This window comes from Paenalcaligenes hermetiae (assembly GCF_039543645.1).
Classification (GTDB): domain Bacteria; phylum Pseudomonadota; class Gammaproteobacteria; order Burkholderiales; family Burkholderiaceae_B; genus Paenalcaligenes; species Paenalcaligenes hermetiae.
The window spans coordinates 56,111-113,781 of sequence record NZ_BAABKD010000001.1 but is presented as its reverse complement, the minus strand read 5'-3'; the positions used below and the strand labels follow the sequence as shown (position 1 = coordinate 113,781).

45 protein-coding genes and 1 tRNA gene (1 of these 46 cut by a window edge) are annotated in these 57,671 nt (G+C 47.2%); 28 read left to right on the top strand and 18 right to left on the bottom strand.

Going from position 1 to position 57,671, the window contains the following annotated elements; all coding sequences use genetic code 11:
• Together ABD980_RS00535 and erpA are read left to right on the top strand one after the other, a co-directional pair.
• Nucleotides 1–481, top strand: partial view of a DUF6776 family protein gene (locus ABD980_RS00535; RefSeq protein WP_345368841.1) — the 3' portion only. The gene continues 89 nt to the left of window position 1, outside the view; 481 of the gene's 570 nt are visible here — the last part of the coding sequence; its start codon lies beyond the left edge, outside the window; it ends in the stop codon at nucleotides 479–481.
• 70 nt (nucleotides 482–551) lie between these two features.
• Entirely contained in the window at nucleotides 552–920 is a 369-nt protein-coding gene (erpA, locus tag ABD980_RS00530; RefSeq protein ID WP_260650067.1) for an iron-sulfur cluster insertion protein ErpA, read from the top strand.
• On the opposite strand, the gene ABD980_RS00525 is transcribed toward erpA, so the two are convergent.
• Nucleotides 921–2,006, bottom strand: a complete 1,086-nt coding sequence (locus tag ABD980_RS00525; protein WP_345368839.1) for an anhydro-N-acetylmuramic acid kinase — start codon at nucleotides 2,004–2,006, stop codon at nucleotides 921–923.
• Nucleotide 2,007: 1 nt separating this feature from the next.
• Entirely contained in the window at nucleotides 2,008–3,375 is a 1,368-nt protein-coding gene (locus ABD980_RS00520; protein ID WP_345368837.1) for a peptidoglycan DD-metalloendopeptidase family protein, read from the bottom strand.
• Nucleotides 3,376–3,633: 258 nt separating this feature from the next.
• On the opposite strand from ABD980_RS00520, the gene tyrS reads away from it, so the two are divergent.
• The 7 genes from tyrS to ABD980_RS00485 all read left to right on the top strand — a co-directional run bounded on the left by tyrS (nucleotide 3,634) and on the right by ABD980_RS00485 (nucleotide 9,339).
• Nucleotides 3,634–4,863: a tyrosine--tRNA ligase gene (gene tyrS / locus ABD980_RS00515; RefSeq protein WP_260650070.1), complete on the top strand. Its 1,230-nt coding sequence runs from the start codon at nucleotides 3,634–3,636 to the stop codon at nucleotides 4,861–4,863.
• A gap of 30 nt (nucleotides 4,864–4,893) precedes the next feature.
• Nucleotides 4,894–5,532: a YbhB/YbcL family Raf kinase inhibitor-like protein gene (locus ABD980_RS00510; protein ID WP_260650071.1), complete on the top strand. Its 639-nt coding sequence runs from the start codon at nucleotides 4,894–4,896 to the stop codon at nucleotides 5,530–5,532.
• Between the two features lie 158 nt (nucleotides 5,533–5,690).
• Nucleotides 5,691–6,935 (top strand): serine hydroxymethyltransferase, encoded by a 1,245-nt coding sequence (glyA, locus tag ABD980_RS00505; protein WP_260650072.1) that lies wholly within the window; start codon nucleotides 5,691–5,693, stop codon nucleotides 6,933–6,935.
• A 32-nt stretch (nucleotides 6,936–6,967) separates the two neighbouring features.
• A complete protein-coding gene (nrdR, locus tag ABD980_RS00500) occupies nucleotides 6,968–7,435 on the top strand; it encodes a transcriptional regulator NrdR (protein ID WP_260650073.1) in 468 nt (155 codons plus the stop codon).
• Nucleotides 7,432–8,565 carry a bifunctional diaminohydroxyphosphoribosylaminopyrimidine deaminase/5-amino-6-(5-phosphoribosylamino)uracil reductase RibD gene (ribD, locus tag ABD980_RS00495; RefSeq protein ID WP_345368833.1) on the top strand — a complete coding sequence of 378 codons (1,134 nt, stop codon included), beginning with the start codon at nucleotides 7,432–7,434 and terminating at the stop codon, nucleotides 8,563–8,565. Before nrdR ends, ribD begins: the two co-directional genes overlap by 4 nt.
• A gap of 8 nt (nucleotides 8,566–8,573) precedes the next feature.
• Nucleotides 8,574–9,191, top strand: a complete 618-nt coding sequence (locus ABD980_RS00490) for a riboflavin synthase (protein ID WP_260650075.1) — start codon at nucleotides 8,574–8,576, stop codon at nucleotides 9,189–9,191.
• Nucleotides 9,192–9,248: 57 nt separating this feature from the next.
• Nucleotides 9,249–9,339: transfer RNA gene (locus tag ABD980_RS00485), tRNA-Ser, on the top strand.
• Nucleotides 9,340–9,480: 141 nt separating this feature from the next.
• Here the strand turns inward: ABD980_RS00485 and ABD980_RS00480 are convergent.
• Entirely contained in the window at nucleotides 9,481–11,367 is a 1,887-nt protein-coding gene (locus ABD980_RS00480; RefSeq protein ID WP_345368830.1) for a hypothetical protein, read from the bottom strand.
• A 129-nt stretch (nucleotides 11,368–11,496) separates the two neighbouring features.
• On the opposite strand from ABD980_RS00480, the gene ABD980_RS00475 reads away from it, so the two are divergent.
• The 4 genes from ABD980_RS00475 (at nucleotide 11,497) to ABD980_RS00460 (ending at nucleotide 19,377) form a co-directional block, all read left to right on the top strand.
• Complete coding sequence (locus tag ABD980_RS00475; protein WP_345368828.1) at nucleotides 11,497–11,793, top strand: helix-turn-helix transcriptional regulator; 297 nt, start codon at nucleotides 11,497–11,499, stop codon at nucleotides 11,791–11,793.
• Nucleotides 11,786–13,210, top strand: a complete 1,425-nt coding sequence (locus ABD980_RS00470) for a YfjI family protein (protein WP_345368826.1) — start codon at nucleotides 11,786–11,788, stop codon at nucleotides 13,208–13,210. Before ABD980_RS00475 ends, ABD980_RS00470 begins: the two co-directional genes overlap by 8 nt.
• Nucleotides 13,211–13,730: 520 nt before the next feature.
• Nucleotides 13,731–14,327, top strand: a complete 597-nt coding sequence (locus tag ABD980_RS00465) for a YagK/YfjJ domain-containing protein (protein WP_345368824.1) — start codon at nucleotides 13,731–13,733, stop codon at nucleotides 14,325–14,327.
• Nucleotides 14,328–14,391: 64 nt separating this feature from the next.
• Nucleotides 14,392–19,377: a DEAD/DEAH box helicase gene (locus tag ABD980_RS00460; RefSeq protein WP_345368822.1), complete on the top strand. Its 4,986-nt coding sequence runs from the start codon at nucleotides 14,392–14,394 to the stop codon at nucleotides 19,375–19,377.
• A 269-nt stretch (nucleotides 19,378–19,646) separates the two neighbouring features.
• On the opposite strand, the gene ABD980_RS00455 is transcribed toward ABD980_RS00460, so the two are convergent.
• Together ABD980_RS00455 and ABD980_RS00450 are read right to left on the bottom strand one after the other, a co-directional pair.
• A complete protein-coding gene (locus ABD980_RS00455; protein ID WP_345368820.1) occupies nucleotides 19,647–20,384 on the bottom strand; it encodes an SHOCT domain-containing protein in 738 nt (245 codons plus the stop codon).
• A 106-nt stretch (nucleotides 20,385–20,490) separates the two neighbouring features.
• Complete coding sequence (locus ABD980_RS00450; RefSeq protein ID WP_345368817.1) at nucleotides 20,491–22,353, bottom strand: P-loop NTPase family protein; 1,863 nt, start codon at nucleotides 22,351–22,353, stop codon at nucleotides 20,491–20,493.
• A 294-nt stretch (nucleotides 22,354–22,647) separates the two neighbouring features.
• Here ABD980_RS00450 and ABD980_RS00445 point away from each other — a divergent pair.
• Nucleotides 22,648–23,806, top strand: a protein-coding gene (locus ABD980_RS00445; protein ID WP_345368815.1) for an IS3 family transposase whose coding sequence is annotated in 2 segments (ribosomal slippage) — nucleotides 22,648–22,895 and nucleotides 22,894–23,806 — 1,161 coding nt in all. Because the reading frame shifts where the segments join, the coding sequence is not laid out codon by codon here.
• A gap of 195 nt (nucleotides 23,807–24,001) precedes the next feature.
• Here the strand turns inward: ABD980_RS00445 and radC are convergent.
• From radC to ABD980_RS00420, 5 genes are all read right to left on the bottom strand, one after another.
• On the bottom strand, nucleotides 24,002–24,502 hold the full coding sequence (gene radC / locus ABD980_RS00440; protein ID WP_345368813.1) for a RadC family protein: 501 nt from the start codon (nucleotides 24,500–24,502) through the stop codon (nucleotides 24,002–24,004).
• 71 nt (nucleotides 24,503–24,573) lie between these two features.
• Nucleotides 24,574–25,440 (bottom strand): recombination directionality factor, encoded by an 867-nt coding sequence (locus tag ABD980_RS00435; protein WP_345368811.1) that lies wholly within the window; start codon nucleotides 25,438–25,440, stop codon nucleotides 24,574–24,576.
• An 80-nt stretch (nucleotides 25,441–25,520) separates the two neighbouring features.
• Nucleotides 25,521–26,522 carry a YqaJ viral recombinase family nuclease gene (locus ABD980_RS00430; protein ID WP_345368809.1) on the bottom strand — a complete coding sequence of 334 codons (1,002 nt, stop codon included), beginning with the start codon at nucleotides 26,520–26,522 and terminating at the stop codon, nucleotides 25,521–25,523.
• A 79-nt stretch (nucleotides 26,523–26,601) separates the two neighbouring features.
• A complete protein-coding gene (locus tag ABD980_RS00425) occupies nucleotides 26,602–27,561 on the bottom strand; it encodes a DUF932 domain-containing protein (protein ID WP_345368807.1) in 960 nt (319 codons plus the stop codon).
• Between the two features lie 19 nt (nucleotides 27,562–27,580).
• Nucleotides 27,581–27,931 (bottom strand): hypothetical protein, encoded by a 351-nt coding sequence (locus tag ABD980_RS00420; protein WP_345368805.1) that lies wholly within the window; start codon nucleotides 27,929–27,931, stop codon nucleotides 27,581–27,583.
• A gap of 262 nt (nucleotides 27,932–28,193) precedes the next feature.
• Between ABD980_RS00420 and ABD980_RS00415 the strand changes: the two genes are divergently transcribed.
• Nucleotides 28,194–29,192: an AAA family ATPase gene (locus ABD980_RS00415; protein WP_345368803.1), complete on the top strand. Its 999-nt coding sequence runs from the start codon at nucleotides 28,194–28,196 to the stop codon at nucleotides 29,190–29,192.
• 22 nt (nucleotides 29,193–29,214) lie between these two features.
• Complete coding sequence (locus tag ABD980_RS00410; RefSeq protein WP_345369129.1) at nucleotides 29,215–31,725, top strand: S8 family peptidase; 2,511 nt, start codon at nucleotides 29,215–29,217, stop codon at nucleotides 31,723–31,725.
• An 11-nt stretch (nucleotides 31,726–31,736) separates the two neighbouring features.
• Here ABD980_RS00410 and ABD980_RS00405 read toward each other — a convergent pair whose 3' ends face one another.
• A complete protein-coding gene (locus ABD980_RS00405; RefSeq protein WP_345368801.1) occupies nucleotides 31,737–32,993 on the bottom strand; it encodes a tyrosine-type recombinase/integrase in 1,257 nt (418 codons plus the stop codon).
• A 381-nt stretch (nucleotides 32,994–33,374) separates the two neighbouring features.
• Here ABD980_RS00405 and ABD980_RS00400 point away from each other — a divergent pair, with 381 nt between their 5' ends.
• From ABD980_RS00400 to ABD980_RS00380, 5 genes are read left to right on the top strand one after another with little or no spacing between them, the layout of a single operon-like run.
• Nucleotides 33,375–34,820, top strand: a complete 1,446-nt coding sequence (locus tag ABD980_RS00400; RefSeq protein WP_300647450.1) for an efflux transporter outer membrane subunit — start codon at nucleotides 33,375–33,377, stop codon at nucleotides 34,818–34,820.
• Nucleotides 34,821–34,831: 11 nt separating this feature from the next.
• Nucleotides 34,832–35,899 (top strand): HlyD family secretion protein, encoded by a 1,068-nt coding sequence (locus ABD980_RS00395; RefSeq protein WP_345368798.1) that lies wholly within the window; start codon nucleotides 34,832–34,834, stop codon nucleotides 35,897–35,899.
• Nucleotides 35,896–38,643, top strand: a complete 2,748-nt coding sequence (gene rbbA / locus ABD980_RS00390; RefSeq protein ID WP_345368796.1) for a ribosome-associated ATPase/putative transporter RbbA — start codon at nucleotides 35,896–35,898, stop codon at nucleotides 38,641–38,643. Before ABD980_RS00395 ends, rbbA begins: the two co-directional genes overlap by 4 nt.
• A gap of 19 nt (nucleotides 38,644–38,662) precedes the next feature.
• Nucleotides 38,663–39,793 carry an ABC transporter permease gene (locus ABD980_RS00385; protein ID WP_287812503.1) on the top strand — a complete coding sequence of 377 codons (1,131 nt, stop codon included), beginning with the start codon at nucleotides 38,663–38,665 and terminating at the stop codon, nucleotides 39,791–39,793.
• A gap of 27 nt (nucleotides 39,794–39,820) precedes the next feature.
• Nucleotides 39,821–42,496, top strand: coding sequence for a DUF3141 domain-containing protein (locus tag ABD980_RS00380; RefSeq protein WP_300647453.1), 2,676 nt, complete (start codon nucleotides 39,821–39,823; stop codon nucleotides 42,494–42,496).
• 90 nt (nucleotides 42,497–42,586) lie between these two features.
• Here ABD980_RS00380 and ABD980_RS00375 read toward each other — a convergent pair whose 3' ends face one another.
• Nucleotides 42,587–43,633 (bottom strand): metal-dependent hydrolase, encoded by a 1,047-nt coding sequence (locus tag ABD980_RS00375; RefSeq protein WP_345368790.1) that lies wholly within the window; start codon nucleotides 43,631–43,633, stop codon nucleotides 42,587–42,589.
• A gap of 191 nt (nucleotides 43,634–43,824) precedes the next feature.
• Here ABD980_RS00375 and trhO point away from each other — a divergent pair, with 191 nt between their 5' ends.
• Nucleotides 43,825–44,868 carry an oxygen-dependent tRNA uridine(34) hydroxylase TrhO gene (gene trhO / locus ABD980_RS00370; RefSeq protein ID WP_345368788.1) on the top strand — a complete coding sequence of 348 codons (1,044 nt, stop codon included), beginning with the start codon at nucleotides 43,825–43,827 and terminating at the stop codon, nucleotides 44,866–44,868.
• A gap of 60 nt (nucleotides 44,869–44,928) precedes the next feature.
• Complete coding sequence (locus ABD980_RS00365) at nucleotides 44,929–45,606, top strand: glutathione S-transferase (protein WP_345368786.1); 678 nt, start codon at nucleotides 44,929–44,931, stop codon at nucleotides 45,604–45,606.
• 62 nt (nucleotides 45,607–45,668) lie between these two features.
• On the opposite strand, the gene fabI is transcribed toward ABD980_RS00365, so the two are convergent.
• Genes fabI through gloB form a run of 3 tightly spaced genes read right to left on the bottom strand, consistent with a single transcriptional unit; the run spans nucleotide 45,669 to nucleotide 48,681 of the window.
• The gene (gene fabI / locus ABD980_RS00360; RefSeq protein ID WP_260650091.1) at nucleotides 45,669–46,454 is read right to left on the bottom strand and encodes an enoyl-ACP reductase FabI; all 786 of its coding nucleotides are present in this window, start codon (nucleotides 46,452–46,454) and stop codon (nucleotides 45,669–45,671) included.
• Nucleotides 46,455–46,481: 27 nt separating this feature from the next.
• Nucleotides 46,482–47,867, bottom strand: coding sequence for a transglycosylase SLT domain-containing protein (locus ABD980_RS00355; protein WP_345368784.1), 1,386 nt, complete (start codon nucleotides 47,865–47,867; stop codon nucleotides 46,482–46,484).
• Nucleotides 47,868–47,871: 4 nt separating this feature from the next.
• Nucleotides 47,872–48,681, bottom strand: a complete 810-nt coding sequence (gloB, locus tag ABD980_RS00350) for a hydroxyacylglutathione hydrolase (protein WP_300646520.1) — start codon at nucleotides 48,679–48,681, stop codon at nucleotides 47,872–47,874.
• Between the two features lie 16 nt (nucleotides 48,682–48,697).
• Between gloB and ABD980_RS00345 the strand changes: the two genes are divergently transcribed.
• The 5 genes from ABD980_RS00345 to dnaQ are packed head-to-tail and all read left to right on the top strand — an operon-like array spanning nucleotide 48,698 to nucleotide 54,785.
• The gene (locus ABD980_RS00345; protein WP_377536183.1) at nucleotides 48,698–49,465 is read left to right on the top strand and encodes a class I SAM-dependent methyltransferase; all 768 of its coding nucleotides are present in this window, start codon (nucleotides 48,698–48,700) and stop codon (nucleotides 49,463–49,465) included.
• Complete coding sequence (gene rnhA, locus ABD980_RS00340; RefSeq protein WP_300646519.1) at nucleotides 49,466–49,912, top strand: ribonuclease HI; 447 nt, start codon at nucleotides 49,466–49,468, stop codon at nucleotides 49,910–49,912. It begins immediately after the preceding gene.
• 2 nt (nucleotides 49,913–49,914) lie between these two features.
• Entirely contained in the window at nucleotides 49,915–51,006 is a 1,092-nt protein-coding gene (locus tag ABD980_RS00335) for an efflux RND transporter periplasmic adaptor subunit (protein ID WP_345368781.1), read from the top strand.
• Between the two features lie 11 nt (nucleotides 51,007–51,017).
• The gene (locus ABD980_RS00330; RefSeq protein ID WP_345368780.1) at nucleotides 51,018–54,056 is read left to right on the top strand and encodes an efflux RND transporter permease subunit; all 3,039 of its coding nucleotides are present in this window, start codon (nucleotides 51,018–51,020) and stop codon (nucleotides 54,054–54,056) included.
• Between the two features lie 15 nt (nucleotides 54,057–54,071).
• Nucleotides 54,072–54,785: a DNA polymerase III subunit epsilon gene (gene dnaQ / locus ABD980_RS00325; RefSeq protein ID WP_300646516.1), complete on the top strand. Its 714-nt coding sequence runs from the start codon at nucleotides 54,072–54,074 to the stop codon at nucleotides 54,783–54,785.
• Here the strand turns inward: dnaQ and kynA are convergent.
• The 3 genes from kynA to kynU all read right to left on the bottom strand — a co-directional run bounded on the left by kynA (nucleotide 54,782) and on the right by kynU (nucleotide 57,642).
• Complete coding sequence (gene kynA / locus ABD980_RS00320; protein ID WP_345369127.1) at nucleotides 54,782–55,630, bottom strand: tryptophan 2,3-dioxygenase; 849 nt, start codon at nucleotides 55,628–55,630, stop codon at nucleotides 54,782–54,784. The two genes, dnaQ and kynA, sit on opposite strands and share 4 nt — an antisense overlap.
• A 9-nt stretch (nucleotides 55,631–55,639) precedes the next feature.
• A complete protein-coding gene (gene kynB / locus ABD980_RS00315; protein WP_260650098.1) occupies nucleotides 55,640–56,269 on the bottom strand; it encodes an arylformamidase in 630 nt (209 codons plus the stop codon).
• A 122-nt stretch (nucleotides 56,270–56,391) separates the two neighbouring features.
• Entirely contained in the window at nucleotides 56,392–57,642 is a 1,251-nt protein-coding gene (gene kynU, locus ABD980_RS00310) for a kynureninase (protein ID WP_345368777.1), read from the bottom strand.
• Between the last annotated feature and the right edge of the window lie 29 nt (nucleotides 57,643–57,671).

Sequence of the window (57,671 nt, the reverse complement as noted above, 5' to 3'; positions counted from 1 at the left end):
GCAACATATTCTTTCATTAGAAACCCAGCACGCACTGGATATTTCCACCCAGCAAAGCCTAGAACAGCGTTTGGTGCAACATCAGGAGCAGTTAGCTCAGCTTCAAGAGCAGTTGGCCTTTTACGAGCATTTGCTACCCGTGTCGGATAAAGGCACGGTACAAATTAGGGCTTTAGATATCGAAGCCCAAGCGGATGTATTACACTATAGATTATTATTACAGCGTCCTGCTGGTTTAGACCGTTTTGATGGTCATATTGAGTTTATCGCCCATGTAGCAGATGGGGCGCAACAAAAAGATATGGTTTTATACCCCGCAGGACAGGATGCTGCCAAACCGTTAACGATCCAGTTTGACCGGTTTTTACGCACCACGGGTTTATTATCTATTCCTACTGAAACAGCGATACAAGCGGTGACAGTGCGTATTTATCAGGGCAAACAGTTGCGCGCGACCTACAAACACAACCTATCAAAGTAGGCGGTTCGTGCGAATGACGATTTAGGCTTAAAATAAAACTTACTATTTATTTGTTGCAGGAGTATCTCTTATGAATACCCTTACCGAAACGGTTGACCTTCAGGCACCTCCTTCTCCTTTGGTCTTTACGGATGCCGCGGTGGATAAAGTCCGTGAGCTACTGACCGAAGAGGGTAACCCTGATTTAAAACTCCGTGTTTTTGTCCAAGGTGGGGGCTGCTCGGGTTTTCAGTACGGGTTTACCTTTGACGAAGTCGTGAATGACGATGACACCACCATTGATAAAAATGGGGTGCAGTTATTAATTGACCCCATGAGCTTTCAGTATCTAGTGGGTGCCGAGATCGACTACAAAGACGATTTAGAGGGCGCTCAGTTCGTGATTCGTAACCCCAATGCGACCACCACATGTGGTTGTGGTTCATCGTTTACGATTTAATCAGGCCTTATGCCACGCGCCTAAAATACTTGGGTGGTTAGCCCCTGTAATGCTGGGTTGTCCTGCTGGGATATCCTGCCAATACGCATAGGCTAACCACGCAAAGGCCGCTGCTTCGACGCACTGTGCGCCGATGCCTAGCTCATCACTTAAACGGATGGGCTTTTTTATTTGTGTGACCAGCTGTTGTCGTAAATGGGTGTTGTAGGCCCCCCCACCACAAAGAATAATTTCAGTAGCATCCGCAGCATGCTGGTGGATGGCTTGCGCTACGGTGGTAGCGGTAAAACATGCAAGGGTAGCTTGTACGTCTACTGGCGCTAGGGCTGTCCCTTGTAAATGGGATTCTAACCACCTAAGATTAAATAAATCGCGACCCGTGGATTTAGGCGGCGGTAAGGCCAGCCAAGGTTCTGTCAATAGCGTTTGCAGTAGGGTAGGGTCGGGCGTGCCTTGGGCCGCCCACGCTCCATTTTGGTCAAAACGACAGGCTTGATGTTTTTGGATCCACGCGTCCATCAGAGCATTGGCTGGGCCCGTATCAAAGCCAGTTGGGGCGTGTTGCGGGCGTAAAATACTAATGTTGGCTATCCCCCCCAGATTTAAAATAACGCGTGGTGTTGGGGCACCAAAAACCGCCTGATGAAAAACAGGTACTAAAGGGGCGCCTTGACCGCCTGCGGCAATGTCTTTAGACCGAAAATCTGCCACAACGTGGATTTTTGTTAATTCGGCTAGGCGGGCGGGGGCATTTAGTTGTATGGTGTAACCGAGATGTGGGGCGTGACGCACAGTTTGACCATGCACGCCAATTGCTGTTATCGCCGAGGAGGGCACTTGGGCGTGCAGCAAAAGTTGTTGAGTACAATGTGCATAATAATCAGCGAGCTGGTTTGAAACCAACGCGGCACGGTGCAGCTCATCAACCCCTGATTGATTCAGTTGTAGGATTTCAGCGCGTAGCGCTGCATCAAAGGGCTCACTGTAGTGATGGATTACCTCCAGCTGGTCAGACGCATGGATACGGCATAAGGCCGCATCCACGCCATCTGTGCTGGTACCAGACATGATGCCGATAAACAGCATATTAGTCGTCTAGTGCGGCCACGAGCGGCTCATTTAGGCCTTTGAGTACCGCAAACTGGTTCTTGTACTGGGCGGCGACGGTGTCGAATGCCGCGCGCTGTTTGGGATCAAGAACTTTAGCAACAGGAAGGTCTACCGCTAAAGGGTCGACCGGTTTGTTATTGATGCGGAACTCGTAATGAAGATGTGGCCCCGTCGCCCAACCGGTTGAACCCACATAGCCAATGAGCTGGCCTTGACTAACACGGTCACCTTTTTTTAGGTTGGGAGCAAAACGGCTTTGGTGGGCGTATAAGGTGCTGTAACCACTGTGATGTTCAAGCTCAATGGTTTTGCCGTAGCCACGCTGATTACCAATCGATTTGACAACGCCATCGGCGGTAGCGTGAATGGGCGTGCCCGTCGGGGCGGCATAATCTACCCCATTATGATTGCGCCAGTTGCCATGAATAGGGTGGCGACGACCGCCAAAGGTGGAGCTAATGCGAGTGAATTTCAACGCATTACGCAAAAATGCCCCCTGAGAGCTTTGGCCAGCAAAATCATAATAACCACCGCCCTCGCCATCGGGAGCAAACCACATCGCTTCGTGTGTTTTGCCTTGGTTTTCAAATTCCAGCGCTAAAATCTTGCCTGCGCCCACACGCTGTCCTTGGTGACTATAAGTTTCATAGATCACACGGAAGCGGTCGTTTTTACGCAGGTCTTTCATGAAGTCAACTTTGGAGCCGAGAATCTCTGGAATTTGTAACGCTACGGCATCGGGGATGTTAGCAGCATCGGTTGCACCAAAGAGTGAAGAAGTAATCACTCCTTCGGCCATTTGTACATGTGTTTCCACCGCAAGCGATTGTTCAGTAGCCACATAGCTACCTTGCCCATCGGGCCGAACTTCTAGCCATTTAGATACGGCTTCGCCTTTTTCGGTGTCCGCTGGGGTGTGTACATAGCGCAGCCAGAGCAAATCATTGTCTGGGGTTAAAGCAACCTGTAGGGCGCGTCCAGGGTAAAGTTTGTAAATAGAGCGGGCATTTTTATCATGGGTTAAAAATGCCTGTAAGCCGGGAGCCTCGACCTGGAGGCGTTGCAGCAAACCAGCTAAAGTGTCACCGCGACGAATGCGGGTTTCATGAATAAAAGGCTCTGTAGAAAGAGAACCCAGTGGGGTTACTCCTGCGGGTAAGTCGAGCGCTTGGGTGGCCTGATAAACCACCGGCTCATTTTGAGGCTGGACGACGGCAATTGCACCGGCGCCCGCAAAGAGCCCAAAGGCAATGACGAGCAGAGACTTTTGAATGAATTTACTTTTTTTGGGGCTGGCGTGCTGGGGGGCGGAGGAAGGCGTTCCGTTATTCCCTTTGTTAAGCATGAGACCAAAACCTTGTGAGATGTAGAGGTAGAGCCATAACCCAAGTGAATTTAGGGTTACAATCTAAGCCTTTAGCCAAAAAAATACGGTAAAAGCAGGTTTTGCGAGCTAAAGGCTCACAAAATTGCTTTGATATGATTGATACGAGTGCTGGACAACACGCTTTTTGCGTGCAGATTTTAAGTCCAAGCGTTATGCTAGCTTATTTACACTAGTTTTTCGACCCCTTTTGCGATAAAGTTTTCATCAGGTCTATTTATGTCACAACAAGACGCACCCATTACCCCTGCTGTAGAAGCCGATTTGGCGCTAGTTAAGCGCGGTTGCGATGAGCTCATTGTAGAGTCGGAGTTCGCGCGTAAGTTGGCACGTAGCCATGCGACCGGCGAGCCGCTACGCATTAAATTGGGCTTAGACCCTACCGCACCCGATATCCATTTGGGGCATACGGTGGTGCTTAATAAAATGCGCCAGCTCCAAGACTTGGGGCATCAGGTGATCTTTTTGATCGGGGATTTTACCTCTACGATTGGGGACCCCAGCGGCCGTAATACCACACGTCCGCCTTTAACCCCCGAGCAGGTAAAAGCCAACGCACAAACCTATTGCGATCAGGCCAATTTAATTTTAGATCAGTCAAAAACCCAAGTTTTATATAACTCAACCTGGCTCGATCAGCTGGGTTCGCGTGGGTTAATTCAACTGGCTTCGCGTTATACCGTTGCGCGCATGATGGAGCGTGATGATTTTACCAAGCGCTTTAAGTCCAACACGCCCATTTCGGTGCATGAGTTTATCTATCCTCTTTTGCAGGGTTACGATTCGGTACAGCTGAAAGCGGACTTAGAGCTAGGTGGTACGGATCAAAAATTTAATTTGCTTGTGGGGCGTGAGCTACAAAAAGAATACGGTCAAGAGCAGCAGTGCATTTTAACCATGCCCTTGCTTGTGGGTTTGGATGGCGTAGAAAAAATGTCCAAATCTAAAGGTAACTATATTGGTGTTACCGAAAGCCCAGACTCGATGTTCGGAAAAATCATGTCCATCTCGGATACATTGATGTGGACCTATTTTGAGTTGTTGTCTTTCCGTAGCATGGCAGAAATCCAAGGCTTTAAAGAGGCCATAGCGGCGGGAGCTAACCCGCGCGACACCAAGGTCGCGTTGGCCCAAGAGATTGTGGCGCGCTTCCATAGCCAACGGGATGCCGAAGAAGCCTTACAGCGTTTTGAGGCGCGCTTTAAGCACGGCGCGCTGCCTGAAGACATGCCCGAAGTCACGTTAGCGGGCGCACCGATGGGGATTATTCATGTCTTGCGCGAAGCTGGCTTGGTTTCTTCCGGTAGCGAGGCTCAGCGTAATATTACTCAGGGCGGCGTACGTGTAGATGGTACGCGCATTGAAGATCGTAGCTTAGAGCTGGCCGCGGGCAGCTATGTGATTCAGGTTGGTAAACGCCGTTTTGCTCGTGTGCATATTAACCCTTAAAACGGCTTGATTTTCTACAAGGAGCAAGCGATGAAATTACGCAGTGATTCTTTTTTAGATCAGCAGCCCATACCAACGCGTTATGCCTTTGGTAAATACGATGCGCAAAACCGAGTCGCATTGGCTGATAATATGAATCCCCATTTGGCTTGGTCTGAGGTGCCAGAGGGCACAAAGTCGTTTGTGATTTTGTGTGTGGATAAAGATGTTCCCTCTCAGCCAGACGATGTCAATCAGCCGGATCGCGAGGTCCCATCCGACTTGCCCCGTGTGGATTTTTATCATTGGGTGCTTGTGGATATTGATGCAAATACCACAGAAATTGCCGAGGGGGCTTATGCGCAAGGGGTAACGCCGCGTGGTAAAGCAGGGCCCTTGTCGTTAGATGGTACGCGTCAGGGGGTGAATGATTTCACTAACTGGTTCGCACATGATCGTGATATGAATGGTGATTATTTCGGTTACGATGGGCCGTGTCCGCCGTGGAATGATTCCTTAGTGCATCGTTACACGTTTACGGTGTATGCCTTAGCCATTGACGAAGTCCCCTTAAAAGGCAAGTTTACAGGTGCTCAGGTGCTGGAAGCTATCCAAGATCATATTTTGGGCCAAGCCTCGATCACGGGAACTTACACTTTAAACCCGCGTTTACTCGTAGATAAAAATTAGTTTTTTTCATTTATCATGTGAAAAAAACGCGGTTTAGTGTGGTTTTAGCGAGTTTTTGCATAAAATACGGCATATGGCTCGTGTTTTTACAGCTCAAAGCTCGCTAAAGCGGTAAAATGCTGGCTTTAGTTGCCCTCTTTTTTTAGTTAGGATCTTTCATGTTTGATCGTTCTCATACCCTAGACATTGTTGACCCCGAAATCTGGGACGCCATTCAAAAAGAAGACGTGCGCCAAGAGCAGCATATCGAACTTATTGCCTCTGAAAACTACACGAGTCCTGCAGTGATGCAGGCCCAAGGCTCGCAGCTGACGAACAAATACGCCGAAGGCTACCCAGGTCGTCGTTACTACGGCGGTTGTGAGTTTGTTGATATTGTGGAGCAGCTGGCCATTGATCGATTGAAAAAGCTGTTTGGTGCCGAAGCCGCTAACGTACAGCCTAACTCTGGCTCTCAGGCAAACCAAGGCGTTTACATGGCGGTATTAAAGCCCGGTGATACCGTTTTAGGTATGAGCCTAGCCGAAGGCGGGCATTTAACGCATGGTTCTCCTGTGAACGCGTCGGGTAAGCTGTATAACTTCATTTCTTATGGTCTAGACAAGAACGAAGTACTTGACTACGAGCAGGTCGAGGCCCTAACTAAAGAACACAAGCCTAAATTAATTGTCGCTGGTGCGTCGGCATACTCTTTGCACATTGATTTTGAGCGTCTTGGTCGTATTGCCAAAGAAAACGGCGCGCTCTTTATGGTGGATATTGCCCACTATGCAGGGTTAGTTGCGGGTGGACAATACCCCAACCCAGTGCCACATGCTGACTTTGTGACGTCCACAACGCATAAATCCTTACGCGGCCCGCGTGGTGGTGTCATTATGATGAAAGCCGAGCATGAAAAAATCATTAACTCTGCTATTTTCCCAGGCATTCAGGGCGGTCCTTTGATGCACGTGATTGCAGGTAAAGCCGTTGCCTTCAAAGAGGCACTCGAGCCCAGCTTCAAAGACTACGCGGCTCAGGTAGTAAAAAATGCCGATGTACTAGCTCGCACTCTAGTAGAGCGGGGCTTACGCATCGTATCGGGTGGTACTCAAAGCCACGTCATGCTTGTTGATCTACGTGCTAAAGGTCTTACTGGTAAACAAGCCGAAGACGCTTTAGGCAAAGCACACATCACTGTCAATAAAAATGCGATTCCTAATGATCCCGAGTCGCCTTTTGTGACCAGCGGCATTCGTTTAGGTACCCCTGCGGTGACCACACGTGGTTTTACCGAGGCCGATTGCGAGCTAACGGCGCATTTGATTGCTGATGTGTTGGATAACCCCAATGACGAAGAAAACTTAGCCAACGTGCGTAAACGCGTACACGAGCTAACGGCTCGTTTGCCTGTTTACCGTTAATACTTAGGCCCCTTCGGGGGCGTTGATTGCCTATGAAATGCCCGTTCTGTAGTTATGAAGACACTCAGGTCGTTGATTCTCGTGTCTCAGAGGATGGTGGTAGTATCCGCCGCCGCCGTCGTTGCGTAAAATGCGAGCGTCGCTTTACAACGTATGAACGGGCAGATCTGATGATGCCCGCTGTGGTTAAGCGCAGTGGTAGCCGCATGGAATTTGACGGGGCACGATTACGTGCTAGCATGGATTTAGCTTTACGCAAGCGTTCTGTGCCAGTACAAGAGGTCGATGCGGCCGTAGCGCGGATCACAGAGGGTTTGCTTGTTAGCGGGGAGCGCGAGGTCACTACCGAGCAGCTTGGCGAGCTCGTTATGGAGCAGCTCAAAAAGCTGGATCAGGTAGCGTATGTACGGTTTGCCTCCGTATACAAAAGCTTTAATGATATTCGTGAGTTCGTCGAAGCCATTAATGCAATGCAAGACGACTCCCCGTCCTCATCGTGAACCATGCTTTTTTTATGCAGCAGGCTTTAGCCGCTGCTCGCCAGTCTCTATATATCACTAGTCCCAATCCGCGAGTGGGTTGTGTGATTGTGCATCATAACCAAATCATCGCGCGTGGCGCCACGCAAATGGCAGGTGGAGCGCATGCAGAAGTGATGGCAATTCGCCAAGCCCAGTCGCAGGGCTTTACTGCGTGGGACGAGGCGGTTTTTTATGTCACCTTAGAACCTTGTTCGCATCACGGGCGCACCCCCCCTTGTGTAGAGGCGTTGATTGCGCTTAAACCCAAGCAGGTGGTCATTGCCATGTTGGACCCAAATCCTGTAGTCGCGGGGCGTGGGGTTCAACAACTGCGTACGGCTGGGATAGAGGTCATAACCGGCGTGGAAACGGAAGCGGCGTTGGTGATCAACGTTGGTTTTGTGTCACGTATGGTACGTAATTTGCCGTGGGTATGGTTAAAAACCGCTTCCTCATTGGATGGGCGCACGGCGTTAGCAAATGGCGAATCAAAATGGATCACAGGGGCCGCTGCTCGTTTAGATGGACAGCAGTTTCGTGCGCGTAGCTGTGTGGTCTTAACGGGGATTGGTACGGTTTTGGCCGATGACCCTCAATTAAACGTGCGTGATATTGCAACACCACGTCAGCCAATCCGAGCCGTGATAGACAGTCAGTTACGCTTTCCATTGGACGCCAAGATGTTAGACGGGCATCCTGTTTGGATTTTTACCTGTGTCCAACAGCCTGATCGCTTGCAGCCGCTCGCAGATAAAAATGCTCAGGTGATAGTACTAAATGCAAACGCCGATGGGCAGGTGGATTTACACAGTGTTATGCGTTGGTTGGCGCAGCAGCAAATTAACGAAGTTCATGTAGAAGCCGGTGCTCGTCTTAATGGGGCATTGCTACAAGCCGGTTATGTAGATAGTTTGATTAGCTATATTGCGCCGGTGCTACTTGGCGAAGGTAGGCCCGTTACCCAGATCAACCCTTTATCGCATTTAGACCAGGCCTATCGTTTTGAGCTTTTACAAAGTCAAAAGGTAGGGGACGATGTGCGTTTGATTATGCGCCAGCCGCAGAGCTGGCACACACTGCTTAGTCATTTACAGCAGTTATCTCAGTAGGAGCCATTATGTTTACAGGCATTGTTAGTGCTGTGGGGGAAATCACAGCAATTCAAGAGCTCGATCCTCAGGATCCACAGGCGGGCTTGCGTTTACGCATTGCGTGCCCGGATTTTGATTTGAGCCGCTGCCAATTAGGCGATTCCATAGCGATTCAAGGCGCCTGTATGACGGTAGTGGATTTAGAAGACCAGGCCTTTAGTATTGATATTTCCCGCGAAAGCCTAAATCGAACCGTGGGTTTGGATCAGCTTGGCGAAGTCAATTTAGAGCATGCGATGCGCTTAGGCGACACCCTAGATGGGCATATGGTGCTGGGGCATGTCGACGGGGTGGGTACGGTGTCTGCATTTGAGCCCGTTGGGGAATCGTTTGAACTGCGTATTGTTGCACCCACTGAATTGGCGAAATACTTGGCTTATAAGGGCAGTGTCACGGTCAATGGCGTTAGCTTAACCATCAATCAGGTGGTGGATTTGGCACAGGGGTGTGAAATTAGCATTAATCTTATCCCCCATACCGTTCAAGTGACTACATTAAAGCACTTACAAGTTGGTAGCCCCGTGAACTTAGAGGTGGATGCAATTGCACGCTATGTGGAGCGCATGCTGAGCTTACCGAAATAAGCATTTTGCTTGCTTTTTATTTTAAAGCCTTTATAATTATATTCTTTGCTAGATTTTGGACAGGTGACCGAGTGGTTGAAGGTGCACGCCTGGAAAGCGTGTGTACGGTATCCCCGTACCGAGGGTTCGAATCCCTCTCTGTCCGCCAAGAATTTAAATTAAGCCCTTGATTTTCAAGGGCTTTTTTGTTTTCTGCTACTCTTGGTATGCCATTTGGTATGCCATCTATGATTGGTTGTTATTAAAGCAAGTTAGCTGATATTGGAGGCTAACTTGCTTTTTTTGTGTGCTAAGTGTTTAGACGTTCTTTAAAAGCCGATAGTATATCTTGTCGTACACTCGCTTCTAAATTTAGAAACCGGATGACATATTTAGTGCCAGAGTAGTTTTCATCTGCAGGAAGCGCTAATAAATTTAATATGAAATCGTCCGTCAGTTGGGTGATGTCATAGTCGATTAGGCTTATCTTAGCGTCGTTGAAGAGTGTCTCTTTCTTTGCTAAGAATTTTTTGCTTTGCTCATACGTACTAAGGATCTCACTTTGAAGGTCAACCTCTTCAAAAAAATACCCTAAAAAAGAGTTAATCTTACTTAAGGGGTTGGCTAAAAATAGCTCTGTATCCAACTCGTTGTTGCGGATGAAGTAATTGTAGCGATTAATAATTTGGATTATGCCATAGTAGCGATCGTATTTTTTTGATTTTTGGTATTCTTCAAGATAAGTTCTAGTTGTTTGATCGGATGCACTAGAAGGATATAGAGTCATAGCAGGCCATGTTGTGCTTAAGTCAGCGTGTATTAACTCAGAGAAGGCATTGTTTTTAAGAGGATAGTTTTCGGATAGTTTTATGCCTATATATAAGGTAACGACTAGTTTTCTAAGAAAGTGTGGATAGGTACTGATTCCTTGATCTAGGATGCTGTCAAGCGTCTCAATTACATAGTTTTTATTAGATTTGCTGAGGTCACTTAGGCAGAGAGTGATATTGTTTATTATCCATGTGCTACGTAGGTAAGGGCTCGAGTCGACTTGTATAGGTCTTAGGTGTGTTAGTAGAGCTTGTATTTTATATAAGTGAAAATACTCGAAGTCACAGAGCATGCTAGCGTATGGAGTATTGTAGATGTGTCTCAAGACAGTACATGGGTTTTGATACTTGTTCTGTGGTGAAGATATAAGTGGTTGTAGACGTAGGTGTAATTCAAGCTCTCTTCTTAGTTGATTGTGATCGAGGGGTGGGAATTGAAGCTTATTATAGGGTAGGAGCTGTGTGAGATTTTCAAGGATAGTTTTTTCACTTGATTGATAGTGATCATTATTAGCAATATTAGTGATGACTAAATGGGTGTATAGTTTTTGAAGTAAAGCTTTAGGTGATGTTGAGAAACTCTTCGACCAAGAAGAACAGAGTCCTGAAAGGAAGAGTAGAGCGTTGTAATGCCCCCAAAGCTCTTCAATGAGGTTTTCTTGTTCTGTGGACAGGGAACCTGCCTGTGAATTTTTAAGGTCGGTTTTTAGTCTTTGGATTTCTACCCAAACTGTGCTCATGAACTTAGAAGGCTTTTTGATTTCATCGAGTTTAAGAATTTGGTCGTACATGGCAATATCTTGCCTTTTTTGATTCTCCTTCAAATAGTCCAGATAGGTTTTGATAGTGTCTCTGATTGTTTTGGTAATATTGTAGTCATTGTCAATGATGCTTTTGAGAGACTGTTCGATGTATAGAAAAGGGCAGGTTTTTACTATACCTTCGGAGCAAGTGATTGATCTGGTTATATGGGCAATTAGGTGGCAAAGGTAACCCAGATTATCCATCTTTCTACTTGTTAGGTAGCAAATATCAGATTGGCGCTGAATAAAAAAAACAACCTCTTCTAGACGGTCAAATAAAAAATTAAAGGCTCTAGTCGTGGCTTGCTTTTCAGGGTTGTCCGTAGGAATTAGATTAAATTGATAGTTGCCTGCAAACGCGGACAATAACTCGTCTGACATGATGTCGCTATAAAAATCTCTTTTTCTAGTAAAAGAGCGTGCCTGATCGCCTCGTGTGCCCAAGTTACTGCTTACTCCACCTAGTATTTTGAAGGCGGCATAGAGGATGGGAAGAGTTTCTATATTAATGAGGGTGGGGATAGTTTCTATATTAACGGTTTGGGTGTAGTGATTATGGTTCATGAGGAGCCTATATAGAGTCGCTTTTTTTGTGTCTCATCAAATTTGGGAGTAGTACGAAAAATCCAGCAGAACTACATTTAAGTCATGGCTGCGCAGCTAGTTTTTTATTTTTAATACTAGGAGTCTGCTATGACTTGTAATTTTACTTCACCAATTGTATCCGAGACTCGTTCAGTTACTATCCCGAGCTTTAAGCCGCAGACGACTGATTTTGAGGCTCACCGTATCTTACGTATAAAAGACGTTTGTTATTTACTGGGTTGCTCTAAATCCATGTTGTATCTCTACTTAAGCCCCAAGTCGAAATACTACAAGCCGGACTTTCCTAAGCAGTTAAAACTGGCTGATCGTGCTAAAGGCTGGAAAGCCAGTGATGTCTATGCTTACATCAATCAGCTTCAAATGAAGGAGGTGGGTCATGAGTAATATAAATGTGCCTATTGATATTAATGTGCTTGAACTTTTGCCAGAAGAGCTGAGTCAGTGTGCTTATGCCGTTTTTAATAAAGTGCAATCGCCTCCGGGTATTATTGTGACCTCGATCCTTAGCACCCTTTCATCAGCGATACAGAGTTACGTTGATGTGGAGCCTTTGTATGGTGGTGTGCAACCAGTGGCTTTATATACGTTGGTAATTGCAGACTCAGGTGAGCGAAAAACCACCACTGACCGCCTCATTATGAAACCGTTGCTTGAGTATGAGCAGCACGTTCTTAAGCAAATGAAAGATTTACAGGTAGAAAAAGAGGTCGAGGCTGTTGTTTGGAAAGCCAAGGTTAGACAAGTGAAAGTCTCATTAATAAATGCTATTAACGAAGGTCGCTCGTCTGAGGCGGATATTCTACAACGACAGCTGATGGATTTAAAACTGAAAGGCGAGCCGAAGGTAAAGACTTATCGCAGCATTTTGAATGATGTCACGTCTGCTGCTTTGTTTAGGGCTTTAGCTGGTGAGGGCAAAAGCATTACGCTGCACTCAAGTGATGCTGGGAATCTTTTGACTAGAGCTAATATGGATTTTATTGCAAATGCTAATCAGCTATGGGATGGGGAAGATGTACTCGTTTCAAGAGTCGTTGCGGGTGAGTCTGACATTAAATCAGCACGATTGACTTTGTCCTTGATGCTACAGCCTGCTGTTTTGAGTCGAATCTCTAAGAAGAAAGATGACTTGCTACGTCTGTCGGGGTATTTTGCTCGTATGCTAGTGACTCAGCCTCTCTCCACGCAGGGAGAGCGCTTTGGTGTTGGTGCCTCATCTTCAGATGAAGGGTATATAGACAAGTTTCATCAAGTGGTAAAGGCTCTCTTGAAAGAATCTGAGCATTATCAAGCCTCAAAAGAACGTGTCACCTTGACACTGAGTCCTGGAGCTAGAAAAGAGCTGCTAGGTCTACAAAATTGGGTTGAAACAGGGTTGCGAGAGTCGGGCTCTTTATTTGATGTACGAGAGGCAGGTTCCAAAATCGTGAATAATGCGACTCGTATAGCTGCATTACTGCATGTTTATGTAAATAGAGGGGTGGCCTTGACGGAAATCGGAATACAAGAGGTACGCTTTGCTCGTGATTTAGCCACTTGTTATTTGAGAGCCTACCAAAGAATTTTTGGAGAAAAGCCTTTGTGGGAAGAGGCGGAGGAGTACGGTTTAGTTTTATATCGGTGGTTGGATCGCCACCTTCAACGAGGTGCTCAGTTGGCTGTTGCAGAGTTGTTGCAATATGGACCCAACTCACTTCGAACAAAGGCAAAGCGGGACTTAGCTCTCATGGATTTGGAGGCAAGAGGACATATACTGCACTATAAAAGTGACAAGCATGCGTATCTTGTTTGGCTTGCTTGAGGTTGTATTAGGCGTTTAGAGGTTTTGTTTTTGTGCCGTTAGTTGCTAATTTCGCTAATTAGCAACTATAGCCATTAGGTTGATGACACATTAACGCCCTTTTGGCTCAGAGCCAAAGGGCGTGTCTTTTTGTGACCACATATCTACTTGGTCGATTTTATCAAGTAGGAAGGACTAATGGCATGAGTTCTATAGGGTGGCTGAGGCCATAATTATTTTTTAGCACTGCTCTTATAGTATGAACCTAAGTGTGTAGAAAAAAAACACCAATTACTCTTAGATTTTCCCTTTAGCTGATGGGATATTTTTGATTGTCTCTTAACTGGGCTTAGGTTCATGACTTTAGGTTTTAGATGTTATTAAGAAGTAAAGTATTTATAACTAAATTATTAACAGTTAAACATATTCAGTAGTAAAGAGTACTCACAGTAGTAGGGGGTGTTCTCAACACACCCCCTTACTTTCTTACTGTTTTATCTAAGACCTATACCTATTAACGAATCACCATAGAGGTATAGCGATGACTACACGAACTTACAATCGTTCTAATCAAGAGAGACTCCATCACTTTGTTGATCAGCTTGTTGCTGACTACTCTAAGCTCCTAGTAGTGCGTTTAGACCTGTACATCGGAAATGAGTATGCCGAGATCAACACTTACGAGTACATGAACGAGGCATTTATTCGACTACGTAATAACCTGCGTTTTAATCAACTCTTTGATCATTACATCACTTATGCAGCAAAGCTAGAGTACGGAGTGGATAGGCGTTGGCATTACCATGTGGTGTTCTTTTATGATGGGCAAAAAGTAAAGAACGATTACTTGTTAGCGCAGGCTTTAGGTAAGTACTGGGTAGATACGATTACACGAGGGTTAGGTAGTTACTACAGCGCTAATATGAACTCTGATAAATACAAAGCTTTTGCTTTAGGCATGATTGACTATAGAGAGTTAAGACGTATAGAAAAACTGAAAGTCGTTTTAGACTACTTGGTAAAAGAGGAAGCAGGAGAGCCTGTTAGACTCGACGCAGCAGGTAAAGCCTACCGTTCATATAGGCAGGGCTTGTATAAGCCTAGAGACAGCCGTTTAGGCCGTCCTAGAGTAGCTTGAGCTACTTGCCATAATCCGTTACATTCTATCCATCAATAAACTCTGAACTGTTCCGGATACCCACATGTCACCATTGCAAACCATCCTTGATTCCTTCCGTCAGGCAGCTGTTACTGAACGGGAAAAGGGGACGTACTTCGAAGAGCTGATACTGGCTTATTTACGTAACGAGGCGACCTATAAGGATTTGTATAGTGACGTGTGGACGTACTCGGAGTGGGCGGCACAACAGCAGCTTGATAAACGTGATACAGGGATTGACCTTGTGGCAAAGACACGTGGTACGAACGAATACCATGCCATTCAGTGTAAGTTCTACGCAGAGGGCTACAAGGTTCAACGTCGTGATATTGATAGTTTCTTTACGGCATCAGGGCAACGTCCTTTTACGCATCGTATTATCATCAGCACTACCAATAACTGGAGTGAGCATGCTGAGGATGCCTTACGAGATCAACAGCCACCCGTCAGTAAGATCGACCTTTATGATCTAGAGAACAGTCAAATTGACTGGACGCAGTATCAGGTCGGTCAAGCGCCCGTCTTAAAGCCACTTAAAACCTTACGTCCTCATCAAGTGAACGCACTAGAGGCGGTAATGCGGGGCTTAGCCACAGCAGATCGAGGCAAGCTCATCATGGCTTGCGGCACAGGCAAAACCTTTACGAGCTTAAAGATCGCAGAAAAGCTCGCAGGAGCAGGTGGACGGGTTTTATTCCTCGTACCTAGCTTATCGCTGTTATCCCAAACCTTGACCGAATGGACACAAGAAAGTGGAGTACCGTTGCATAGTTTTGCTGTGTGTTCAGACAGTGACGTAGGTAAAAAGCGCCGTGCAGACGATGACATGGTGCAAACCTTTACTCACGAGCTACGTTATCCCGCCACAACCAATGCCAAGCGTTTAGCTGAAGAAATGGCTAAGCGTCATGATAGCGCTCACATGAGCGTGGTCTTTAGTACCTATCATTCGATTGCAACCATCAGTGAAGCTCAGCATGATTTTGATCTGGCTGAGTTTGATTTGGTGATTTGTGATGAAGCCCACCGTACAACAGGGGCGACTTTTGCTGACGAAGATGAAAGCGCTTTTGTTCGAGTGCATGATGCGAATTTTTTACGGGCTAAAAAACGCCTGTACATGACGGCCACACCTCGTATTTATAGTGCAGATGCTAAGATCACCGCCGCAGAAAGCAACGCAGCGGTGTACTCCATGGATAGCGAGGAACACTACGGTAAAGAGTTGTTTGTCATTAACTTCTCTGAAGCCGTACAACGTGGCCTATTAGTGGACTACAAAGTCATTGTGTTAGCGGTCGAAGAGGATTTAGTGAGCCGTCGCCTACAAAGCTTATTGTCCGATGACAACAATCAGCTCAAGGTAGATGATGCAGCGAAGATAGTCGGTTGTTGGAAAGCGTTGGCTAAACAAGGCTTGGACGAGAGTTTAGTGCATGACCCCGAGCCCATGAAGCGAGCCGTGGCCTTTTGTCAGGTGATTCGTCCTAGTGCTAAGGCACGTCGCCATCAGGTAGCATCCGTCAATATTGCTAACATGTTCCAAGAGGTTGTCGAAGCGTATCAAGAAGCTGAAGCCTTTGAGAGCCTTGAGCCAGAAACAGCGATGCGCTTGCGGTGTGAGGCCGAACACATAGATGGCAGCATGAACGCCAGTCAAAAAGAAGAGAAACTCAACTGGTTAAAAGCCAACACCCCTGAAAACACCTGTCGTATTCTGAGTAACGTACGCTGCTTATCCGAAGGGGTAGACGTACCGGCGCTGGATGCAGTGTTGTTTCTTACTCCACGTAACTCACAAGTGGATGTGGTGCAGTCCGTAGGCCGTGTGATGCGTAATGCACCCGGCAAGAAGCTAGGCTATGTGGTGCTACCTGTGGTGATTCCATCGGGCATGGAGCCACACGAAGCCTTAAACGACAACCAAACCTATCGTGTTGTTTGGCAGGTTCTGCAAGCTTTACGCTCGCACGATGACCGTTTTGATGCAATGATTAACAAACTGGAGCTGATCGGCCAAGACCGCAGCAAAATGGAAGTCATTGCTATTACGGATAAAATCCAACAGCGTAGTAAGAGTACCCCCCAAGATAAAAAGAAAAAAGCAGGCAAAGGGCAATATGGCCTTGGCGAGCCAAGCGAAGGCTATCCAGTACAGCAGCAACAAGCCAGCCTACAGTTTGAAATCGGTGAAATTGAACGGGCTATTTACGCCAAGCTTGTCGAAAAAGTGGGCAACCGCTTGCACTGGGAAGAGTGGGCAGAGGACATTGCCAAAATTGCCAACACCCACATCAGTCGCATCAAAGGGATTCTTGAAAACCCAGACAACCTAACTGAACGAGCCGCCTTTGATGAATTTGCCTTTGAGTTACGTGACGACCTAAATAGCTCCATCAGTGATGATGAAATCATCGAGATGTTGGCGCAGCACTTGATCACAAAGCCCGTGTTTGATGCCTTATTTAAGGGGTATAACTTTACCGAGCATAACCCCATGTCCAAGGCCATGCAGGCAGTGGTAACGGCTTTAGAAGCACATCACATCGACAAGGAGGCGGATACGCTTCAGTCGTTCTATCAGTCAGTGCAAATGCGAGCCGAAGGCATTGAAAGTGCCGAAGGAAAACAACGCATTATTGTTGAGCTGTACGATAAGTTTTTCCGTAAAGCCTTCCCACGCATGACAGATCGCTTAGGGATTGTGTACACCCCTGTGGAGGTGGTGGACTTTATTATCCATAGTGTCGAAGACGTGATGCGCAAGGAGTTTAACTCTAGCCTAGCGGATAAAAACGTTCACATCATCGACCCCTTTACGGGTACAGGCACATTCATCACACGCCTACTACAAAGCGGTATCATTCCAGCCGACAAGCTACCTTACAAATTCAAAAACGAAATCCATGCGAACGAGATTGTGCTGTTGGCCTACTACATTGCCGCCATCAATATCGAAGCCACTTATCATGGGATTCTGTCAGGTAATGTGACGGGCAAAGAAGATGAGGACGACATCACCGATGTACCCTATGTACCGTTTGAGGGCATTTGCTTAACAGATACCTTCCAGATGTATGAATCTGAGGACTTAGTGGATCAGCTGCTTGAAGAAAATAGCGAACGTAGAAAGCGTCAAAAGTCATTAGATATACGAGTCATTATTGGTAATCCGCCATATTCGATTGGACAGGCCAGTGAAAATGATAATAATGCGAATGTTTCATATCCTGAGTTAGATAATCGTATTCGGAATACGTATGTAGCACGCTCTAAGGCAACCCTTTCTAAAGGGATGTACGACAGCTATATACGTGCTATTCGCTGGGCTTCAGATCGTATTGGCGATCAAGGGGTGATTGGTTATGTGACCAATGGTGGTTTTTTAGAGGCGAATACTGCCGATGGAATGCGTCAGTGCTTGGTTGAGGAGTTCAGTAACCTGTATGTGTTTCATTTGAGGGGCAATCAACGTACCTCTGGTGAACTGTCACGTAAAGAGGGAGGCAAGATTTTTGATTCAGGAAGCCGCGCTCCTATTGCTATCTCTATCCTAGTAAAAAACCCTGAAGCCAAAGAGCATGGCAAGATTTTCTTTCATGACATTGGTGATTATTTAAGCCGAGACGAAAAATTAGAGTTGATTAGTCAGTTTGGCAGTATTGAGGGGATTCCAAAGTGGAAAACCATTACGCCTGATGAGCATGGGGATTGGCTGAGTCAGCGAGATGATAGCTTTAAACAGTATGTTGTCTTGGGTGATAAGAGCCGACAGCCGGAGCTAAGGTTATTTGATAATTTTTCGCTAGGGGTTGCCACTAATCGTGACGCGTGGGTTTATAACTCTAGTCAAGAAAAAATGACCAGTAATATGCAGCGCATGATTACTAACTATGAGGATGAGTTGAGTCGGTTTAATGTGGCACATCAAGGCTTGGATAGGAAGTCTAGACAGGCGGCTGTTGATGGATTTATAGATAATGATCCGACTAAGATTAGTTGGACACATAACTTAAAACAGGATTTAGTAAAAGGAACTTTTTTCAAATTGGAAAAAAGTTCAGTTTACATGTCTTTATACAGGCCTTTTGCTAAGCAGTGGATGTACTTCAATCGAAGTTTTAATGAGCGTGTTTACCAAATGCCTCGCATTTTCCCCAATGCTGAGGCTGAGAATCTGGTTATTTCATATAACGCTCGTTATAACGGTATTGGAATTCCGGTGCTAATAAGCAATGTGCTACCGGACTTGCACTTGAATGGTGATGCTCAATGCTTCCCCCTCTACCTTTATGAGGAAGCCCCTAAGCTAAGTGAAGCCGATTTATTCAGCGACGCCACAACCGAAACAGGCTTAGTTCGCCGTGATGCCATCACAGATGAAGGTTTAGCGCACTTCCAAGAAGCCTACCCCAATCAAACCATCAGCAAAGAAGACCTGTTCTACTACGTGTATGGTATTTTGCACAGCGAGGATTACCGCAGCCGCTTTGCAAACAACCTAAGCAAAGAGCTACCTCGTATTCCTCGTGTTAAAACCTTTGAGGATTTCACCACCTTTAGTCAAGCAGGCCGCCAGCTTGCTGAGTTGCACTTGAACTATGAAACCGTAGACAAGTACCCCGTGACCTTTACAGGCAAGCTTCAGCATAACGGCACTGATTTCGTAGGGGCTACAGATGAGGACTTTTACGTCACTAAAATGAAGCACCCAAAGAAAAAAGACGAGGAAACGGGTAAGAGCGTAAATGATCTAAGTAAGATCATTTACAACACAAAGATCACCCTGTCTGACATTCCCTTAGAGGCTTATGACTATGTGGTTAACGGTAAGTCTGCCATTGCTTGGGTCATGGAGCGCCAAGGCGTCTCCACGCATAAAGCTTCTGGCATCGTGAATGACGCTAACGACTGGGCGATAGAAACAATGAACAACCCACGCTATCCGTTGGAGTTATTGCAGAGGGTAATTACGGTGAGTTTGGAGACGATGAAAATCGTACGGGGTTTACCTGAGTTGGATATTTAAAGGGATAATAAGTGTTAGAGGAAAACTAGTGAGAACTTATTGATATCGTAGACTTACCTTAAAAAGGCACAAGCTAAAACCAGAGATTTCTGCCATGATTCTTTACATGGAGGAAATCATGAAACGATCTAAATTTACCGAAGCCCCAATTGCGCTGTACTGTCGTTAACTGAATTAACCAGTCTGCGATGACATCGTTTTCTTGAGCGTGTTTTGGCTGATAGTAATAGCAGCTCAGGCTAATGCTACAGATTTTCTTCGGCACATCATTAAGATAACAGCCTTTGTTTTTGTATAGTGAACTCTTCGTCTGACAAAACTCCCTTATCTCGAAGATCGCTCAGCTTTGAAAGTTCATCCGCTAGGGACGATGTGATGTCACCACTCGCTTGTAACGGTGTTTCGTCACCTTCTTTTCGGGCATCTTCGTTATCGGCCATCTTAATAAGAACTGCTATCAACCCATGCCAGTGACGCGCTTCATCCATCGCTGACTTATAGATTATTCCGTCTTTCTTTCCTTCAATATCCATGAAGTTAATGTCGTGCAGCGGGCTCTTGGTGTCATTGACAGTTATCCTAAGATCGACTCTCTTGACCTTTTCAGACGATCTGGTTTTTCCGGATAAACCACCGATTATCGCCCCGACCCCTCCAAGCGCGAGTCCACCTATAAGTGCTCCGCCAAGCTGACTTCCTCTCGCTGTTTTTGTGACAGTCTCCCCATCTACAAATATTTCGGAAGAAAGCACATCTCTGTATGTAATAGGCTTGAGAGCGACACCTGTAGGGCCGTTTTTGATCAAAACGACCTTTTTTCTTTCTTCATCAATAGCAAGACCGGTGTCACCATTATTACCCATGATTTTTTGAGTAGGTGAAAAATCAGGAAGAGATTCTAGCTCCTCTTCCATCGCCTTCTTCTTATTCGATACAGCAATTGCTTGGGCGATAGCGATACCTAACCCTGCGACAACAATCACTAATACCCAACCCCAAAAGTCCATGATTTTCTCCTATTTGAAATCTAACGCCCGCAGCACGCGCGGCTTTGTAGTGGAGGCGAAGCCGGAACGAAAAAGCCGTCGCTGTGCCTGCGATTGTTATGCATATCTATTCAGCCCCCAGCATATCTCGCACTTCATTTACATAACGCTGCCATTCCTCAACAACCTGTCTAGTAACGCTGGATTCAAACTCTGGATATTTTCGCATGTGAAACCAGGTTTCAGAGTTACCGGAAACTCTATCCTTGTATCCAGGGCCCATTCCCCACTCTCGAAACAAACCATTCCAGAGCTGATTATCTGATGAAAGCTGTTCTTCATAAACCGCGCGTCCTTTAGCAAACGCTTTTTGGTAAATATCACCAAGTCGTTTCTCAGTTGTTTGCTTTAACTGTTTAAGCAGCGCATAAGCAGGTTGGAGCTCATTCTGGGAAAGCATGTTATCGATTAGTACGATAAATTCATCCTTTAGGGTGCCGATTTGATCAACAACTTGCTCACGAGCACCTGTAGCTAAAAGCTGATAGTAATCGAGATTATGCCACTCTCCTCTGCGATTAACACTAGCTCGAACACTAGCAGCATATGTACCCTTGTTTTTAATGTCATTAATTAATGGTAAAAAATATTCTCTTAACGCGGGAGAACAGCCTTGAGACTTTTTTATCCAAGGCTCCAGCGTATTCTTAACCTGATTCTTCGCCGTTTTAGCTGATTGAGAGACTAGTTCAGTTTCGATGTCGACAATAGCCTTCTCGATATCGACAATATTCTGAGCATATTGAGCGCGCAGCACAGAGACTTTTTCGACCAACAGTTTGTTAAGTTGCTTGGGATCATCCGACTTTACATCGAAAAATCGCACATCTAGGTTGTCTAATTGCAGTGTGTGCCTTAGATCATTAACGACCTGCTCAGCACGGATCTCGCGTCCCTCAGTTTTATCACCAACAGGTTCATCTATGTCGATAACTTTTTCAGCTTCACTCTCCCTATCGAGAATTAACAATACGGTTTCTTTGGCAATTCGGTGACTTAGGCCAGCATCCTTGGCAAGCTTCAGCAATCCTGACATTGTCTTATCGGGCGCTTCGTTGAATCGGCAGCACAGTACACTGACAGTACGATTGTCTGTAAGACAGCTATCAAGATCCGCACGGTTAACCGTCTGATCGACACCCTTTGTATCAACTACTGACAGTGCGTAATTGATGTCATCGAAAAGTTTTACCGGCACCAATATGCGTATATGCTTGGATAAACCAACGCTCGGATGAGTGCAGCTATTGATAGCTTTGAATGTTGTGTGCAACCACTCGTATTGGTCTACTCCATCATCATTAGTGAATCGCGTTTGATAACGGGCTGTATAATCAATCCGTTTCAACAACCCCTCTGTTAACAATTCGACAGATTGGTAATTGGCAGCAAAGTTTTTAGCGTTGTCCGTAGTGATTCGTTTGCCTTCGGGGTTTTTTGTACGTGATGTTCGGAGGTCAAGCATGTTACGGAGTGCTCTCTCAACTTCAGCGCTTAGTTTAAATGACTCTGAATTATCCGATTCTGTGATATCTGATAGTAAGTACTGAGCAAAGTCCGTGAGGTAGCTCTTTACTTCAGCTTCGGAATGAGGAGTGACTTCGATCTCCAGTTGAGAACTAGAAGCGATTTCCACTTCGCAAAGCGTAGTCCGACCGCTACCCGTGCTAAGAATTGGCTCTTCTCCATCTAGCAAGCCAAGTAGATGGCATATGGCGGTTGTCTTTCCGGTACCTATGTTACCGATAAATGCCAGTCTTTGATCTGAGTTTGAGAGATAAGAAACCGCATCGTCAAAAAGCTCCCGATGATTAGCTAATTGTTTCCGTGTTGCGCTCTCCTCAGGCAGCTTTGTCATCAAACTTTCTATCGAGTTATGCAAGGCCTTTTGCCGGTCTTTCAGATCATTAGATTGAATTTTTATACTCACTTACCGTACCCCCTGATCCCCATTTTCCAGTTCTCCAGAACCACCCCTAATTGCATAACATTTTATTAGTAAGCATGCTCGTTTTGTCACCCGCTGATGCTTACCGTTAATTAATATAATCACTTGTATTAAATAGACTTTCTTTAAAAATATAAGACACTCTGTTATTACAAATCGTGCATGCCGTCTATCCTGCTTGCACGATGCACATTATATCACCCAAAGAACTCATTGAATCGACCAAGGTTTACTAGACACATTTTTGCCTCATAATATCGTCTTAAGGAGACGTTTATGAGTAAGGCTCGATTTACAGAAGAATTCAAGGTTGCAGCAGTTAAGCAGGTGGCTGAGCACGGCCGTCCTGTTGCGGAAGTGGCTGCTCGTCTGGGCGTATCGACGCACAGCCTATATGGATGGTTAAAGCGCTATAACAAGCCAACGGAGCAACGTAAGCAAGAGAGTGCCGAGGCGGCTGAGCTCAAGCGCTTGCGCACTGAGGTTAAGCGACTTACTGAAGAGCGAGACATCTTAAAAAAGCCGCCGCGTACTTTGCCAAGGAGTCCGGCTGAAGTACGCGTTTATCGAACAGCATTCGACTCAATATGCGGTGCGTCTACTCTGCGCCGTACTACAGGTGCACCACAGCGGTTATTACGCATGGCGACGCAGTACTCATAGTCAGCGTCACCTAGAGGATCAACGCTTACTGGCCTTAGTGCAAGCCTCTTGGCTTGAGAGCGCACGCGTGTATGGTTACCGCAAGGTGCATCATGATTTGCGTGCACAGGGTGAATCGTGCAGCCGGCACCGCGTAGCACGTTTGATGCGCAGTCAAGGTTGGCGTGCTCAGGTCGGATACCGTCGTCGTCCAGGGTTATACGGAGGTGTACCACATAGTGTTGCCGCTAATATCCTAGATCGCCAGTTTGATGTGGCTGCGCCTAACATCGCCTGGGTAACAGATATTACCTATATCCGTATCCATGAGGGTTGGTTGTATCTGGCCGTTGTATTGGATTTATTCTCTCGTCAGGTGGTCGGTTGGTCAATGAGTTCACGTATGAGTAAAGACCTAGCTATACAGGCCTTACTGTCAGCAGTCTGGAGACGAAAACCAAAACCAAAACAACGTGTCATGGTGCACTCCGATCAAGGCAGTCAATTCACGAGTTACGAGTGGACTACTTTTCTAGCTAATCATAATCTAGAGCCAAGCATGAGTCGCCGTGGTAATTGCCATGATAATGCTGTCGCGGAAAGCTTTTTTCAGTTACTTAAGCGAGAGCGTATCAGACGCAGAGTTTATAACTCCAGAGCGCAAGCACGCCAAGATGTTTTTGACTACATCGAAATGTTTTATAACCCGATTCGTCGGCATAGTCATGCTGCGAATCTTTCGCCGATAAACTACGAACGGTACTACTTTTCTGAGGCAATGAACTGTCTATAAAAGTCTGGTCGATTCAGGTACTAGGTAAAGAAATTTGCTCTCTACTTATAGTAAAATGCCATAGCAACCATAAGCACTTTGACAGCAAAAAACGCCGCTCGCTTGGAGTCGTTACAACGACAGGATTAGCTCAGGCCAATTGAGTAGCAGAAAATAAAGCCCCCTAAAAGCCGTACTGGCCTTTAGGGGAGTGCTTTATATATGACCCATTTGAGCCAACGACTCACACCCCTCCATCCCCACCACAATGTGATCCAACACCCTCACATCCACCAAAGCCAACGCATCACGTAGCTGCCTCGTCAGCTCAATGTCTGCATGGCTAGGCGTAGGGTCTCCCGATGGGTGGTTGTGGGTCATGATGATGGCGGCAGCGTTACGCTCTAAAGCCAGCTTAACCACTTCTCTTGGGTAAACAGGGGCTTGGGTGATGGTGCCTCTGAACAGCTCTTCAAAGCCAATTACTTTGTGCTTGTTGTCCAGTAACAGCACAGCAAAGACTTCATGCTCGTAGTCTTGTAGTAAGTTTTGCAAATAGGTTTTAACGGCTTGTGGGCTGCTGATGCTGCGGCCTTTAGCTAGGCGTTTTCTAGCGAGCTGATTCGCCATCGTTAAGATGTCCGCTTCTGAAAGCACGTTGGATTCCATCAGGTACAGACCAGACTTGGGGCAGACTTTCATTTTGTGATAACGCATGATCAATTCCTTTAGACGTAAAAAACGCCACCCTAAACAGGTGGCGTGTATGTTGTTTGGGTAGGTAGGGGTTAAGCTGTCGCACGTTGCTCTAGCTTGTTGGCGAGGGTAGTGGATTGAGTAGACTGGGCTTGTGTGTGGGCTTCAGGATAAAACTCTTCGATAACCTCTAAGGCTTCGTCCTCACCGTCCTCAAAAGCTCCATTGGCAAAACCCTGTCGTGCTGCTTTATCGAGAGCGGCTTGGTCGTAACCCGATTGGAGGCGTTGTTGATGTAGTGCTTGAGCTTGTTGAATGGCTTCCTCTAGGCTTAGTCCTTCTCGGATGGTCATGTCCACGTAGTAAATGGCAGACCTAAAGCTTTGGGTGGTGCTTTTGCCTCGTAGTTTGAGTTCTAAAGGCATACACGCTAATAAGCCACCGGATACCGCATGGTAGTAATGCAGTCGTGCGGCAAGGGTACGAATGCTGTTAAAGCCTGTGGTTCTAAAGATGAAGGTTCCCATTTCATCGTCTTGATCAATCACGACGTTTAAGCGTCCGTAGGGCTTACAGTAACCGCTTTGCCCAAACTCACATTGGTCGGGAGTAGGGCAGGCCAAGGACTGCATGCCGCCTTGTGTGACACGCTTACAGGTTTCACCATTGCCTACACAAAGCGGTCGGCCTGATGTGCGGTCAAACAGGCTGTATTCGGCTCGTAGGTTAAGGTCTGGCTCGTTAAAGAGTAGGCGTATGGGAATGGAGCGTAGTTTGTCATCTCCCTTGCGCAAGGCACTATCTAAGGGGTGAGGTATCCAGCCGTCTTTGGTTTGTACTTGGCTGGTGATAGTGAACTGATCGTCTTTGATGGGCAGGCGTTTACCGTTCTTTTCTACCACTCGACCAATGGCAATCCGACCTAAAGTCGGTGGGGTAATCATTAAACCTTTAATCATGAGGGTGTTCCTTATAAAGCGTGCAAAAAGCCAGCCTGTCAGTGACGACGGGCTGGCTGTATGCCGTGATGAAATAGGGCTTAGGCTTGGATTAAAAAACGACGGCTACCACTGCGAGTCATGCTGTATTGATGCAGTAGTTCAGGGTGATCCGCCAAGAGGCGTTTGGTGTCTAAGGTGATGCTGTCTTTGCTGCGCTTCCATGTTACCGAGCCTGTCTCAAACAGCGCTTTGCTGGCATCGCCCATTTGCTCTTGGATTTGTTGTTTTAACTGTTCTTCACGTTGTTTCAGTTGATCGGCCTGTTGACGAATGGCAATCAGATCTCCGAACAAGGCTGACTTGCTGCTGTCTTGGCTCCAGTCTAGCTCCTCGCTGTTATCGTGAGGGTATAAGGCTTGGAGGGCTTTAGCAGCTGACTCTGAGCCATCCGCTGGTGGCGGGGTGTCGGTTTGTACGTAATGCCAAAATTTGGCTTCTAGTTCAATCAAGCGAGCAATCACGGCTTCGTCTCGGTAGATGCGATGGATCTGTAGGTCTTGTCCGCAGAGGAGCACCGCTACGTCGGCGGCGTGTTTGCCTGTGACCGCCAACTGATGCTGGACTTGGATTTGTACATATTCCGGTACGCCATCTCGCCAGTGTCTCGCGCCAAATTCGCCTGCGGTTTTACACTCTAAAATATCCACCTCAGCCGTGCCGACCACTTCACGATCAATGTTCGCTAACATCCAAGGGTGTTCGGGGTGTTGGAGTATGGCATTTACACGACGCACTCGGTGTCCTGTATGCGCTTGGTACTGTTTAGCGACGAGGGGTTCAAGTTGTGTACCCCAGTGCATGGGTGCATAACCAATGCTGCTCTCTTCTTTTTGAAAAGCACTATCCCGTCCTGTTTTAATCATCCAGAGTTCAAGTGGAGATTGGTAAGGGTTTAAGCCGACAGCGGTGGCAGCATCCGAGCTGCCAATGCCTTGTTTACGAATAGCAAGCCATTCCGAGTGATTAAGGGTTTTGGTGTCCACTAAGCGTAGCGCAGGACGGTAGGTGGGACGTTGTTGTGGTAAGGATTGAGTTTGCATGATGGACTCCTAAAAGGCGTAAAAAAAGCCCGATGCAATCACATCGGGCTCATTTATAAAAAAGGGGAAGTTAGGGTACTTAGGCCAGTAAGGCTAAGGACTGGTTCAGAGCTTTTTGTTTGAGGGTAGCCCCTTGTCCAAACCACGCTGAATCTAAACGGTGGTCTTGGCTATGGGCTCGGCGCTCATGGTCTATAAACTCGGTAATGGAGTTTAATAGCCCTAGCGCTGTTCCTTTGGCGGTATTGAGTTCTGCTCCACGACCATGTCCCTCATACAACGCCAATGCTTTCTTCATGGGTTGAGTGGCAAGAGGGGTAGCGTTGCCTTGGCTTTGTGTGGAGAACAACGTGAGGAAAAAGTCTTCGGCTTCTTTGTGACTGACTTTGCGTTCACTGAGGTGTTTCATGCGGTACATGAAGGCATCCCATGAGGTGACTGAAATACCTAGCTCGTCTTTGACGGCTTGTGGATTAAATTGCGTGCTGTGAGGAACACGTACTACTCCTTGCCCCTTGTCTAAAGCAATACTTAACGTGTTATGGCAAACCACACGTACCGAGGTGAATTGGGCTGTAGTGGCTAGGGTGCCATCACAAGCTGTTGCTAACAATACATAGCCTTCCACTAAATCATTGCCTCGCAGCAAAGTGGATTGTCCGGTTTTGGCTAAAGCCCAGACTTTACGGCCGCCTTTGAGTACGCCTGCGGTGTGTAATTGAAAGCCAGACATTTCAGTTAGATCTCTGTAGAACTCAAGGATCTCACGAGGCTGTACCACTTGATAGCGCTGGCTCACCACAGAGAGGGGTTCTTGGGTATCAGAACGAAATAACACCTTACGTTCAGGGTAAGTCAGAAGGGCGCTTTTTTCATGGTTTCCATCACTCATAAAACGAACAGGGGTTTCTTTAATCTCCCAGTCCATACCTGCCTCTTGAGCCCACACTTCAATGGGTTGGTTTTCAGTGAGTTGCTTCCCTAGACCATGCCAAGGAGTTGCGCCAGTAAAGGCCATGCTTTCAACACAGTGAGCCATGAGTTATCTCCTTAGATAGTTACTGATTAGAACTAGCCACATAGCTAAAGCTGTAGCCACAATCAAGGCACTCGTAATTATCAAAAACGGTTTGATCAAGGGCATCACCAAACGCTGCACCCGCGGCACAGCCCGCTACGCCACCCACTAAACCACCTATCACCGCACTGAGAACAGTTTGAGGGGAAGGGGTTTTGTCTGAGAAGTTTTGAACAGCAAACGCAGCCCCTGTAGCCGCTCCGGTAGCCGCACTACTGATCGTTGAGCCAAAGCCAGCCACAGCACCAATGCTTGCGCCAATTTTACGACCTGTATGTTTAGCCAGTATTCGCTTAGAGAGGCAACGTGGACATTCATGAACAAATGACATAAGGATCTCCTTAGAAAACAAAAAAGGCAGAGCCAATGCTCTGCCGGATTCACTAAGGTGATATAGGTATGAAAAAAACTGGGTTAAAAAAATAGCTGGGGCGTTAGTCTTGGCTGTTAGTAGAGCTGATGAGTTAAGTTGTGCAGAGGTGGCTTGTCCAAGAATTACTACAAAAATAACGTTAATAAGGGTCTTTTTCTTCTTTTTTAGGGGAAGTAATGCTTCTAGGCTATAATTTTATTTCTACATGGAGGTGAGTCTAATGGCCAATGCAAGTCAACTTAAAGCGCTATTCCAGTCGCATCTGGAGGGGGATGATGCACGCTTTTACTCCGTGGCTATGCAGGTTGCCGCTACTGAGGCTAAGCAAGGTCATGGTCGACTGGCTGAGGATTTACGTGATTTGCTTGATCAAGCGAAGGCTCGACGTGCAATTACGCCAAAGAAAAAAGTTCTGTCTATCAGTGAGCCGCGTGGCGAGCTAGCTAACTTATTAACTGTTAGTTATCCAAAGTCTAGACTCGTAGATATGGTGTTAAGCACCGAGCTTGAACTGCAGCTTAAGCGTATTATTCTTGAGCAACGTCATGCCGCAGAGATTTTATCCCATGGTTTACAGCCTCGGCGAAAACTATTATTGGTTGGGCCGCCTGGCACTGGAAAGACTATGACAGCCTCAGTTTTGGCTTGTGAGTTGGGGTTGCCTTTGCTTGAGGTGCGTTTAGATGGACTGATCACGAAGTTTATGGGGGAGACAGCAGCCAAACTTCGTCAGATTTTTGAATCTATACAACATACTAGAGGGGTTTATTTCTTTGATGAGTTTGACGCGATTGGATCACAGAGAGGGTTAGCTAATGATGTTGGTGAGGTTAGGCGTATTCTTAATAGCTTTTTGCAAATGATTGAGCAAGATAATTCTCATAGCTTAATTATTGGAGCTACTAATCACCCTGAGATTTTGGATACTGCTCTTTTTCGTCGCTTTGATGATTTACTGCATTATGAGTTACCTGACGAAGAAAGTATCGCTAATGCATTAAAAGGGCGGCTATCACATATGGCAGTTAAGAATATTTCATGGAGGCGTTTGGCAAAAAAAGCTTCTGGGCTTAGTTATGCTGAGTTAACTAGGGCTTCAGACGAGGTATTAAAAACAGCGTTAATGGAGAGCAGAGACTTAGTTCGAGAGAAAGATATCAGTCTTGCGATAGAAGAGCGACGAAGACTTGCAGTGCGCTTGAGTTATAAAAATAATTAAATAAGGAGGAGTCGTGACGGAGATGAGTCAAGAAAAACGTCTGCATTTTATTTTATCTAATACAGGCATTGCAGAAGAGTTCGCTATGCCCTCTAGAGCTATAGGGGAGAATGTTCAGGCGTTTACTCCTAATCGAAAAAGTCATGGTGCTCATTTATTAAAGCAGGTACAGCAGTTAAAAGAAACGCTTTCAGAAAGCGCTCAACAACAGAAAGAAGCTGGGGTTGAGGAGGGGTTGGGGTTGCAGATTGAGTTTGAAAGTTTTGCAGAGGTAAGTCTTGTTGTCGAGTCCTTAGATAAAGAGAGGTCAGGTATCGAGTTGCGAAATGTTCGCTTTGATGATGAAGGGAAGACTTTTGCTACTGTTTTTGTACCAGATGGAAAGCTTGATATCTTTGAAAAACAGATTAACTCTTATTTGGATAGTAGTAAGGATAGTAAAAAAGGCCCTAAATATAGCAACTTATTGAATACGATAAAAGATATACGAGCTGCTACTGTAAAAGCCTTATGGACTGATGTGCCGGACTTGATGCCAGCATTAGATGATGAGGAAATTTGGTGGGAAGTATGGTTGCCTAGAAAGAGTGATGGCCACGATATAGTTAAAAGGTTTCGTGAGACAGCAGAAAGATTAGGCTTTAAGGTAGTTAAGGGTGAGTTAAGGTTTCCTGAGCGAGTTGTGTTACAGATGTATGGCTCTTTAAGTCAGATGAAGAGCTCGACCTTAATACTTAATAGTATTGCGGAACTACGTAGAGCAAAGGAAACGGCTGAGTTTTTTGACTCGATTGTGCCTAGTGAACAACATGGATGGGTAGAAGAGTTAAGTTCCCGCTTAAAAGTTACTCTGGAAGAGGATGATGTCCCTTATGTTTGTTTACTTGATACAGGTGTTAACAATGGTCATCCACTTTTGAAGTCGTTGCTAGCGCCTAATGACTTACACACAGTAGAGCCGAGCTGGGGGGTTAATGATCAAAATGGGCATGGCACTAGCATGGCTGGGGTTGCGTTATTTGGTGATCTAAGCGCAGCATTAGAAACAGATGAGTCTATTGTAATAGGGCATCGCTTAGAGTCTGTTAAGCTTCTTCCGACTGTAGGATCGAATGGTAATGATGCTGTACATCATGGTTATTTAACGCTAGAGGCAGTATCAAGGCCTAGAATTACAGCACCTAATCGTAAGCGCTTATTTAGCATGGCTGTAACTGCTAGGGATAATCGTGACCGAGGTCGGCCTTCAGCATGGTCAGCAAGTATAGACCGATTAGTGTTTGGTGGTGAGTTGGATTTCCCCCAAAGTCTATTCATTATTTCTGCTGGGAATATAGAAGATCAAAATGCTTGGTTAGACTATCCTGCAAGCAATGAAACAGATAGCATTCATGATCCAGCTCAGGCTTGGAATGCTTTGACGGTAGGCGCTATGACAGATTTAGTGGCGATTACAGAGTCGGATGCTGAGAGGTATCATCCTATTGCGCCAGAGGGTGGGTTAAGTCCATTTAGCACAACCTCTCAAACTTGGGTTTCACATTGGCCTTTAAAGCCAGATGTTGTATTTGAGGGTGGAAATGCAGCTAAAGATAGCTTTGGTGCAGTATGGTTACCCTCTCTTAGTTTATTAACTACTAACTCTGAGATTAATGAACGCCTTTTTGTAACGGTGAATGCAACTAGCGCGGCCACATCAGCCGCTGCTCGAATGGCAGCGCAGATAATGGCTCGTTATCCTCAGCTTTGGCCAGAAACAGTTCGTGGTTTGATAGTTCATTCTGCTGAATGGACTCCGACGATGAAAGCAGAGTTTTTAAGTGATAGAGGACAACCAAGTAAAGCGAGTGTTACTCGGTTAATACGTCATTGTGGATTTGGTGTGCCCAGCCTTGAGCGGGCCCTATGGAGTTTGAGTAACTCATTGACTTTGATATGTGAAGACTCTTTGTATCCTTTTAAACGTGAAGGCAGTAATAAACCAACGTATAATGAGATGAATCTTCATGCTTTACCTTGGCCTCACGAGGAGTTGCTGTCTTTGGGCTCAGCTGAGGTAGAAATGAGAGTCACTCTTTCTTATTTCATTGAGCCTAATCCGTCAGCTCGTGGTGTTACCTCACGTTATCGTTACGAGTCACATGGATTGAGGTTTGATGTGAAACGCCCTGTGGAAAGTGAAAAATCTTTTCGCTCTCGGATTAATAAAAAAGCACGAGACAACGAAGAGTATTTTTCTAGTAGAGATAGTGATAGTGCTTGGCTGGTCGGTCCTTCGGGAAGGCATAGAGGGTCAATACATTCTGATGTTTGGAAAGGAACTGCTGCTGATTTAGCTAGTAGAGGTGCAATTGCTATTTATCCATCATCAGGCTGGTGGAAAAGTAGACCTAAGCTTGAGCGATATGATCAGTCGGTTCGTTACTCATTGATTGTCTCAATTAAAGTCCCTGAAGTCGATGTTGATTTATACACACCAATTGAAAATCAAATCTCTATACCAGTACCAGCACAAGTAGCTATAAATATCTAATAAGAAAGCTTTCATTTATTTTCCAAGTTAGATAAAAAGCTCACTTTCTGATCGATATGAGTATTTTTATCAGGGGCTGGAATACCGCACACAAAATCAGACCAAGACTGCATCATAGGTCGCCGTTTCTCTAGAAGGTCAGTTCGATGGTAAGCCGCTTCTACTTGATTCTGGACGGTATGGGCTAATGCACGCTCAGCTAGATCTCTTGCATAGCCATTTTCGCTACACCAGTCTCTAAAGCTAGATCTAAAACCATGAGCAGTAGCAACACGACCTTCAGTTGTGCTTGGCGCATTCACTTTACGTAGAAAACTGGTTAGAGCCATATCGGAAAGTTCTTTTTGTCCTCTTGGTGAGGGGAAGATGAGTGTTTCATGTAACCCTAGTTGGTTGTGTAAGATTTCTAGGGCTCTATCACTTAAAGGAACTCGGTGTGCGCTTTTCATTTTCATGCGTTCCGCAGGGATGCTCCATATTTTCTTTTCCCAATCTATTTCAGACCACTGTGCGCCTCTTGCCTCGCCGGAACGACAGGCCGTTAGGATTAGGAACTCTAAAATAGATCGAGTTACGTTACTTTTGTCATTTACTGTTAGATGCTTTTGAACGAACTTGGGGATTTCCTGCCAAGCCATAGCAGGATGATGTTCGGTTCGAATGACTTTCCCTGTTTGTTTAGGCAAGAGGTGTTCGACAACATCGACGGGGTTGGAGTTACAAAAGCCATGAGCCCAACCCCACGCCATAACCGCATGAATGCGCCTTTTGGTACGCTGGGCTGTTTCTTGCTTGTCTAGCCAAATTGGTCTTAACGCATCTGCTATGTGGCGTGGCTCAATAGAGTCTAAAGTGAGAGAGCCTATATAGGGGAATATGTATTGCTCTAAAGTGTTAATCCACTGCTGACCATGTTTAATGTTTTTCCAAGAGGGAAGTAGCTCTGCATGAAGCATACCAGCGGCAGCTTCAAATGTTGGTATTTTTTGTAGCTCTTGTGTTTTGGCTTTTTCTTCTAAGGGGTCGAACCCTTGCTCTATTTGCCCTCGCATACTGAGTGCGATTTTAGTTACGTCCGCTATGCTAACCGTAGGATATGAGCCTAACCCTGCATTACGCCTCTTTTTGGTGACGGGGCTTACATAACGTAGAACCCACTTACCTTGACCTTTGGTTTTGCTTGGATGCAATGCTAGGCCTATTACCCCACCGTGGGGAATAGCTTTGTCAGAAGGCTTTATGTTGCGTGCTTGAGTGTCTTTGATCATGGCTGCTTCGTAGAATGGTTGCTTCAGTATGCCATCTAGTATGCCATTTTTATTTGTTTTATGTTGTAATTCATTGGATGCTGTTGGATGGATCTTAGGTTAACTTGTTGTTTTTAAAAGATATTTTTGACTGATCTGGTCTTGGTTGGACGTTTGCTTGGCAGCCTCTCTGTCCGCCAAGACATTTAAAAGCCGCGTTGATTTAATATCAATGCGGCTTTTTTATTTGTGCTTTATCGCTTTTAAGAATTAAGAATTGTTAAACTAAGATAAAACGATTTCTTTAAAAGGGTGCAATTGACTTAAATCATCAATTACTTAACAATTATTGGGTAATATAAAGTCAGCCGTATTGTTTTGCCATTAAAAAGGAATCACATTGTGAAATTATTAGCTCCGCGTATATGGATACTTTCAGCGGCAACTTTAGCTTTGGCCGCATGTGTGGCACCTGTGCCGCAGCCTGAAAATATGGAAGTAGGTATTCCAGATCAGCTTCCTGTTCTTGGTACAAGCAATACGGACGCCCCACAATTAAATCCATCCGATCATTGGCAACAGTTTTTTACTGATCCTCAATTAAAACAATTAATTCAACAAGCGCTTGATTTTAATAGTGACTTAAAAGCCGCTACAGCTCGGGTGGCCGAAGCGCGTGCTATTTATGGTATTCAGTCCTCTGAACGTTTACCTCATATTGGGGCGCAGGGCGATGGCCAGCGTGGGCGGGTGCCAGCGGATTTGTCGATCACGCAGCAGGCGGTGACCAGTGGTCAATATCAGGTGGGCTTAGGTGTTAGCGCTTTTGAGCTGGATTTTTGGGGGCGAGTCAGCAGTTTAAGCGCGGCCGCATTGGCTCAGTATTTGGCGACAGAGCAAGCACGTCAAGCCTTCGAAATAAGCCTTATCGCCATGACAGCCGATGCTTATTTACAGGCTTTGGAGCTAACCCAGCGGGTTGAGCTCGCCAAAAAAACCGTAGATAGCCGAACGGAATCTCAGCGCATTATGGCGCAGCGGGTACGCGTGGGCAGTTCTTCTGATTTAGAACTGCGGGCGGTGGACTCTTTACTATTAACCGCGCGTAGCGAGCTGGCTAACTTAGAGCGAGAAAAAGCGCAGAACGCTGCATTAATTCAGCAGCTAACCGGCTACAGTGGGCCACTGGGTGAAAGCAGCACCTTGGCGCAGCAACAGCTTGAGCGCGCGATTACGCCCGATTTACCTTCTACGGTATTGTTACAGCGGCCAGATATTCGTGCGGCAGAACAGCAGCTATTGGCGGCACGTGCTAATGTGGACGCGGCACGCGCTGCTTTTTTCCCTCGGATTACCTTAACAGGCTTTGCGGGCACAGCCAGCTCTGCTTTAGATGGTTTATTCCGCGGGGGCAGTGGCGCTTGGACTTTTATGCCCCAGATTTCTTTGCCTATTTTTGATGGTGGGGCGCGTGAATCAAATCTAGCGCTTGCCGAAGCACGCAAACATATAGCGGTTGCAAATTACGAATCAACCATACGTACCGCCTTTAGAGAGGTTGCAGACGGCTTAGCCGCGCATCATTGGCTGGCTCAACAAGAAAAAGAACAAGCGAATTTAGTACGTTCAGAACAAGATCGAGCGCGCTTGGCCATGATTCGGTACGAGCAAGGGTCTGCGCCCTATCTCGAGGTCCTTGATGCGCAGCGTTCGCAGTTTGCGGCAGAGCAAATGCTGCTGCAGTTACAAAGGGCTCGTTTAAGTAATACCGTGGCGCTTTATCGCGCATTGGGCGGGGGTGTGACACCACCTTCCGAAAATCATCAATCAACTTCTGCAGCTAACTAAAGGAAAATACTGTGAGTGCATCCAAAAAAAGAACCATCTATGGGGTGGCCTTAGTCGTGGTGGTGGCTGCGATCGCCTATTTCTTATGGCAACAAATGCGTCCTCAGCATGATGAGGATTTTGCCTACAGTAATGGTCGTATCGAAGCCACAGAAGTCGATGTTTCAGCGAAAGCCGCTGGTCGTATTCGTGAAATCTTAGTAAATGAGGGTGATTTTGTTGAGGCCGATCAGCTTGTGGCACGCATGGATATGGAATCACTCCAAGCGCGCTTATCCCAAGCTGAAGCCGAATTAGCGCGAGCCCATAGTGCAAAAGACACGGCCTTGGCTTTGGTGGCTCAACGTGAAGCCGACTTAGCTATGTCTAAAGCAACGCTAGTTCAACGTAATACGGAACTCGATCTAGCGCAAAAAACGCATCAGCGCTCGCAAGAGCTAGTCAAACAGCGTGCGACGTCTGTACAACAGGCGGATAATGATCGGGCGCAATATCGGAATGCGCAGGCGATGGTAGCGGTGGCAGAAGCCCAGGTCGCGGCGGTACAAGCCGGCATTCAGGCAGCCAAATCACAGGTAGCACAAGCCGATGCCAGTATTTTGGCTGCAGAAGCAGTGATCGCTAATCTGAAAAGTGAGCTCAAGGACGGGGATTTGCGCGCACCACGCGCAGGGCGAGTCCAGTATCGAGTGGCTCAGCCTGGCGAGGTAGTGGGCAATGGCGGCAAGATCTTAAGCCTTGTGGATGTGGGTGATGTCTATATGACGGTGTTTTTGCCAGAGGCTCAGGCTGGTCGTGTCGCCATGGGTGCCGAGGCACGAGTCATCATTGATGCCATTCCTCAGTATGTGATTCCAGCCGAGGTATCTTATGTGTCTAGCGTGGCGCAATTTACTCCGAAAATGGTGGAAACCCAAGATGAGCGTCAAAAGCTGACTTTCCGCGTCAAGGTGCGTATTGATCCTGCGTTATTAGAAAAGCATATGGAGCAAGTCAAAACAGGTGTGCCTGGGGTGGCTTATATCCGTCTTGATGCAAATCGTGAATGGCCAGAGCATTTGCAGGTTAAATTGCCATGAGTGAAGTAGATACGGTAACGGCAAGCACCACGGAACCCGTGGTGCAGTTTGTGGATGTCACCCATCGTTATGGTGAGGTTTTGGCGGCTAATAACCTTAGCCTAACGATCCCCGCTGGTAAAACAGTGGGGTTTATCGGGCCGGATGGGGTGGGTAAGTCCACTTGGCTAGGGTTAATCGCCGGTGCGCGTCAAATCCAGCAGGGGCAGGTCAGAGTGCTAGGCGGTGATATGACCGAGGCTAAGCACCGCAATCAGGTTTGTATGCGCATTGCTTATATGCCACAAGGGCTTGGTAAAAATCTTTATCCCACATTATCGGTGTTTGAAAACATCGATTTTTTTGGTCGTTTGTTTGGCCAGGATAAGGCTGAGCGCAAAGCCCGCATTAAGGATTTACTCGCCAGTACGGGTATGTCGGCGTTTGCGGATAGACCGGCACAAAAGTTATCGGGTGGGATGAAGCAAAAGCTGGGGTTGTGTTGTGCGCTTATTCATGACCCCGATTTACTTATTTTAGACGAGCCCACCACAGGGGTAGACCCTTTGGCACGGCGTCAGTTTTGGGAGCTGATTGAGCGTATTCGTCAGCGTCGGCCTCATATGTCCGTATTAGTGGCAACGGCTTATATGGACGAGGCGCAAGGCTTTGACTGGTTGGTGGCGGTGGATGATGGTCAGGTATTGGCCACAGGAACGCCCCAAGAGCTTTTATCCCGAACGGGTAAACCCAATTTAGAGGCTGCGTTTTTAGCCTTGTTACCACCTGAAAAGCGTCAAGATCACCAAGAGCTTGTTATTCCACCACTGGTTGATAGCGATGAAATCGTCATTGAGTCCCACGGCTTAACCAAAAAGTTTGGTGATTTTGTGGCGGTCAATGATGTGAATCTGCGTGTAAAACGTGGTGAGATTTTTGGTTTTTTAGGCTCGAATGGGTGTGGTAAGTCCACCACGATGAAAATGCTAACGGGGTTGCTGCCACCTTCCGAAGGTACTGCGACGTTATTAGGGCAGCCTATTGATGCCAATGATCTGGCGACACGACAGCGTGTAGGCTACATGTCGCAGAGCTTTTCTTTATATGCTGAGCTAACTGTGCGTCAAAACCTGATGTTGCATGCACGGCTTTTTCATTTGCCCAAAGCACAACGCGAGCCGCGCGTACAGGAATTAGCGCAGCGTTTTGAGTTAACTGCCGTAATGGATGCGCTGCCAGATGGGTTGCCATTAGGGATTCGCCAGCGTTTGCAGTTAGCGGTTGCGGTATTACATAAACCCGATGTATTGATTTTGGATGAACCCACCTCGGGGGTGGACCCGGTGGCCCGCGATAAATTTTGGCAATTGATGATTGATTTATCGCGCAATGATGGCGTGACGATTTTTATTTCTACGCACTTCATGAATGAGGCGGAGCGTTGCGATCGCATGTCCATGATGCATGCGGGGGAAATTCTTGATTCTGACACGCCGGCGGCATTGATTAAAAAGCGAGGGGCGGCAAATCTAGAAGATGCGTTTGTAGGTTATTTGATTGAAGCCATGGGCGACGAGGCCAAAACAGAGGATACTGACTTTGTTGCTCCTAAAGAGGCCAACCATCAACTTAAACACCCCTGGTTTAGTCTTCAGCGTTTATTAAGCTACAGCATACGTGAAGCCATGGAGCTACGGCGTGATCCCATTCGCCTTTTTATGGCGATGGTAGGGAGCATGGTGTTGATGCTCGTGATGGGGTATGGCATCAATATGGACGTAGAAAATCTTAAATATGCGGTTTTGGATTATGACCAAACCACCGCGAGCCAAAACTATCGGATGCAGCTTGAAGGCTCACGTTATTTTGATCAGCGCGCGCCATTAACTGGTCCGGCTGATATTGACCGGCGGATGCGTTCTGGCGAGCTGGCCTTGGCGGTGGAAATTCCGCCTGGTTTTGGTCGCGACTTAGACAAAGGTAAAGCCCCTGAGATTGGGATGTGGATTGACGGGGCGATGCCTTTGCGTGCAGAAACCATCAAAAGCTATACCCAGGCCTTACATAATGACACGGTGTCGGATTGGGTGTTAGCCAAAACAGGACAACGTCCTCAGCTACCCAGTCATGGCGAGGTTCGTTTCCGTTATAACCCAGAGCTGCGCAGCTTGGTCGCTATGGTACCCGCTGTGATTCCGATGCTATTGGTATTTATTCCCTCAATGCTGATGGCGCTTGGTGTTGTTCGCGAAAAAGAGCTCGGCTCAATTATGAATTTATATACCACACCGGTAACAAAGTTAGAGTTTTTATTAGGTAAACAGCTGCCCTATGTGGTGCTGGCTCTCATCAGCTTTGTATTGCTGTTTTTGTTGGCATTAACGGTATTTAAGGTCCCGTTCACTGGTAGTTTTATGACTTTGGTGCTGGCTACGGTGTTGTATGTGGTAGCGACCACGGGCATTGGGCTGCTGGCATCGACACTAACGAATAGCCAAGTGGCGGCGTTGGCTGGTACAGCTATTGGTACGCTTATACCGGCCATTCAGTTTGCGGGTATGGTGGATCCGGTGTCTTCGCTTCAAGGGTTTGGGGCGTTTATAGGCGAAATCTACCCCACCTCGCATTATTTAACCATTAGCCGAGGCACCTTTTCTAAGGCCTTAGGGTTTGCGGATTTACGCTATTCTTTCTATCCGCTGCTTATTGCAATTCCTGTACTGACACTGCTGTCAGTATTACTTTTGAAAAAACAAGCCAAATAAGGGGGGGCATATGCAATCGATGAAACGGCGTATTGCCACCATTTATAACCTTGGTATTAAAGAGTTCTATAGCTTAGCCCGTGATGTGGCATTAATGTTGTTGATCATCTTAATGTTCAGTGGGGTGATTTATTCAAACTCTAAGGCAAAGCCGGACTCTTTAAATAAAGCGGCAATTGCCGTGGTTGATGAGGATCAGTCCACCTTATCAGCACGTTTAATTGATGCATTGCATGAGCCTTATTTTTTGCCACCTCGTCTGATTAGTCGAGCGGAAATTGATAAGGGTATGGATGCGGGCTTAGATACTTTTGTGTTGAACATTCCGCCGAACTTTGAGCGTGATGTCATGGCAGGTAAAAACCCCGCGTTACAGCTGAACGTTGATGCAACGCGTCAAAGCCAAGCTTTGGTCGGATCGTCCTATATTCAGAGTATTTTAGGCGCTGAAGTATTACTGTTTGTAAATCCTTCCACACAAGGCAAATTAGACTCCCCTATACAGTTAGTGCAACGGGTGTTGTTTAACCCCAACCTCTATTCCTCTTGGTTTGGGGGCATTACGGGCATGATTAACAACATCACATTGCTCTCTATTATCTTGACTGGGGCGGCATTAATTCGGGAAAGAGAGCATGGCACGATTGAACATTTACTTGTCATGCCTGTGACGCCTTTAGAAATTATGCTGTCAAAAGTGTGGTCAATGGGTATAGTAGTATTGTGCGCTGCACTATTTGCGTTGCACGTGATGATTAAAGGCGTTATTGGCGTCCAAGTGGCAGGTTCTACATGGTTATTTGCTTTAGGCACCATTGTGTATTTATTTGCCACTACTTCCATTGGTATTTATATGGGGACACTCGCGCGTACGATGCCGCAGTTTGGGCTGATGGCGATTCTTTTATTGTTGCCTTTGCAGATTTTATCGGGGGCGATTACACCACGTGAAAGCATGCCGGATGCAGTGCAATGGATAATGTCGGGTACACCGACGCTGCATTTTGTTTCCTACGCGCAAGCCGTTTTATTGCGTGGGGCCGATATCACCATGGTATGGCCGCAGTTTCTAATGATGTCTTTAATTGGTGTGGTGTTCTTTGCTTTAGCACACCGTCGCTTACGTCAGACCATGGGCTCTATGGGTTAAACAACTTGCAACAACTGGAGCAATGTTATGTTTAGCGATTTGGGCCGACAGGCTATGGAGTATCTACGGGATGCCCAGCAGCGTTCTGTTTTGTATTTAGATGTGATGCGCCAAAGCGGCGATCAATATGTAGAGCATGCAAGTCAGGGCAAACCACCGGTATTGGTGTTTGAACATGAGTTGATCGTTGATGGGCGTCAGTTACCGGATCCTGTGAATTACGCTTTATTGCGTATTGTGCCGCCAGAGGATATGCCCACGAATCCTGATGCACGTCCTTTTGTGATTATTGATCCGCGAGCAGGACATGGTCCGGGTGTGGCTGGTTCTAAAGTCCACTCCGAGGTTGGTGTAGCGCTAGCTGCAGGACATCCGTGTTATTTTGTGACTTTTGGGCCGGACCCTGAACCAAACCAAAGTATTTACTGCATCATGAAAGCAGAAAAATATTTTTTGGAGGTGGTGGCACAACGTCATGATCCGCAGCGAGTGGGGCGTCCCTTTGTGATTGGTAATTGCCAAGGGGGCTGGGCATTAATGATGTTGGCGAGTGCGGATCCTAAACTGGTTGGTCCGATTATGCTTGCCGGCGCGCCTTTGGCTTATTGGTCGGGTAAGGCGGGGCAGAACCCGATGCGCTACAGTGGTGGTATGTTGGGCGGATCCTGGGCAAGTTCGTTGGCTAGTGATATTGGCGGGGGGATTTTTGACGGGGTATATCTAGTCGAAAACTTTGAGCGCTTAGATCCGGCGAATACCTTTTGGAAAAAACCGTATCATTTGTATGCCAATATTGATACTGAGGTCGAGCGTTACTTAGGGTTTGATCGGTGGTGGGCGGGGCATTTTATGATGACACGCCAAGAAATGGATTGGATTGTACAAAATCTTTTTATTGGCAACCGGTTAGCTCGTGCAGAACTCCCAGACCCATTATCAAACGGCAATATTAATTTGCGTAATATCCGCAGTCCTATTGTGGTGTTTGCTTCACAGGCTGATAATATCACTCCACCACCGCAGGCATTAAATTGGATTGCTGATGTTTATGCTAGCGATGAAGATTTAAAAGCACATGAGCAGGTAATTATTTATTGTCTACATGAAACCACTGGGCATTTAGGGATTTTTGTGTCCTCGGGGGTAGCCAATCGGGAACACGAGGCATTAGTAGGCGCTTTAGATTTAATTGAATTGCTGCCACCCGGGCTTTACGAGGCACGTATTCAGGACCTGCATCCAGATACGCCGCATCAAGAATGGGTTAAAGGGCGTCATGTGGTGACTTTTGAGCCCAGAAGTATTGCTGATTTACAGGCCCTAGATGATGGGCGCGAAGAGGAGGCACACTTTGAGGTGGTGAATCGTGTCTCGCAAATCAATCAGCACCTTTATGATCTTACGCTTTCGCCGATCGTGCGTAGTTTAACGAATCCTTGGATAGCGCAGGCTTCGCGTGCTTTACACCCTCAGCGATTCGGCCGCTATATGTGGTCGAGCTTAAACCCTGTTGCCTTGTCGTTTAAAGCCGCTGCAGAGCAGGTAAGAAAACAGCGCACACCTGTTGCAGCAGACAATGTGTTTTTGGCGATGGAAAGGGTAATGAGTGATGGCATTGCGCGTAGCTGGGATGTCTGGAGAGATATACGCGATCAAAGTGTGGAGGCTATTTTTCATGGCGTGTATGGCTCACCGTGGTTGCGCGCTTTGGTTGGGTTAGATAAGCCTCAAATTGATCGTCGTGGCATTTTAAACAGTGATACGGCTTTACATGAGGAATTACACGAGCTGCGATTACAGCTAACAAAAGCACAGGTGCAAGAGGGAGATGCGGCAGACGCATTTGCCCGCATCCTCATTTATATGGCAGGTGAGGAAACTTTTGTGGATGAGCGAGCTTTTAATTTATTAGAAAGCTTAGCTAAAGATCATATTCAAGGCTATAAGTTGCCTGATTTAGCCAGTATCAAACAAAAACTGCGTAAGCAGTGGCGTATTATGCAAATGCATCCCCAAGATGCTATTGCGGCTTTGCCTCTTTTAGTTCCCAATGAGCGTCAACGCCAGGTAATCTGGGATGCGGTAGCGGAAATCAGCCAGCTCAAAGATGTATTGAATCTTTCTGCTGAAAGCCAAGCTCGTTTTGCTGATATTGCTTGCGCATTAGAGCTTTGCAGTCATTGGGAGCCACCGGTAGAGGTCGCTACAAAAATTGCTGCCGAGCAAGCTCAGCGTGAAGCCGAGCAGCGGGCACAAGCGCAGGCTGAGCAGCAAGCACTACTGGATGCGGCCAAAGCCGAAGCCATGGCACTGATGGAAAAACAGGCCTCTGCTGAAATAGAAAAAGCTTTGCTCCAGGCACAGGAGCAGGCAAAGCAGGCTATGGCAGATGCTGAGCAAGCCAAAGCATATGCTCATGAGCTTAAAGCACAGTTGGACGAGGCTTTGCAGGCCAAACCTAAAACTGAAAATCAGGCCAAAGCGGTGCCTACGGTAGAAACCAAGGTCTCTGTGGAGCCTACAGCGAAAAAAGCGGCAAAAAAGGCGGCAAAAAAAACCACAGCACGTAAAGCAACGAAAAAAAGTACGGCAGTGAAAACGGTGAAAAAAACATTACCGGACACACCACAAACGCGTTTAGCTTTGGAAGAGGAACTGCCTAAACCAAGTGCGGCCTGGCCTACAGATAAAAAAACGTCGTAAATGCTTTATAAACACCTAGCTTTTATGCTAGGTGTTTTTCTGTGCGTAGCGATATGCGAGCGGATCTGTGCTTGCTGGAAATAGACTCTTTTAAAGAGCCCCCATCTTGGCGTTGTCTACCCATCGCTGTAGGGGAAGTGGAGGCTGCTGTCGGTAAATTCGCGTTAATAAGGGTTTAATTAGCCCCCAATCGAGTTTTTCCGGCCAGCGATAGGGCAACACATTTTCCCACTGTCCTGTCAGCGTTTGCTCGGCGACGACAAAACGAAAATGTTGCAGTCCTATTGCTGCACCCAGACGTACATCGGTCATGATGAGCAAGTCTTCGTGTACATCAAAGCGTACCCAGTCTCCGGTAAACCAGCGTAAGCGGTCTATGGATGCCGAAGGGGGAACCGCTTGTAGTACATAGTGATTATGGTCTAAGCAAATGGATTCACTAGGTTGAGTATCTAGTAAGCTGATGATTTTTTCACAGTGCTGTTCATCATTGCGGACGATGACACGCCAAAGCAGGCTGTTAAAAGGGGTGGTCGTACTGTAGTAATCAGAAAAGGCCACACCTTGTTGGCGAAATTGATCCAAAGCTCGATACTGTGCTAGGTGTTTGGCGCCAAAGGCCCACGCTAAATACGCAGTACTTAATAACAACCCCCACCGTAACCATTTTAATGTCCGCGGCTTGATGCCAGCGATCAAGGCAGCAAAAGCCCCAAAAGTCAGAGGCAGGGTATAAATGGGATCAATAATAAAAATACTTGCCCACGAAGCTGGTGTCGGCGTTAGCGGCCACCAAAGTTGGGTTCCAAAACTAGTAAATGCATCTAATAGTGGATGGGTTATCAGCGTTAGCCAAACACATAAAAATACCCACCCTACACCATAAAGCTGCCGTCGGCGTAATACACGCCATAACAGAGCGAGCAGCACACTGAAGGCCGTCAGCACAAATAAAGAATGCGAAAACCCCCGATGATAGGTCATTGAGCTAATTGGATCGGCATAGCGCATAAACACATCGAGGTCGGGCAGGGTAGCAAGTATGGCACCAGCAATTACCGCTTTACGCCCATAATGACGCCCAAGCATAGCACCACTGATGCTTGCTCCAAGTACGGCTTGAGTAAGAGAGTCCATGATACATCCAAGAAAAAACAGCAAAAAAGCAACACGCGTTTATTTCAGCTCCCGTCTTTTTGGCTGAAGGTTTGCGTTCTCGCAAAGGTTTTTTGCTTAAATCTAGGTATTTTTAAGTGTGAAGGGGTAAGATATAACGTTTAATTCTGTCTTTTGCTTATTTTTAGCATTTCATTATCCAAAAAGTAACCATGGCTAAATATCTTGTTGCCGCCCTCTACCATTTTGTAGAGCTGGACGATTATGAATCCTTACAACAACCTCTCATTGATTTTTGCGAACAACGCGACATTATTGGGACGCTGTTACTAGCGCGTGAGGGCATCAATGGCACGATTGCAGGTCCAGAGCAGGGTGTGCGCGAGGTGTTGGATTACTTGCGTTCCGATTCACGTATGGCAAAGCTTGAGCATAAAGAAGCATGGGCGGATGTCATGCCTTTTTATCGCTTGAAAATTAAGCTCAAAAAAGAAATCGTAACCCTAGGCGTCCCTGACTTAAAAACGGCTGAAATGGTAGGGCAATATGTTCCTCCGCAAGAGTGGAATGACTTAATTAGCCAACCTGATGTCGTCTTGATTGATACGCGTAATGATTACGAAGTGGGGATTGGTACTTTTAAAAATGCGATCAACCCGAAAACAGACAGCTTTTCTCAGTTCCCTGAGTGGGTAGAGCAGCAGCGTAAGCCAGGCGGGGTGTTGCATGGTAAGCCACGCGTAGCGATGTTCTGCACAGGGGGGATTCGTTGTGAAAAATCCACCGCCTTTATGCGTTCCCAAGGCTTTGACGAAGTCTACCATTTGCAAGGGGGGATTCTCAAATACTTAGAGGAAATCCCTGAAAATCAAAGTATGTGGGTAGGGGAATGCTTTGTATTTGATGAGCGCGTTTCCGTCGGACATGGACTGAAGCGTGGTGATTATGTGTTTTGTCGTGCTTGCCGTATGCCAGTGAGTGCGGCAGAGCGTGAGATGCCGCAATACGAAGAGGGCGTAAGCTGTCCTTATTGCCATGGCACCTTAGATGCAGAAAAAGTAGCACGTTTACGTGAGCGCCAAAAACAAATGCAGCTAGCCAAAGAGCGTCGTCAGCGTCATGTAGGTGCTCCCATGGAAGTACTAAAAGAACAAAAGCGTCGCCGTTTAGCCGAGCTTGCTGAGCGCTCGCGTTTAGCGCAGGAAAAAGCCGAACGGGAACAAGCAGCACAAAAAGACCAACCCATGGCTTGCTAAAAAACCTTAATTTTTAGGCGCTTTCAGCGCCTTTTTTGGTCTTAGGGTAAACTTATCCTTATGACTTCTTTCGCTATTCTTTATTCGTTTAGACGTTGTCCTTATGCCATGCGCGCCCGCTTAGCTTTAGCCGCGTCAGGCATGCAGGTGCAGTTACGTGAAATTGTTTTACGTAATAAGCCTGCAGAAATGCTGGCGATTTCTCCTAAAGGTACCGTGCCAGTTTTGCAGTGTACGGATGGAACCGTCATTGATGAAAGCCTGGATATTATGTGGTGGGCATTGCGTCAGTCCGATCCCGAGCAGCTGCTGCCTGCACCTGAACAACAAGCCGAGCTCAACGACTTGATCGCGACGAATGACGGGGCATTTAAATGGGCTTTAGATCGTTATAAATATCCCCCACGCTATGTTTCCGAGCATGGCACGCTTTCGCCAGAGCAGTTTGCACAGTTTCACCGTGATCAAGCGGCTGAGCTATTAACAAGTCTGGATACACGCTTGCAGTCACATCCTTATCTGCTTGGTGCGCGGCTTTCGATGGCCGATTTAGCTATTGCCCCTTTTGTTCGACAGTATGCGCATACGGATTTAGATTGGTTCGCGGCACAGCCTTGGCCCGCTTTATGGGACTGGCTACAGCGCTTTTTAGCCTCAGAGCGCTTTGCGCGTATTATGCATAAATACGCGCCATGGCAGCCTCAGGATACCCCTATTCTTTTTCCTCCAGTAGAATAAAAAACACCCTGATGATGCATCAGGGTGTGAGTCTAAATCGTACGCTAAGTTCGGTCGTGGACTTATTCCATCATGCCAGGGACGATGCAGTTAAAGCCTGCATCCACATGGGTGATCTCCCCCGTGACGCCAGCAGCCAAGTCAGATAGCATAAAGGCGGCGACGTTGCCCACGTCTTCGATGGTGACATTACGACGTAAGGGGGCATTTTGTTCAACAAATTTTAAAATTTGCCCAAAGTCTTTGATGCCGCTAGCGGCAAGGGTTTTGATAGGACCAGCCGAAATAGCATTCGCGCGTATTCCTTTCGGACCGAGTGATGCGGCTAAATAGCGAACGGAAGCCTCCAGAGCTGCTTTGGCAACGCCCATGGTATTGTAATTGGGGACGACTTTTTCTGCACCTAAATAGGTGAGTGTAAGCACTGAGCTAGAGCGCCCTTCAAGCAAAGGAAGGGCCTCTTTGACTAAGGCAGGGAAGCTATACGCTGAAATATCGTGCGCGGTAGCAAAAGCGTCACGCGATAATCCATCTAAAAAATCACCAGCAATGGCTTCACGAGGCGCAAAGCCAATGGCGTGAACCAGCCCATCAAGCCCATCCCAGTGCGTTTTCAATGTGGTGATGGCATCCGTGATTTGCTGGTCTTCGGCGACATCCAAAGGGATAACGATGTTGGAGCCTAATTCAGCGGCATAGCCTTCGACGCGATCTTTGAAACGCTCACCAACATAGGTCAAAGCGATTTCAGCGCCTTGTTCTTTACAGGCACGGGCAATACCGTAGGCAATGGAGCGATTAGAAATGACGCCGGTAATTAAAATGCGTTTACCGCTAAGAAAAGCCATGTTATGTATTCCTTTTCAATATAGTATTTAACCACGTGTAGGCCCGGGCAAGCGTAAGCGTAGTCCTGGCGCAAGCTGGGTGGATTTTAAGTTATTTAACTGCTGCAGTGTGTTGACTGTCGTATTGTAGCGGCGGGCAATGCTATAGAGTGTGTCGCCTTTTCTGACGGTATGGCTACGTGTGGCAGCCGTGTTGGCTTGAGCTGTAGCCTTAGCTTGTGTTCTGGGACTGGTTGTCGCCTGGCTGGGTAGAGCCGGGGTGTTTTGTAAAGAGGCCAGCTGTACACCAAGCGGGTCAGCGTGTAAATCTGCAGTTGTTGCCGGTACCAGTAGGGTTTGGGCTGCGACGGCTTTGGTTTGGCGGCTACTGATACCGTTTACGCTGCGTAGTTGACTCAGGGCGATACCGTGGCGCTTAGCGATATCAGCGTAAGACTCCCCGGGTTTGGGACGATAAATGTCCCAGTGGCTCAGGCGACCTTGATAGCGTTGGATATTGGTCTGAAAAATATCCGCTTTATCTTTAGGAAGGATAAGGGTAGCACTATGCGCAGGGATGGTGCCGCGGTTATAGGCGGGGTTTAAAAACTTAAAATCATCGAGTGACATTTCCGCTAGTTCAGCGGCGACCTCAATATCAATGTGGTCATTGCGTTTGACCGTAATAAAATACGGTTCATTTTGTACAATGGGTAGCTGAATACCGTATTTTTCAGGGTGAGTGATGATGTTTTTGATGGCTTGGAGTTTAGGCACATAGTTGCGCGTTTCTTCTGGCATGGTCAGGGATAAATAATCAATCCCTAGGCCGGCTTTTTCATTTTTTTCAATAGCACGACGCACTGAGCCTTGGCCCCAGTTATACGAAGCCAAGGCCAGATACCAATCCCCTTGAAATTCGTATAAATACTCGAGGTAATCGAGTGCCGCTTGCGTTGAAGCGATGGGGTCGCGGCGTTGATCTAGCCACCAGTCCTGTTGCAGGTTGAAGTCTTTAGCCGTGCTGGGGATAAATTGCCACAAACCGGATGCATGAGCTTTGGAGTAGGCGGTGGGGTTATAAGCGCTTTCGACAAAAGGCAGTAGAGCTAGTTCTGTAGGCATGCCACGGCGCTCAAGCTCATCCACAATATGATAGAGGTATTTACTGGCGCGCTCACTCATTACTGATACTGAGCGGGCATTGCGAGCATAGTAGTCAGTCCAGTAGTCGACCAAAGGGGTACGCAGATTGGGGATAGCATAACCGCGGCGGATGCGATCCCACATGTCTTTAGGTGGGTGGGTCAGATCTATTGTGCGCGAGGTATCTGCTGCTATTTGAGGGCCGCTATGCATACTTTGTTTTTGCTGTGTGGCGCAACCAGCTAAAACCACTATGAGGCCAATTAAAAAAAGTCGTAAGGATTTCATGGTCTTAGGCGTTGTTTTTCCATTCTCGTAGTTGGGCTAATACCTCGGAGGGACTGTGAGCCGGCTGTCCAGCATACGCGGCTGCGCTCAATTGTACCGCTGGAACTCCCGTACGTAAAAAGGGATTGATTTGTAACTCAAGGCCAATGGTAGAGGGTAGGGTGGGCTGTTGTGCTTGGCGTAGCTCTGAAGCCTGCTCGTAATAGGTCTGGAGCGCGGTGTTGTCAGGTTCGACCTCAAGTGCCCACATGAGATTGGACAAGGTATATTCGTGTGCACAGCAAACAAAGGTGTTTGTAGGTAGAGCGGCCAGCTTCTGTAAAGAAGCATACATTTGTGCAGGGGTACCTTCAAATAAGCGCCCACAGCCACCCGAAAACAAGGTGTCACCACAAAAGAGCACGGGTTGCTCGCTTGTTAAATGCGTGACATAGGCCACGTGCCCTAAGGTGTGCCCCGGTACAGCCAGAACATCTAACGTTATGCCAAGCGGCTGAAGAGTAATCTGATCCCCTTGATCCACCGCTACTTGCCGCTGGGGAATCGCTTCGTGCGCGGGCCCATACACCGTAGCATCTTGGGAATGGGATAGGAGCGCTTGGATGCCCCCAACATGGTCGTGGTGATGGTGAGTGATTAAAATGGCGTCAAGTTGAAGGGATTGCTGCTCAAGAAACTGGATAACAGGGTGCGCATCGCCAGGATCAATGACCACTGCATGTTTTTCATTGTGAATCAACCAAATATAGTTATCATTGAAGGCTGGGATCGGTTCTAACTGCAGGGCAGGCGTAGGAGCTAAGTGGTTTTTCATAATAGGAGGCACCTGAGTGACAGAGCACGAGAACATGGAGTTGGTGTTAAAACAATGGCTATATACGGAAATAGGGCAATTTGCTCGCCAGTGGGAGCAGGCTCAGATTGAGGAACTACTGCAGAATGTATTTGGTTATCATGCCATTCAAATAGGATTGCCTCAATGGCCTTTGATGCAACAAAATCGCATATCTCATAAATGGTATACCCATACGGATAACATCAGTGATACGGCTGGGCTTGCTGTAGTCTGTCAACCCGAGCAGTTGCCGTTTGCCACGGAAAGTATAGATCTATTAGTTTTACCTCATACACTAGAAACTTCAAGTGATCCGCATCAAGTATTGCGCGAGGTCGAGCGGGTATTGGTTCCCGAAGGGCAAGTGGTGATTACAGGCTTTAATCCATGGAGCTTATGGGGGGCCCGTGATCGTGTGCCTGGTCTAGAGTGTTTGTTACCGGTGCCGCCTAGTCATCAGCTCTCGCCATGGCGCGTAGAAGACTGGTTATCCTTACTGTCTTTTGATGTGACACAGGAGCGGCAAGGGTGTTATCGTCCGCTCTGTGAGCAGAGCAAGTGGATGCAACGCTGGCAGTTCTTAGAAAAGTGGGGTGCGCGGTGGTGGCCTTTATTTGGAGCCGTGTATGTACTTAAAGCAACAAAGCGCGTCAGTAGCGTGACTATGGTTGGCTTGGACTGGGCCAAGCAAAAAAAAGCCCGTGTACGCTCTGCTGCAGTGGCTCAGCGTCATGCCACGCGCACTTATTCAGATGATACATAAATGAAAGAAGTATTGATATGGACGGATGGGGCATGCAAAGGCAACCCCGGTGCAGGTGGTTGGGGGGCGCTATTAAAATATGGGCGCCACACCAAAGAAATTTATGGTGGTGAGCCAGAAACCACGAATAATCGTATGGAAATTATGGCTGTGATTCAGGCACTACAGCTGTTAAAAGAGCCGTGTCTTGTTCACATTTATACGGACTCGCAATACGTGCAAAAAGCCATGACAGAATGGTTGCCGGGCTGGAAGGCCAAGGGTTGGCGTAATGCGTCTAAAAAACCCGTAAAAAACGCCGATTTATGGCAACAGCTGGATGCACTTTGTCAACAACACCAATTACAATGGCATTGGGTTCGTGGGCATGCCGGTGATCATGGCAATGAGCGTGCCGATGCTTTAGCCAATTTGGGCGTAGAGCAATTACAGCAACAGGTGCAATAAGCATGAAAAAATGGGTGTGGTGGCTGATTTTCGCATTGGTACTTGGGTTAGCAATGGTATTTTGGGGTGCAAAAGAACTGGTATCAGTCATTAACCCAGAACCAGAGCCCCCTTTAACCTCTTCTGTTGCCGCTGCGCCTGCCGCCGTACAGGTGGATGTGGTGCGTGTTCGTCAGCAAACCTTAGCGCAGGAGGTGGCCGCTGTTGGTTCTTTGCTAGCACAAAATGCGGTGACGCTACGCGCAGAAAGTAGTGGGCGCATTGCCGCCATTTTGTTCGAGGAGGGCACACGTGCTCAAGCCGGGCAGGTTTTGGTGCAGCTGGATACAGATGTGTTACAAGCCGAGTTACAGCAAGCACAGGCCGCGTTGCAGCTAGCTGCAAGTCGAGCACATCGAGCACAACAATTGCACCAGCAGGGTTTTATTAGCTCTCAAGCTCAGGATGAGTCTAACAGCGAGCGCGCTGTAGCTGCCGCTCAGGTCAAAATTATTCAAACCCGCATTGAAAAAAGCCAAATCAAAGCTCCTTTCTCCGGCATGCTTGGCTTGCGTTATGTGTCGGTGGGGGATTATGTAGCAAATGGCACCGAGATTGTAGATATAGCCTCCATTGACCAGTTGCAGGTGGATTTTAGGATTCCTGAACAGTACTTAGGGCAGATTCAGGTGGGCACGCCGATACGCTTGCGTTTGGATGCATTGGCTCAGAGTGAATTTATCGGACAAGTGAATGCCATTAGTCCTATGATTGATGAACAGGGGCGTTCTGTTGTGCTGCGTGCTCATGTGCCGAACCCCGATGGGCGCTTACGGCCTGGGCAGTTTGCCCGTATTGTGGTGGAGCTGGATGAAATGGAAGCGCTTGTCGTGCCAGAGACCGCTATTGTGCCTTCGGGGCAGGCGCACTATGTGTATCGCGTTACAGATCAAGACCAAGCGCAGCGAGTCGAGGTTCAGATTGGTATTCGTCGAGATGGTTGGGTGCAGGTCAGCGGCTTGCAGCCCGATGATGTGGTGTTAGTCACGGGCTTGCAAAAGGTACAAGATGGCACGCCATTGCGTTATCAGCGCGCTGAGCTTGCGCAACCCTAAGGAACCCTCCGATGAAAATCGCGAACTTTTGCATACAGCGCCCCATTTTTGCGACGGTTTTGTCGTTGATGATTGTGCTGGTAGGCTTGATTTCCTACGAGCGCTTAAGTGTACGTGAGTACCCTGCTATTGATGAGCCGGTGGTATCGGTGATCACCAACTATAAAGGGGCATCACCAGAGGTGATTGAGTCTCAGGTCACCAAGCCCTTAGAGGACCAGCTCTCTGGGATCGAGGGCGTGGATGTCATGACCTCGCGTAGTCGTTCTGAACGTAGTTTAATCAATATTAAATTTAACTTAAGTCGTAGCCCAGATGCTGCGGCAGCAGATGTACGGGATAAGGTCTCGCGCGCACGGCGCTTTTTGCCTGACGAGGTTGATGAGCCTATTATCAATAAGGTCGAAGCAGACTCCACCCCAATTATTTATATTGGGGTAGAAATGGGGGATTACAGTGCGATTCAGGCCTCGGATTACATCAATCGTTATATTAAAACGCGGTTGTCCGTATTGCCGGGCGCTGCCGAGGTGCGAGTATTTGGGGAGCGTCTGCCTGCCATGCGCATCAATGTGGATCGAGCGCGGATGGCGGGGCTTCAGCTAACCGTGCAAGACATAGAAAACGCGTTGCGCCAACAGAACGTATTGATTCCTGCTGGGCGAATCGAGTCGCATTTACGCGAGTTCTCTGTGGTGTCCTCCACCGATTTGCAGACCGTAGAGGAGTTTAAAAACATCATCGTAGCCCATCGCAATGGCTATCCAGTGCGCTTAGGGGAAATAGCCCAAGTAAAGATTGATGCGGCCGAAGAGCGAGTCTTGGCGCGTTTTAATGGGCAAGATAGCTTAACGATTGGGGTAACGAAACAATCTACCGCAAACCCTCTTAGCTTATCGCAGGCAGTGCGAGCCGAAGTCGAGCAAATTAATATGAATTTGCCAGGCAATATGCGGCTGCATGTGGCTTATGACAGTTCGGTATTTATTCAAAAGTCCATAGATTCGGTGTACACCACCATCATTGAAGCCACTTTATTAGTGATGCTGGTGATCTTATTTTTCTTACGTAACCTGCGTGCCAGTCTCATTCCTATTGTAACGATACCTGTTTCGCTCATTGGTGCTCTGGGTATTATGTATGCCTTTGGTTTTTCGATTAATACCTTGACCTTATTGGCTATGGTATTAGCCATCGGTCTTGTGGTTGATGATGCCATTGTGGTTTTAGAAAACGTATACCGCCATATTGAAAATGGTATGGATCGGGTACAAGCCTCTTTTTTAGGGATCAAAGAAATTGGTGGTGCGGTTATTGCTATGACCTTAACGTTGGTGACGGTCTTTGCACCATTGGCTTTTGCCACAGGCAGAACGGGGCGCTTGTTTATTGAGTTTGCCTTGACGTTGGCGGGGGCGGTGTTGGTATCTGGTTTTGTTGCGCTGACTCTCACTCCGATGATGTGCGCAGTATTGTTACGGCCGCAGCAGCGACCCGGTAAATGGTACTCGCGTATTGAGCATGGTTTGAATGCATTGACACGTTTTTATAGAAAAACCTTGCTGCGGGCATTGCGATATCGCGCTGTGGTGCTTTGGCTGGGGGTGGGGGTGGCGCTGGGCAGTGGGGTGTTATTTAGTCTGATCAAAAGCGAGCTTGCTCCTATCGAAGATCGCGGCGTTATATTTGGCATGGTCAATGCACCCGAAGGCGCCACATTAGCTTATACCCTAGAGAGCGTGAAGCAGGTGGAGCAGTTTTATGCGCAGCTACCAGAAACCTCGGGGTATCAAGCGGTGATTGGTTTTCCGACGGTCACGGACTCGTTTGCGATCTTACGCTTAAAGCCTTGGGAAGAACGGCATCGTAGTCAGCAAGAAATTGCGCGAGCACTACAGCCAAAGTTCTCTGCTTTGCCAGGGGTGCGTGCTTTTCCCACGAATCCGCCTTCTTTTGGCCAGCGCGCCACGTCAAAACCGGTTGAGTTTGTGATCATGAGTCAGGTGCCTTATCCTGAATTGGCTCAAATCGTAGCGCGTTTTATTGCCGCCCTAGAGGACTATCCTGGCTTACAAAATATTGATACGGATTTACGTTTAAATACGCCAGAATTACGGGTGGAGCTAGATCGTGATAAGTTAGCCGATGCGGGCGTGGACGTGGCAACAGTAGGGCGTACGCTTGAGTCGCTGTTAGGCGGGCGCCAAGTTACGCGGTTTGAGGACGATGGTGAGCAGTATGATGTGATTGTGCAGGTGGATAAATCGCATCGAGCTAATCCGGCGGATATTTTAGATATTTATGTGCGTAATCAAGCGGGGGAAATGCTTCCGCTTGGCGGTTTTTTAACGATCCATGAAAGCGTCTCGCCTCAGTCATTAAACCACTTTAATCGATTACGTGCCGTGATTGTGCAAGCCTCAGTGGCGCCGGGTTATGCCTTAGGAGAAGTTTTAACCCATATGCAAAATGTAGCGGCAACCACATTGCCTGAGACTGCACAAACTGATTTAGATGGACAGTCGCGTGAATTTAGGGATGCCTCGGGAAGCATGTACTTTGTATTTGCTATGGCCTTGGTATTTATTTATTTGGTGCTTGCGGCCCAATTTGAAAGCTGGCGTAATCCTTTTATTATTATGCTCTCCGTTCCTCTATCGATGACCGGTGCGTTATTTGCATTATGGTTAAGCGGTGGTACTTTGTCTATTTATAGTCAAATTGGTTTGATTACCTTGGTGGGGCTAATTACTAAACATGGGATTTTGATTGTGGAGTTTGCTACCCAGCTACGGGCTGAGGGCGTGGGGCTTTATCAAGCCGTAGTGCGGGCTTGTGAAATGCGCTTGCGCCCGATTTTAATGACAACAGGAGCAATGGTGCTGGGCGTGCTGCCATTAGCCTATGCTACCGGTGCAGGCGCAGAAAGCCGACAGCAAATTGGCTGGGTTTTGGTGGGGGGGCTAACCTTTGGCACCGTGTTAACCTTGTTTGTGGTGCCGGCTGCCTATACGTTGATTGCGGCTAAAGCACCCAAGCGACGTGCTTAAACAGAGAAGTTAAAAATGCGACAAATTGTTCTAGATACAGAAACCACAGGTTTGGATCCTGATGATGGGCATCGATTAGTGGAAATTGCCGGGGTAGAGATAGCAAATCGTCAGCTAACAGGTAATCATTTACATTTATATGTGAACCCAGGACGCGACTCAGACCCCGAGGCGCTCGCAGTGCATGGTTTAACAACAGAGTTTCTAGCGCAGTACCCACCTGTTGAGCAGGTTATTGATGAGATTATTGCTTTTGTTAAAGGTGCAGAGGTGATTATTCATAACGCGCCTTTTGATACCAAGTTTTTGGATGCAGAGTTTACGCGCTTTGGTTATGCCCCTTTTAGTAGTTTTTGCGGAAAAATCACAGACTCATTAGTCTATGCGCGCGAGCTTCACCCAGGAAAGCGTAATAACCTAGATGCGCTTTGTGATCGCTACGGGATTTCTAATGAGCATCGAGTCTTACACGGGGCGTTACTGGACTCGGAGCTATTAGCCGACGTTTGGTTAGCGATGACACGTGGGCAAGAAAGCCTATTGATGAGCTTTGATCGCCACGATGATAACCAAAAAGACCAAAGCGGCTTAGCACGATTTGATGCCAGCCGTTTGCCTATTTTATATGCAACAGAACAAGACCAAGCTGCTCACCGAGCCTATCTGGATAAACTGGCCGAAAGCAATAAAGCTCCAGCCTTATGGGATAGCCTAGAGGGCAAAGCCTAAAGCTCAGTACGTAGGCGCCAAAGCTCAGGAAAAAGCACCACATCAAGCATTTTGCGTAAATAGTCTACGCCCGAGGTGCCGCCTGTACCACGCTTAAAGCCGATGACCCGCTCTACGGTAGTAAGATGCCTAAAACGCCATTGGCGAAAAGCATCTTCAATATCCGTAAGCTTTTCTCCAAGCTGATAGACATCCCAGTATTGCTCTGGATTTTGATAGGCGATCAGCCAAGCGGATTGAACATCGGCATTGGCCTGATAGGGTTGCGTCCAGTCGCGATCCAGATAAGCGGCAGGAACAGGTAGTCCTTGGCGTGCCATAAAGCGTAGCGCTTCGTCATACAGTGATGGGGCTTCATAAACATGTTGTACCGCTTGTAGAATATCGGCTCGGTGTGCATGTGGCTTAAGCATGGCGGCGTTTTTATTGCCTAGTAAAAACTCAATTTGACGATATTGATAGCTTTGAAAACCACTAGAGCGCGCCAGATAGGGACGTAAAGCACTGTATTCGGGTGGGGTCATGGTTGATAGCACAGTCCATGCGTGGACTAGCTGCTCCATAATCCGGCTTACACGCGCCAGCATTTTAAATACAGTATGTAATTGATCTTGTTGTAAATGCATTAAAGCGGCTCGCATTTCGTGCAGCATCAGCTTCATCCAGAGCTCACTGGTTTGATGCTGAATAATAAACAGCATTTCATTGTGGTCAGGGGATAAAGGGTGCTGCGCATTGAGAATGGCATCTAAATCTAGGTAGCTGCCATAGGTCATATCGTTAGAAAAATCTAATTGAGCGCCTTCGGCTTTTACAATCTCTTCTGGGTTTTGAGCATTGGTCATCATGTTTATTTATAAAGCACGTAATACGGCGCGAACGGGGCTGGCGTCCGCTTCCATGAGTTTAAGAGGCAAAGCAATGAGTTCATAGTCCCCTGCATCGACAGCGCACAAATCAAGATTTTCTAGTACACGCATATCATAAGACAAAATACGCTTGTGGCTATCTAAGCTTTTGCTGCTAGCCGGGTCGATGCTCGGAGTATCAATACCAATAAGACGAATGCCATGGGCATGGAGCAAGTCAATGGTTTCGGGCGCAAAGGCGGCAAACGAATCTTCCCAGACGTGGGGCACTTGGTCTTTATAGGTACGCACTAAAATCCGTGGGGGCGCATATAAAAGCGCATGTTCAATATGATGAGGTTGAATTAAGCCCGTACAACCAATGACATGCAACACACGACATGGCCCTAAAAAAGGGTGTAGATCCATCATGCCGGCACTGGCTGCTCCGGCTTTGTAATGCAGGGGGGCATCGGCATGCGCCCCCACATGCGGAGATAAGCGCAGCGTACTGACATTGACTGGACAGGTATCACTGAGCTGCCAAGTCCATGTTTGCTGATAGGGGGCATCACCGGGGAAAACGGGGCTTTGGCTATGGATAGGTGGTGAAATATCCCAGATTTTTCTATTCATGTTGCTGATCTCGCTGTAATCGAGGGTAATAAACCCCAATACAAAAGTCTGAGTACCATCAAAAAAGGGAGCCCGTTCGTAAGATCCATTTAAATGGGGGGCAGTGTATGTGCAGATTGTGATCAAGTCACGGCATTTTTTTCTAGGTTGGCATCGTATTTTTTGTGATCCAAGATATCGGCGAGGATGTGTACGGCTTTCCACACGTCCTGATAAGACGTGTATAAAGGGGTAAATCCAAAGCGCATAATATGGGGCTCACGGTAGTCGCCAATGACACCACGGGCAATCAGTGCTTGCATAACGGCATAGCCATGTGGATGGGCGATACTGATCTGACTGCCGCGGCGCTCGTGTTCTAAGGGGGTTTCTAATTGCAAAGGATGCGACCCGCAATATTGCTCAAGGAGCTGAATAAACAAATCACTAAGCGCCAGTGATTTAGCGCGAATTTTTTCCATGGTGGTTTGTTTGAAAACATCGAGACCGCAGGCGACTAAAGATAAGGAAATCATAGGCTGAGTACCGCAAAGCGCACCGCGTATATCGCCGGCAGCAGCAAAACTAGGTTGCATGGCAAAAGGAGAACGATGCGCCCACCAGCCGGTGAGCGGCTGTAAAAATTGCGCTTGATGCTTTTTGGGAACCCAGATAAACGCGGGAGCACCTGGGCCAGCATTCAGGTATTTGTACGTACAGCCTACCGCAAAATCCGCATGAGCGGCGTGAAGATCCACAGGAACCGCGCCAGCGGAATGACATAAATCCCAGATGATGAGGGCTTGATGTTGATGGGCGTGCGCGGTTAGCGCGGGCATATCAAGCATGTAGCCCGTGCGATAATTCACATGTGTTAGTAAGACGACGGCGACATCGGCATCAATGGCTTGGTAGAGTGCTTCCGGGCTATCGACGAGACGAATCTCATACGACTGGCCCAGAAAGTGGTTAATGCCCTCAAGGATATAAATATCGGTAGGAAAATTACTGCGCTCCGTGACAATCACCCGTTTGGCAGCAGTGGCAGGGTTTTGTTTTTGGATATGGAGGGCCGCCGCTACGGCTTTAAACAGGTTGACCGAGGTGGAGTCCGTAATGGCGACTTCGTCTTGAGCGGCACCGATCAGTGGAGCGAGCTCATTGCCTAGTGTAAGTGGGCGCTGAAACCATCCCGCTTTATTCCAGCTTTGGATTAGGTCTGTGCCCCACTCGTGCTCGATAATCTGTTGTGCGCGTTTTAATGCGGCTTTGGGTTGGGCACCTAACGAGTTACCGTCTAAATAAATAGTATTTTCTGGTAGGGAAAACTGCTCACGCAAAGGGGCGAGCTCGTCGCGGCGATCTAAATCAATACAGTGCGATAAAGTAATCATAATAGCCTTAGATAAAACGGAGGTTTTGT

What these genes read in the sequence shown, in the direction of transcription:
- kynA (WP_345369127.1), bottom strand. Translation starts at nt 55,630, where the DNA reads ATGACCAATGCTCAAAACCCAGAAGAGATTGTAAAAGCCGAAGGCGCT.
- kynB (WP_260650098.1), bottom strand. Translation starts at nt 56,269, where the DNA reads ATGAATAGAAAAATCTGGGATATTTCACCACCTATCCATAGCCAAAGC.
- ABD980_RS00330 (WP_345368780.1), top strand. Translation starts at nt 51,018, where the DNA reads ATGAAAATCGCGAACTTTTGCATACAGCGCCCCATTTTTGCGACGGTT.
- nrdR (WP_260650073.1), top strand. Translation starts at nt 6,968, where the DNA reads ATGAAATGCCCGTTCTGTAGTTATGAAGACACTCAGGTCGTTGATTCT.
- rnhA (WP_300646519.1), top strand. Translation starts at nt 49,466, where the DNA reads ATGAAAGAAGTATTGATATGGACGGATGGGGCATGCAAAGGCAACCCC.
- ABD980_RS00510 (WP_260650071.1), top strand. Translation starts at nt 4,894, where the DNA reads ATGAAATTACGCAGTGATTCTTTTTTAGATCAGCAGCCCATACCAACG.
- ABD980_RS00435 (WP_345368811.1), bottom strand. Translation starts at nt 25,440, where the DNA reads ATGATTAAAGGTTTAATGATTACCCCACCGACTTTAGGTCGGATTGCC.
- rbbA (WP_345368796.1), top strand. Translation starts at nt 35,896, where the DNA reads ATGAGTGAAGTAGATACGGTAACGGCAAGCACCACGGAACCCGTGGTG.
- trhO (WP_345368788.1), top strand. Translation starts at nt 43,825, where the DNA reads ATGGCTAAATATCTTGTTGCCGCCCTCTACCATTTTGTAGAGCTGGAC.
- tyrS (WP_260650070.1), top strand. Translation starts at nt 3,634, where the DNA reads ATGTCACAACAAGACGCACCCATTACCCCTGCTGTAGAAGCCGATTTG.
- ABD980_RS00465 (WP_345368824.1), top strand. Translation starts at nt 13,731, where the DNA reads ATGACTACACGAACTTACAATCGTTCTAATCAAGAGAGACTCCATCAC.
- ABD980_RS00375 (WP_345368790.1), bottom strand. Translation starts at nt 43,633, where the DNA reads ATGGACTCTCTTACTCAAGCCGTACTTGGAGCAAGCATCAGTGGTGCT.
- ABD980_RS00480 (WP_345368830.1), bottom strand. Translation starts at nt 11,367, where the DNA reads ATGAACCATAATCACTACACCCAAACCGTTAATATAGAAACTATCCCC.
- ABD980_RS00430 (WP_345368809.1), bottom strand. Translation starts at nt 26,522, where the DNA reads ATGCAAACTCAATCCTTACCACAACAACGTCCCACCTACCGTCCTGCG.
- ABD980_RS00460 (WP_345368822.1), top strand. Translation starts at nt 14,392, where the DNA reads ATGTCACCATTGCAAACCATCCTTGATTCCTTCCGTCAGGCAGCTGTT.
- ABD980_RS00425 (WP_345368807.1), bottom strand. Translation starts at nt 27,561, where the DNA reads ATGGCTCACTGTGTTGAAAGCATGGCCTTTACTGGCGCAACTCCTTGG.
- ABD980_RS00415 (WP_345368803.1), top strand. Translation starts at nt 28,194, where the DNA reads ATGGCCAATGCAAGTCAACTTAAAGCGCTATTCCAGTCGCATCTGGAG.
- erpA (WP_260650067.1), top strand. Translation starts at nt 552, where the DNA reads ATGAATACCCTTACCGAAACGGTTGACCTTCAGGCACCTCCTTCTCCT.
- ABD980_RS00405 (WP_345368801.1), bottom strand. Translation starts at nt 32,993, where the DNA reads ATGATCAAAGACACTCAAGCACGCAACATAAAGCCTTCTGACAAAGCT.
- ABD980_RS00355 (WP_345368784.1), bottom strand. Translation starts at nt 47,867, where the DNA reads ATGAAATCCTTACGACTTTTTTTAATTGGCCTCATAGTGGTTTTAGCT.
- ABD980_RS00410 (WP_345369129.1), top strand. Translation starts at nt 29,215, where the DNA reads ATGAGTCAAGAAAAACGTCTGCATTTTATTTTATCTAATACAGGCATT.
- ABD980_RS00475 (WP_345368828.1), top strand. Translation starts at nt 11,497, where the DNA reads ATGACTTGTAATTTTACTTCACCAATTGTATCCGAGACTCGTTCAGTT.
- fabI (WP_260650091.1), bottom strand. Translation starts at nt 46,454, where the DNA reads ATGGCTTTTCTTAGCGGTAAACGCATTTTAATTACCGGCGTCATTTCT.
- ABD980_RS00380 (WP_300647453.1), top strand. Translation starts at nt 39,821, where the DNA reads ATGTTTAGCGATTTGGGCCGACAGGCTATGGAGTATCTACGGGATGCC.
- ABD980_RS00525 (WP_345368839.1), bottom strand. Translation starts at nt 2,006, where the DNA reads ATGCTGTTTATCGGCATCATGTCTGGTACCAGCACAGATGGCGTGGAT.
- ABD980_RS00335 (WP_345368781.1), top strand. Translation starts at nt 49,915, where the DNA reads ATGAAAAAATGGGTGTGGTGGCTGATTTTCGCATTGGTACTTGGGTTA.
- ABD980_RS00365 (WP_345368786.1), top strand. Translation starts at nt 44,929, where the DNA reads ATGACTTCTTTCGCTATTCTTTATTCGTTTAGACGTTGTCCTTATGCC.
- ABD980_RS00420 (WP_345368805.1), bottom strand. Translation starts at nt 27,931, where the DNA reads ATGTCATTTGTTCATGAATGTCCACGTTGCCTCTCTAAGCGAATACTG.
- ABD980_RS00520 (WP_345368837.1), bottom strand. Translation starts at nt 3,375, where the DNA reads ATGCTTAACAAAGGGAATAACGGAACGCCTTCCTCCGCCCCCCAGCAC.
- ABD980_RS00490 (WP_260650075.1), top strand. Translation starts at nt 8,574, where the DNA reads ATGTTTACAGGCATTGTTAGTGCTGTGGGGGAAATCACAGCAATTCAA.
- glyA (WP_260650072.1), top strand. Translation starts at nt 5,691, where the DNA reads ATGTTTGATCGTTCTCATACCCTAGACATTGTTGACCCCGAAATCTGG.
- ABD980_RS00470 (WP_345368826.1), top strand. Translation starts at nt 11,786, where the DNA reads ATGAGTAATATAAATGTGCCTATTGATATTAATGTGCTTGAACTTTTG.
- ABD980_RS00455 (WP_345368820.1), bottom strand. Translation starts at nt 20,384, where the DNA reads ATGGACTTTTGGGGTTGGGTATTAGTGATTGTTGTCGCAGGGTTAGGT.
- gloB (WP_300646520.1), bottom strand. Translation starts at nt 48,681, where the DNA reads ATGAAAAACCACTTAGCTCCTACGCCTGCCCTGCAGTTAGAACCGATC.
- ABD980_RS00385 (WP_287812503.1), top strand. Translation starts at nt 38,663, where the DNA reads ATGAAACGGCGTATTGCCACCATTTATAACCTTGGTATTAAAGAGTTC.
- kynU (WP_345368777.1), bottom strand. Translation starts at nt 57,642, where the DNA reads ATGATTACTTTATCGCACTGTATTGATTTAGATCGCCGCGACGAGCTC.
- dnaQ (WP_300646516.1), top strand. Translation starts at nt 54,072, where the DNA reads ATGCGACAAATTGTTCTAGATACAGAAACCACAGGTTTGGATCCTGAT.
- radC (WP_345368813.1), bottom strand. Translation starts at nt 24,502, where the DNA reads ATGCGTTATCACAAAATGAAAGTCTGCCCCAAGTCTGGTCTGTACCTG.